Origin of the sequence: Streptomyces sp. NPDC046925 (genome assembly GCF_040644915.1) — a bacterium.
Taxonomy (GTDB): Bacteria; Actinomycetota; Actinomycetes; order Streptomycetales; family Streptomycetaceae; genus Streptomyces.
Genome location: NZ_JBEYWZ010000007.1, coordinates 115,344 through 172,317, shown reverse-complemented (window position 1 = coordinate 172,317; position 56,974 = coordinate 115,344). Strand labels below are relative to the sequence as shown.

At 70.6% G+C, this 56,974-nt stretch carries 44 protein-coding genes and 1 tRNA gene (2 of these 45 only partly in view); 20 read left to right on the top strand and 25 right to left on the bottom strand.

Features of this window, described 5'->3' with window-relative positions:
- The 3 genes from ABZ906_RS27705 to ABZ906_RS27695 all read left to right on the top strand — a co-directional run.
- On the top strand, positions 1-829 hold the 3' portion of the coding sequence (locus ABZ906_RS27705) for a D-aminoacylase (protein WP_361387087.1). It extends 911 nt beyond the left edge of the window; the window shows 829 of its 1,740 coding nt (coding positions 912-1,740); its start codon lies beyond the left edge, outside the window; its stop codon occupies positions 827-829.
- Positions 826-2,304, top strand: coding sequence for an aldehyde dehydrogenase family protein (locus tag ABZ906_RS27700; protein ID WP_361387084.1), 1,479 nt, complete (start codon positions 826-828; stop codon positions 2,302-2,304). Before ABZ906_RS27705 ends, ABZ906_RS27700 begins: the two co-directional genes overlap by 4 nt.
- 269 nt (positions 2,305-2,573) lie before the next feature.
- Positions 2,574-4,133, top strand: a complete 1,560-nt coding sequence (locus tag ABZ906_RS27695) for an APC family permease (protein WP_361194712.1) — start codon at positions 2,574-2,576, stop codon at positions 4,131-4,133.
- A gap of 145 nt (positions 4,134-4,278) precedes the next feature.
- On the opposite strand, the gene ABZ906_RS27690 is transcribed toward ABZ906_RS27695, so the two are convergent.
- From ABZ906_RS27690 to ABZ906_RS27680, 3 genes are all read right to left on the bottom strand, one after another.
- Complete coding sequence (locus ABZ906_RS27690; RefSeq protein ID WP_361387081.1) at positions 4,279-5,820, bottom strand: CehA/McbA family metallohydrolase; 1,542 nt, start codon at positions 5,818-5,820, stop codon at positions 4,279-4,281.
- A gap of 130 nt (positions 5,821-5,950) precedes the next feature.
- Positions 5,951-6,277, bottom strand: coding sequence for a hypothetical protein (locus ABZ906_RS27685; RefSeq protein WP_361387078.1), 327 nt, complete (start codon positions 6,275-6,277; stop codon positions 5,951-5,953).
- 67 nt (positions 6,278-6,344) lie between these two features.
- Positions 6,345-6,590 carry a hypothetical protein gene (locus ABZ906_RS27680; protein WP_361387076.1) on the bottom strand — a complete coding sequence of 82 codons (246 nt, stop codon included), beginning with the start codon at positions 6,588-6,590 and terminating at the stop codon, positions 6,345-6,347.
- Positions 6,591-6,722: 132 nt separating this feature from the next.
- On the opposite strand from ABZ906_RS27680, the gene ABZ906_RS27675 reads away from it, so the two are divergent.
- The 3 genes from ABZ906_RS27675 (at position 6,723) to ABZ906_RS27665 (ending at position 10,895) form a co-directional block, all read left to right on the top strand.
- Entirely contained in the window at positions 6,723-7,262 is a 540-nt protein-coding gene (locus ABZ906_RS27675) for a hypothetical protein (RefSeq protein WP_361387073.1), read from the top strand.
- Between the two features lie 60 nt (positions 7,263-7,322).
- Positions 7,323-8,225: an LLM class F420-dependent oxidoreductase gene (locus ABZ906_RS27670; protein ID WP_361387070.1), complete on the top strand. Its 903-nt coding sequence runs from the start codon at positions 7,323-7,325 to the stop codon at positions 8,223-8,225.
- Between the two features lie 111 nt (positions 8,226-8,336).
- Complete coding sequence (locus ABZ906_RS27665; RefSeq protein ID WP_361387442.1) at positions 8,337-10,895, top strand: bifunctional FO biosynthesis protein CofGH; 2,559 nt, start codon at positions 8,337-8,339, stop codon at positions 10,893-10,895.
- A 53-nt stretch (positions 10,896-10,948) separates the two neighbouring features.
- Here the strand turns inward: ABZ906_RS27665 and ABZ906_RS27660 are convergent, their stop codons facing one another.
- Positions 10,949-12,352, bottom strand: coding sequence for an FG-GAP-like repeat-containing protein (locus tag ABZ906_RS27660; protein WP_361387067.1), 1,404 nt, complete (start codon positions 12,350-12,352; stop codon positions 10,949-10,951).
- Positions 12,353-12,722: 370 nt separating this feature from the next.
- On the opposite strand from ABZ906_RS27660, the gene ABZ906_RS27655 reads away from it, so the two are divergent.
- Complete coding sequence (locus ABZ906_RS27655) at positions 12,723-13,841, top strand: ADP-ribosylglycohydrolase family protein (protein WP_361387064.1); 1,119 nt, start codon at positions 12,723-12,725, stop codon at positions 13,839-13,841.
- A 103-nt stretch (positions 13,842-13,944) separates the two neighbouring features.
- Here the strand turns inward: ABZ906_RS27655 and ABZ906_RS27650 are convergent, their stop codons facing one another.
- Complete coding sequence (locus ABZ906_RS27650; RefSeq protein ID WP_361387061.1) at positions 13,945-15,519, bottom strand: sodium:solute symporter family protein; 1,575 nt, start codon at positions 15,517-15,519, stop codon at positions 13,945-13,947.
- A gap of 331 nt (positions 15,520-15,850) precedes the next feature.
- Entirely contained in the window at positions 15,851-16,639 is a 789-nt protein-coding gene (locus ABZ906_RS27645) for an SDR family oxidoreductase (protein WP_361195054.1), read from the bottom strand.
- A gap of 90 nt (positions 16,640-16,729) precedes the next feature.
- Between ABZ906_RS27645 and ABZ906_RS27640 the strand changes: the two genes are divergently transcribed.
- On the top strand, positions 16,730-17,593 hold the full coding sequence (locus tag ABZ906_RS27640) for a hypothetical protein (RefSeq protein ID WP_361387058.1): 864 nt from the start codon (positions 16,730-16,732) through the stop codon (positions 17,591-17,593).
- Between the two features lie 174 nt (positions 17,594-17,767).
- Here the strand turns inward: ABZ906_RS27640 and ABZ906_RS27635 are convergent, their stop codons facing one another.
- From ABZ906_RS27635 to ABZ906_RS27625, 3 genes are all read right to left on the bottom strand, one after another.
- Complete coding sequence (locus tag ABZ906_RS27635) at positions 17,768-17,977, bottom strand: DUF397 domain-containing protein (RefSeq protein WP_361195058.1); 210 nt, start codon at positions 17,975-17,977, stop codon at positions 17,768-17,770.
- Positions 17,978-18,203: 226 nt separating this feature from the next.
- On the bottom strand, positions 18,204-19,061 hold the full coding sequence (locus ABZ906_RS27630; RefSeq protein ID WP_190083612.1) for a helix-turn-helix transcriptional regulator: 858 nt from the start codon (positions 19,059-19,061) through the stop codon (positions 18,204-18,206).
- Between the two features lie 381 nt (positions 19,062-19,442).
- Positions 19,443-20,225, bottom strand: a complete 783-nt coding sequence (locus tag ABZ906_RS27625; RefSeq protein ID WP_160505604.1) for a GPP34 family phosphoprotein — start codon at positions 20,223-20,225, stop codon at positions 19,443-19,445.
- 144 nt (positions 20,226-20,369) lie between these two features.
- Here ABZ906_RS27625 and ABZ906_RS27620 point away from each other — a divergent pair, with 144 nt between their 5' ends.
- A complete protein-coding gene (locus tag ABZ906_RS27620) occupies positions 20,370-23,768 on the top strand; it encodes a D-alanyl-D-alanine carboxypeptidase (RefSeq protein ID WP_361387055.1) in 3,399 nt (1,132 codons plus the stop codon).
- A gap of 308 nt (positions 23,769-24,076) precedes the next feature.
- The gene (locus tag ABZ906_RS27615; protein ID WP_361387052.1) at positions 24,077-25,954 is read left to right on the top strand and encodes an MFS transporter; all 1,878 of its coding nucleotides are present in this window, start codon (positions 24,077-24,079) and stop codon (positions 25,952-25,954) included.
- A 61-nt stretch (positions 25,955-26,015) separates the two neighbouring features.
- Here ABZ906_RS27615 and ABZ906_RS27610 read toward each other — a convergent pair whose 3' ends face one another.
- From ABZ906_RS27610 to ABZ906_RS27590, 5 genes are all read right to left on the bottom strand, one after another.
- A complete protein-coding gene (locus tag ABZ906_RS27610; protein ID WP_361387049.1) occupies positions 26,016-26,921 on the bottom strand; it encodes a MerR family transcriptional regulator in 906 nt (301 codons plus the stop codon).
- A gap of 70 nt (positions 26,922-26,991) precedes the next feature.
- Positions 26,992-27,642, bottom strand: a complete 651-nt coding sequence (locus ABZ906_RS27605; protein ID WP_361387046.1) for a hypothetical protein — start codon at positions 27,640-27,642, stop codon at positions 26,992-26,994.
- 52 nt (positions 27,643-27,694) lie between these two features.
- Positions 27,695-29,749, bottom strand: a complete 2,055-nt coding sequence (locus ABZ906_RS27600; RefSeq protein ID WP_361387043.1) for a transglycosylase domain-containing protein — start codon at positions 29,747-29,749, stop codon at positions 27,695-27,697.
- A gap of 362 nt (positions 29,750-30,111) precedes the next feature.
- Positions 30,112-30,906: a GAF and ANTAR domain-containing protein gene (locus ABZ906_RS27595; protein WP_361387040.1), complete on the bottom strand. Its 795-nt coding sequence runs from the start codon at positions 30,904-30,906 to the stop codon at positions 30,112-30,114.
- A 302-nt stretch (positions 30,907-31,208) separates the two neighbouring features.
- On the bottom strand, positions 31,209-31,883 hold the full coding sequence (locus tag ABZ906_RS27590; protein ID WP_361195074.1) for a response regulator transcription factor: 675 nt from the start codon (positions 31,881-31,883) through the stop codon (positions 31,209-31,211).
- Between the two features lie 308 nt (positions 31,884-32,191).
- On the opposite strand from ABZ906_RS27590, the gene ABZ906_RS27585 reads away from it, so the two are divergent.
- The 3 genes from ABZ906_RS27585 to ABZ906_RS27575 are packed head-to-tail and all read left to right on the top strand — an operon-like array spanning position 32,192 to position 35,140.
- Positions 32,192-32,509 carry a circadian clock KaiB family protein gene (locus ABZ906_RS27585; RefSeq protein ID WP_361195076.1) on the top strand — a complete coding sequence of 106 codons (318 nt, stop codon included), beginning with the start codon at positions 32,192-32,194 and terminating at the stop codon, positions 32,507-32,509.
- Positions 32,506-34,065, top strand: a complete 1,560-nt coding sequence (gene kaiC / locus ABZ906_RS27580) for a circadian clock protein KaiC (RefSeq protein WP_361387038.1) — start codon at positions 32,506-32,508, stop codon at positions 34,063-34,065. Before ABZ906_RS27585 ends, kaiC begins: the two co-directional genes overlap by 4 nt.
- Positions 34,058-35,140, top strand: coding sequence for a PAS domain-containing sensor histidine kinase (locus tag ABZ906_RS27575; protein ID WP_361195079.1), 1,083 nt, complete (start codon positions 34,058-34,060; stop codon positions 35,138-35,140). Before kaiC ends, ABZ906_RS27575 begins: the two co-directional genes overlap by 8 nt.
- Before the next feature lie 238 nt (positions 35,141-35,378).
- Here the strand turns inward: ABZ906_RS27575 and ABZ906_RS27570 are convergent.
- The 5 genes from ABZ906_RS27570 to ABZ906_RS27550 form a co-directional block, all read right to left on the bottom strand.
- A tRNA-Arg gene (locus ABZ906_RS27570) sits at positions 35,379-35,454 on the bottom strand.
- A gap of 91 nt (positions 35,455-35,545) precedes the next feature.
- The gene (locus ABZ906_RS27565; protein ID WP_361387035.1) at positions 35,546-37,624 is read right to left on the bottom strand and encodes a pectinesterase family protein; all 2,079 of its coding nucleotides are present in this window, start codon (positions 37,622-37,624) and stop codon (positions 35,546-35,548) included.
- Positions 37,625-37,718: 94 nt separating this feature from the next.
- Positions 37,719-39,662 carry a GAF domain-containing protein gene (locus ABZ906_RS27560; protein ID WP_361387032.1) on the bottom strand — a complete coding sequence of 648 codons (1,944 nt, stop codon included), beginning with the start codon at positions 39,660-39,662 and terminating at the stop codon, positions 37,719-37,721.
- Positions 39,663-39,708: 46 nt separating this feature from the next.
- Positions 39,709-41,112 (bottom strand): MFS transporter, encoded by a 1,404-nt coding sequence (locus ABZ906_RS27555; protein WP_361387029.1) that lies wholly within the window; start codon positions 41,110-41,112, stop codon positions 39,709-39,711.
- A gap of 88 nt (positions 41,113-41,200) precedes the next feature.
- Complete coding sequence (locus ABZ906_RS27550; protein WP_361387026.1) at positions 41,201-42,007, bottom strand: 3-hydroxybutyrate dehydrogenase; 807 nt, start codon at positions 42,005-42,007, stop codon at positions 41,201-41,203.
- Positions 42,008-42,388: 381 nt separating this feature from the next.
- Between ABZ906_RS27550 and rho the strand changes: the two genes are divergently transcribed.
- Complete coding sequence (gene rho / locus ABZ906_RS27545) at positions 42,389-43,624, top strand: transcription termination factor Rho (protein ID WP_361387024.1); 1,236 nt, start codon at positions 42,389-42,391, stop codon at positions 43,622-43,624.
- An 11-nt stretch (positions 43,625-43,635) separates the two neighbouring features.
- Here the strand turns inward: rho and ABZ906_RS27540 are convergent, their stop codons facing one another.
- Positions 43,636-44,919, bottom strand: a complete 1,284-nt coding sequence (locus ABZ906_RS27540; RefSeq protein ID WP_361387021.1) for a M6 family metalloprotease domain-containing protein — start codon at positions 44,917-44,919, stop codon at positions 43,636-43,638.
- A 312-nt stretch (positions 44,920-45,231) separates the two neighbouring features.
- Between ABZ906_RS27540 and ABZ906_RS27535 the strand changes: the two genes are divergently transcribed.
- Together ABZ906_RS27535 and ABZ906_RS27530 are read left to right on the top strand one after the other, a co-directional pair.
- On the top strand, positions 45,232-45,888 hold the full coding sequence (locus ABZ906_RS27535; protein ID WP_361195142.1) for a helix-turn-helix domain-containing protein: 657 nt from the start codon (positions 45,232-45,234) through the stop codon (positions 45,886-45,888).
- Between the two features lie 177 nt (positions 45,889-46,065).
- Entirely contained in the window at positions 46,066-47,577 is a 1,512-nt protein-coding gene (locus ABZ906_RS27530; protein ID WP_361195144.1) for an MFS transporter, read from the top strand.
- Positions 47,578-47,607: 30 nt separating this feature from the next.
- Here ABZ906_RS27530 and ABZ906_RS27525 read toward each other — a convergent pair whose 3' ends face one another.
- Positions 47,608-48,123 (bottom strand): MarR family transcriptional regulator, encoded by a 516-nt coding sequence (locus ABZ906_RS27525; protein ID WP_361195146.1) that lies wholly within the window; start codon positions 48,121-48,123, stop codon positions 47,608-47,610.
- A gap of 115 nt (positions 48,124-48,238) precedes the next feature.
- Here ABZ906_RS27525 and ABZ906_RS27520 point away from each other — a divergent pair, with 115 nt between their 5' ends.
- On the top strand, positions 48,239-49,021 hold the full coding sequence (locus ABZ906_RS27520; RefSeq protein ID WP_361387018.1) for a class III extradiol ring-cleavage dioxygenase: 783 nt from the start codon (positions 48,239-48,241) through the stop codon (positions 49,019-49,021).
- Between the two features lie 18 nt (positions 49,022-49,039).
- On the opposite strand, the gene ABZ906_RS27515 is transcribed toward ABZ906_RS27520, so the two are convergent.
- Together ABZ906_RS27515 and ABZ906_RS27510 are read right to left on the bottom strand one after the other, a co-directional pair.
- Entirely contained in the window at positions 49,040-50,113 is a 1,074-nt protein-coding gene (locus ABZ906_RS27515) for a questin oxidase family protein (protein ID WP_361387015.1), read from the bottom strand.
- Between the two features lie 95 nt (positions 50,114-50,208).
- Positions 50,209-50,739, bottom strand: a complete 531-nt coding sequence (locus ABZ906_RS27510; protein ID WP_361387012.1) for an N-acetyltransferase family protein — start codon at positions 50,737-50,739, stop codon at positions 50,209-50,211.
- A 184-nt stretch (positions 50,740-50,923) separates the two neighbouring features.
- Here ABZ906_RS27510 and ABZ906_RS27505 point away from each other — a divergent pair, with 184 nt between their 5' ends.
- Positions 50,924-51,931, top strand: a complete 1,008-nt coding sequence (locus ABZ906_RS27505) for a sigma-70 family RNA polymerase sigma factor (RefSeq protein WP_361195154.1) — start codon at positions 50,924-50,926, stop codon at positions 51,929-51,931.
- Between the two features lie 378 nt (positions 51,932-52,309).
- Here ABZ906_RS27505 and ABZ906_RS27500 read toward each other — a convergent pair whose 3' ends face one another.
- A complete protein-coding gene (locus ABZ906_RS27500) occupies positions 52,310-53,422 on the bottom strand; it encodes a YafY family protein (RefSeq protein ID WP_361387009.1) in 1,113 nt (370 codons plus the stop codon).
- Positions 53,423-53,484: 62 nt separating this feature from the next.
- On the opposite strand from ABZ906_RS27500, the gene ABZ906_RS27495 reads away from it, so the two are divergent.
- Positions 53,485-55,050 (top strand): MFS transporter, encoded by a 1,566-nt coding sequence (locus ABZ906_RS27495; RefSeq protein WP_361387006.1) that lies wholly within the window; start codon positions 53,485-53,487, stop codon positions 55,048-55,050.
- 60 nt (positions 55,051-55,110) lie between these two features.
- Here the strand turns inward: ABZ906_RS27495 and ABZ906_RS27490 are convergent, their stop codons facing one another.
- Positions 55,111-56,385: an extracellular solute-binding protein gene (locus ABZ906_RS27490; protein ID WP_361387003.1), complete on the bottom strand. Its 1,275-nt coding sequence runs from the start codon at positions 56,383-56,385 to the stop codon at positions 55,111-55,113.
- Positions 56,386-56,669: 284 nt separating this feature from the next.
- On the opposite strand from ABZ906_RS27490, the gene ABZ906_RS27485 reads away from it, so the two are divergent.
- On the top strand, positions 56,670-56,974 hold the beginning of the coding sequence (locus tag ABZ906_RS27485) for a TetR family transcriptional regulator (protein ID WP_361387000.1). The gene runs 352 nt beyond the window's last position; only the first 305 of its 657 coding nucleotides appear in the window; the start codon lies at positions 56,670-56,672; its stop codon lies beyond the right edge, outside the window.

Here is a 56,974-nt window from a genome sequence, read left to right as displayed (position 1 = left end):
GATGCCGATCCTCACCCCCATGAACATGTCGCTCGGCACCTTCTGCGCCCTGAACCTGATTCCGGGGTGGGGCGACGTGCTCGGCCTCCCCGTCCCCGAGCGCATCGGCAAGCTGCGCGACCCGGAGGTCAGGGGCGAGATGCTGCGCCGCGCCGCGAGCAAGGAGGCCGGGGTCTTCAGGCGCCTCTCGAACTTCGACCGGTACGTCATCGGGGACACCTACTCCAAGGAGAACGAAGGCCTCACCGGACGTGTCGTCGGTGACATCGCCGCCGAGCGCGGCCAGGAGGCCTTCCAGTGCCTCGTCGAGATCTGCGCCAACGACGACCTGCGTACGGTCCTGTGGCCGATGCCCTCCGACAACGACCCCGAGTCGTGGGCCCTGCGCCAGGAGGCCTGGCAGCACGAGGACGTCATGCTGGGCGGCTCCGACGCGGGCGCGCACCTGGACCGCATGTGCGGAGCCCCGTACACGACCCGGTTCATCGGGGACTGCCTGCGCGGGCGCAAGCTCGTCGGGCTCGAGCAGGCGGTGAAGATGCTCACCGACGATCCCGCTCAGCTCTTCGGGCTGCGCGAGCGGGGCCGCATCGAGGAGGGCTTCCACGCCGACCTCGTCCTCTTCGACCCCGAGCGCATCGACGCGGGCAAGGCCACGCTGGTGCACGACCTGCCCGGCGACAGCCCGCGCCTCGACTCGAAGGCGATCGGCGTCAACGCGGTCTGGGTCAACGGAGTCGAGGCCATCCGCGAGGACCGGGTGACGGGCGCGACGCCCGGCACGGTGCTCCGCTCGGGCCGGGACACCAGGACGGTGAGCACCAAGTGAGTGATCGAGTCGCTCCGGAACAGCGGCTGTTCGTCGGCGGCGAGTGGGTCGAGCCCGACGGCGGGCACTACGAGGTGATCAACCCGGCCACGGAGGACGTCGTCGGCCTCGCTCCCGAGGCGAGCCGCGAGCAGGTGCACGCGGCGGCCGGCGCCGCCCGCGAGGCCTTCGCCACCTGGTCGCGCACCACCCCCGAGGAGCGGGCCGCGGTCCTCGACGGTGCGGCCGAGATCATGCGACGCGACTTCGCCTCGTACGCGGAACTCGCGCAGGCGGAGAGCGGCGCCACGACCGGGACGGCGCGCGGGATGCAGGTCGCGGTGGCGGTGGCGCGCTTCAAGCGGTACGCGAAGGGCGCCCTCGAACCGGTCGAGGAGGCCCTGCCGCCGCAGATCAGCGAGGCGGGCCCGATGGGCAAGGCGGGCGTCCTGGGTGCGCTGGCCGTCCGCCAGCCGGTGGGCGTCGTCACCTGCATCACCTCGTACAACAACCCGTGGGCCAACCCGGCGGGCAAGGTGGCCCCCGCCCTGGCCATGGGCAACACGGTCGTCGTGAAACCCGCCCCGCAGGACCCGCTGTCGGTGTACCGGATGGCGGCGGCCCTGGAGGAGGCCGGGGCGCCGCCGGGAACGGTGAACGTGGTGAGCGGCGCGCGCCCGGAGGTGGGCGAGGCGGCCGTGGACTCGGCGGACGTCGACATGGTGAGCTTCACCGGCTCGACGGCGGTGGGGCAGCGGATCGCCGAGGTGTGCGGCCGGGACATGAAACGCCAGCTGATGGAGCTGGGCGGCAAGGGCGCCGCGCTCGTCTTCGAGGACGCGGACCTGGACTCGGCAGTGGCGGGGATCGGCACGACGTACGCCTTCTACAGCGGGCAGATCTGCACGGCCCCGACGCGGGTGATCGCGCACCGCACGGTCTATGACCGGCTGATCGAGAAGCTGACGGGTTACATCGGCTTCATGAAGGTCGGCGATCCCCGGGAGCAGGGGACGGTCGTCGGCCCGGTGATCTCGGCGGCGCACCGCGACCGCATCGAGTCGTACGTGGAGCTGGGTCGTAAGGAAGGCGCACGGGTCGTCGCGGGCGGCGAGCGCCCGGCGGGCCCCGGCCTCGACCGCGGCTTCTACGTCGCGCCGACCCTGCTCGCCGACTGCACGAACGACATGCGGGTGGTCCGGGAGGAGATCTTCGGGCCGGTCGTGGTGGTGGTCCCCTTCGACGACGAGGAGGAGGGCATCGCGCTGGCCGACGACAGCGACTACGGCCTCATCGACTACGTCTGGTCGGGCGACGTGGCCCGCGCCTTCCGGGTCGCGCGGCGGCTGCGGGCGGGCGGGGTCGGCGTGAACACGATCGGCCGGAACATGGAGGCGCCGTTCGGAGGGTTCAAGAAGAGCGGGGTCGGGCGGGACGTGGGCTCGTACGCGCTGCACGCGTACAGCGAGCTCCAGTCGATCGTGTGGCCCGGGTGAGGCTCGGGTGAGGTCCTGACGACCGGGATGATGTCCGTTATGTGGAATGCCGGAAGATACCCGGGAAAATTTTGAAGCGGGGCAAAACGGACAGCGCTGCGGTTCCCGCATACCGGACGGTCTGGCTTTTGCCTGGCAATGGATGAGCGTTACGGAATTGCGCTCGCGTAATCGATGGGCGATGCCCCGATTCGCCCATCGAATACAAGTCGGGCGATCCGGATTCGCATCCTCCGTATATGGAAACCGCAGCCCTTAACGTCCTGTTCATGACCCAGTTGGACGTACGGCCCCAGGCCGGAGACACGGTAAACGGCGCCCCCGACGGGGGCGTACGCGCCAAAGGGCTCGGCGGGAACTCCGTCGGCCTCATGGGCAGCGCCGTCATCGGCATCTCCACCGTCGCCCCCGTCTACTGCCTGACGTCGACCCTCGGCTCCACGGCCGGCGAGGTCGGCCTGGCCATGCCCGCGGTCTTCCTCGCGGGCTTCCTGCCGATGCTCCTGGTGGCCTTCGCCTACCGCGAGCTGAACAAGGCCATGCCGGACTGCGGCACCTCGTTCACCTGGACGGTCAAGGCCTTCGGCCCCCGGATCGGCTGGATGTGCGGCTGGGGCCTCGTCATCGCCACGATCATCGTCCTGTCGAACCTGGCGGGCGTGGCGACCTCGTACTTCTGGCTCCTGGCCGGCGAGATCACGAGCAGCGACTCCGTGGCGGCCCTCGACGACAACAAGGCCGTCCACATCCTCACCTGCCTCGCCCTGATCGCCGCGGCGACGGCGATCAGCTATCGCGGGATGACGGCCACCAAGGGCGTGCAGTACCTCCTGGTGGGGCTGCAACTCGTGGTCCTCGCGCTGTTCGTCGTGATGGCCCTGGGCAAGGCGAACAGCGGCGACATCGCCGGGTCCATGGACTTCTCCTGGTCCTGGCTGAACCCGTTCTCCGTGCAGTCCTTCGGCGCCTTCACGGCCGGTCTCTCCCTGTCGATCTTCATGTTCTGGGGATGGGACGCGTGCCTGACCGCCAATGAGGAGACCACCGGCAGCGAGAAGACGCCGGGCCGCGCGGCGCTCATCTCCATGGTCGTCCTGATCGGCTCCTACCTCGCCACCGGAATCGCCGCGCAGATGGCCGTCGGCTCCGGCGACAAGGGCCTGGGCCTGGCCAACCCGGACACCTCCGACAACGTCTTCGCCGCCCTCGCCGGGCCGATCATGGGCAACGGCCTGGGCATCCTGCTCTTCGTCGCGGTCCTCGCGTCGGCCGCCGCCAGCCTCCAGACCACGTTCATCCCGGTGGCCCGCACGGTCCTTGCCATGTCGACGTACGAGGCGCTTCCGGCGTCCTACGCGCGCGTGCACCCCCGGTTCAAGACGCCGGGCCGTGCCACGGTCGTCGCGGGCGTGGCGACCGGCGCCTTCTACACGGTCATGACGCTGGTCTCCGAGCACGTCCTGGTCGACACGATCTACGCGCTCGGCCTCATGATCTGCTTCTACTACGCCCTGACGGCCTTCGCCTGCGCCTGGTACTTCCGCCGCGAACTGTTCTCGTCCGCGCGCGACTTCGCCTTCAAGGGCTTCTTCCCGGTGTTCGGCGGCATCCTGCTCACCGCGGTCTTCGTGAAGACCCTCGTGGACATGTGGAACCCCGCCTACGGCAGCGGCTCCTCCGTCTTCGGCGTCGGCTCGGTCTTCGTGATCGGCGTGGGCCTGCTGCTCGTCGGCGTGGTGATCATGCTGGTGATGGGCCGCAAGAGCCCGGCGTTCTTCCGTGGCGAGGTCCTGAAGCGGGACACCCCGGCGCTGGTCGTCGCGGACTGAACTCGGCCCCGCCGTCTCGGTGCGGGCGGCCCGCCGACCGCAGGTGCGTCGTGGTTGCTCGCGCAGTTCCCCGCGCCTCAGGGGCGCGGGGAACTGCGCGGCCCGCCCCCACCGGCGGTCAGGCGGCCACGACCGCGCCGCCCTGCTAGCTCCGGCCCAGGAAGATCGGGTTCGTGAAGGCCGCGAGCGGGCCCGGCAGGCCCGTCGTCACCGGTGGGTGGCGGACCTCGGCCCGTACGTAGGCCGCGTAGGACGGGGTTGTCCGCCACTCCGCCTTGCCGGAACCGGATGCGGGCAGCGCCGGGGCCGCGAAGAGGTTGCCCTGGTCCGTCACGAAGTGGATCGTGCAGCCGGGGGCGCCGGTCACGTCGAGGCGGACCGTCACCGGGGCGTCCTGCTCGACGTAGAGGCGATCGCCGATGCCCGCCTGCTTGCCCTTGCCGCCGGTGGCCGTGAACGTGAGCGCGACGTTCTTGTTCTCGGCGACATAGCTGTGGCCCGCGCGGATGCCCGCCTGGATGGCGTCGCGGGACAGGGAGTCGGCGAGCACCACCGTCTGCGGGGTGCCGACGGGGTCGGGGTCGCGGTGGGCGTCGCTGTTGCCCATGGCCGGGATCCACGGCTTGCGGCCGCGCACCGACGCGACGAGCGTGCCGTCCCACTCGGCGAGGGACACCTCGTCGTCCGGGGTGTAGGCGCCGTTCCACACCTCCACTGCGTCCGCCTCCGCGAAGCCGAACTTCCAGTTGCAGCCGATGCAGGTGCCGTGCGGATGGGCGGGGACGACCAGGCCGCCCGCGTCGCGGACCTCGCGGGCGAACTTGCCGAAGCGGTTGTCGCGGGCGCGGTAACGCCAGTCGACGAACGTGCCGGGGTCCGTGCCGAGGGCGACCACGTGGCCGTTGCGCGTGGTGACCTCCTCGCCCAGCATGACCAGGAGGTCGTCACCGGCCGCCGCCGCCCAGTGGGCGTGCGAGGAGTGCGTGTTGTGGTCGGAGGAGTTGATGAAGTCCAGGCCCGCGGCCCGCGCGAGCGCCGCGATCTCGGCCGGGGTGCGCCTGCCGTCCGAGTGCCAGGAGTGCAGATGGCAGTCGCCGCGGTACCAGGCGCGGCCCCGCCCCTTCGCCCGCTGCGGCGGATAGACCGGCCGGGGCGTTGTGCCGGGCTCCCCGTACTTGAGCGTGATCGTGACTTCGTACGGGAGGCCCTGCGGGGCGACGGTGTACGGGCCGAGCGCGATGTTCCAGGTGCCCGCCTTGACCGGCCCCGGGATGTAGCCGGGCGTCGCCTCGTCGGCGCGGATGAAGAACTCCGTGCGCGCGCCGCCCGACCAGCCCCGGAAGCCCTTGCCGCCGAGGGTCGTGCCGCGCTGGTCGAAGATGCCGATGTCCAGCGCGTTGCCCTGGGTGCCCGCGGGGACGGTGACCTTCTCGTAGGTGTACGCGACGTGGATCTCCCGTACCCCGTCCGGTACTTCGACTGGCAGGTACACGAAGTCGGGTGACCCGGTGGGCAGCGTGCCGCGCACCACCTTGGTCTCGTCGCCACTTCCGGATTCACGCCCTGCGGCGCTCGCGAAGCTCACGCTGTTCAACGTAAGCGCGGCGGCGGCTCCCGTCACGAGCAGACCGCGCCGGTTCAGGGGTGTGTTGGCGGCTCTGATCCGGTGGTGTTCGTCCTCGCACATGTGTCGGCTCCCCGGGGTGTCGGAAGGGACTGCAGGGCAACCCTGGTATTGAGCCGTGAACTCGGGCGCAAGGGAAGGCAATTGACAGACTTACGGGTGGTGTCGGGCGCGGGTCGGCCTCTGACCTCCCTCAGTGGCCGCCGCGGGCCTTGCGAACGCGGCGGACGGCGATCATGACGATGATGATCACTGCGATGACGGCGATGATCCCGATGACCAGCCCGACGCCCTTGGACTTCTTCTTCTTCTTGGACTTGGGCTTGGCCTTGGACTGCGACTCGTCCGCCGCTCCGGTGGCCGTGCCGGTCAGCACGGCCGCGGACGCGGCCGTGGCCCCGGTCGGGTGCGTCGTCGAGGCTGCCGCGGTCCGCGGGACGGCCGCGTACGCCCCCGCGGAAGCCGTACCTCCCAGCAGCGCCCCGAGCAGCAGCAGTACGGTCGCGAAACGAAGTCGCATGGGGAACCCCCCGATTCCGTCGATTCCGTCGATTCCGGCGGATCCTAGGCCACCCGGAGCCCCGCGCCTAGGCGCTCGCCCCCGCTGCCCGGAGCACGGCGGCCGTCTCGGCGTGGGAGCCGTGGGACGCCCAGTACAGCGGGGTGTTGCCCGTGCCGTGGACGGACGCGCCGTACAGCGTGGTCGTGCCGTCGGGGTGCGGGGTTTGCGGGTCCGCGCCCGCGCGCAGCAGCGCCCTCACCTCGGTGGTGTGGCCCAGCTCCGCCGCCAGGACCAGGCGCTGCGTCTGCTTCTTGCGGCGTCGTCTGCTCATGGAGGGCAGGGTAGGTCGGCGGGCGCGTGAGGTGGTCGGATTTTCCGCTCCCCCGTGCGGCGGAGGCGTGGGGGCCCTGATCGGCCTGTGCGTCGATGTGACGGGGCGGGGCCCGCGGACAGCATGGTCGGCATGTTGAAGATGAGCGCGTTGCCGGGCGTTCCCCGCTGGGCCGTGATCGCCGCCCACGCGGTTCCGCTCGCCACCCTGCCCTCCGGCCTGTGGCGCGTCGCCCTCGCGGCCGGGCTTCCGGTGGCGGACAAGCCCGTCGGGGACTGGGTCGAGGTCGTCTACGTCCTGGGGCTCAGCGTCGTCGCCGAGTGCCTCGCCCTGCTGACGCTCGGCCTGGTGCGGGGCTGGGGCGAAGTGGTGCCGGGGTGGATACCGCTGCTCGGCGGGCGCGAGGTGCGGCCACTCGCCGCGGTGGTCCCCGCGCTGCTCGGCGCGCTCGGCCTCTTCGGGCTCCTGGGCTGGTCCGCCTACGCCCAGTACGCGGGCCTGGGGTCCGGCGTCACGGACAACCCCGTCAAGCAGACCGTCCTGGTGGCCTGCTACGCACCGCTCGTCCTGTGGGCCCCGCTGCTCGTCGCGGTCACGGTCGCGTACCACCGGCGCCGGAAGGGACACACGGGCCCGGCATGGACTCCTGCGCCGCTGACGGCTAGTAAGTGAGCCCCGCTCCCGTACGGGAACGAGGGGGAGCCGCACGATGACGTGACCGGAGGCCACCACATGCGAGTCGCCGCCACCCTCTACCTCACCGACCGCACCATCACCCCCGTCCGCCTGGCCCGCGAGCTGGAGCAGCGCGGCTTCGCGGCCCTGTATCTGCCCGAGCACTCCCACATCCCCGTGTCGCGCGAGACCCCCTACCCCGGCGGTGAACTCCCGCCCGAATGCGCCCGCATGCTCAACCCCTTCGTCGCCCTCGCGCAGGCCGCCGCCGTCACGGACCGGCTCGGGCTCGGCACGAACATCACGCTCGTCGGCCAGCACGACCCCATCGACCTCGCCAAGCAGATCGCGACCCTCGACCACCTCTCCGGCGGCCGATTCACGCTCGGCATCGGCTACGGCTGGAACAGGGAGGAGGCCGCCGACCACGGCGTCGAGTGGCGCACGCGGCGGGCGCTCGTACGGGACCGGATGGCCGTCATGCGCGCACTGTGGGCGGACGAACCGACCTCGTACGAAGGCGAGTTCGGGAGCGTGCGCGCCAGCGAGGTCCACCCGAAGCCGGTGCGAGCGCCGCGAACGCGCAAAGAAGGCCCCCTCTACGGGCCCCGCACGCTTGTCGGCGGAGCCGCGGGGCCCAAGCAGTTCGCGCAGATCGCGGAGTACGCCGACGGCTGGCTGCCCATCGGCGGCGGCGGTCTCCGCGAAACCCTCCCCGCGCTCCGGGCCGCCTGGACGGAGGCGGGCCGCGACCCCGGCGATCTGTACGTGGCGCTCTCCGCGGTCGAGCCGACCGAGGGCAAGCTCGCCCACTACGAAGAGCTCGGCGTGGACGAGGTCATCGTGCAACTGCCCGCACGTCCGGAGAACGAGGTGCTGCGCGCCCTCGACGGATTCCAGCGATACGTGCACCGCACACCTGCCCCCGGCGGCCGGTCCGTAACCAGCACTGACCTGTAGCTGTTTCTCCGGGAGGTCGCTCGTATGCTCGGACGCATGACCAACAGCGCGCCGCAGGACAAAGCACCCCAGGGGCCGACCCCAGCGCCGGCACGACCCACCGCGAACGCCATGCGTCGCGCGCTCAAACGCGCCAGGGACGGCGTCGCGCTCGACACCGCCGAAGCCGCCGTGCTGCTCCAGGCGCGCGGCGACGACCTGAAGGACCTCGCCGCGTCCGCCGCACGGGTGCGCGACGCGGGCCTCGCCGCGGCGGGGCGGCCCGGCGTCATCACGTACTCGAAGAAGGTCTTCATCCCGCTGACGCGCCTGTGCCGGGACAAGTGCCACTACTGCACCTTCGTGACCGTGCCCGGCAAGCTGCGTCGCGAGGGCCACGGGATGTTCCTCTCGCCCGACGAGGTCATCGACATCGCACGGCGCGGCGCCGAAATGGGCTGCAAGGAAGCCCTGTTCACGCTGGGCGACCGGCCCGAGGACCGCTGGCCCGAGGCCCGCGAGTGGCTGGAGGCGGAGGGCTACGACGACACCCTCGCCTACGTCCGCGCGATGGCGATCCGCGTCCTGGAGGAGACGGGCCTGCTCCCGCACCTCAACCCGGGCGTCATGACCTGGACCGACCTCCAGCGGCTCAAGCCGGTCGCGCCGTCCATGGGCATGATGCTGGAGACGACGGCGACCCGCCTGTGGAGCGAGCCCGGCGGCCCGCATTACGGCTCGCCCGACAAGGAGCCCGCGGTCCGGCTGCGGGTCCTCGAAGACGCGGGGCGCTCGAACGTCCCCTTCACCACCGGCGTCCTCATCGGGATCGGCGAGACGTACGAGGAGCGGGCGGACGCCCTGTTCAAGCTGCGCTCGACGCAGCGCTCGTACCACGGCATCCAGGAAGTCATCGTCCAGAACTTCCGCGCCAAGCCCGACACGGCGATGCGCGGCATGCCGGACGCCGAGCTGGAGGAGCTGGCCGCGTGCATCGCGGTGTCCCGGCACATCCTCGGCCCGAGCGCCCGCATTCAGGCCCCGCCGAATCTCGTGGACGCCGAGTACGCCCTGCTCATCGGCGCGGGCATCGACGACTGGGGCGGCGTATCCCCGCTCACGCCCGACCACGTGAACCCGGAGCGGCCCTGGCCGCACATCGACGAGCTGGCCGAGAAGACCGCGCAGGCGGGCTTCAGCCTCCGCGAACGCCTCACGATCTACCCCGAGTTCATCGAACGCGGCGAACCCTGGCTCGACCCCCGCCTCCTCCCGCACGTCCGCGCGCTCGTCGACCCGGAGACGGGCCTGGCGAACCCGGACGCCCGGCCGAGCGGGCTGCCCTGGCAGGAACCCGACGAGGGATACGTCGCCTCATCGGGCCGTACGGACCTGCACCGCACGATCGACACGACGGGCCGCACCTCCGACCGGCGCGACGACTTCGACGAGGTGTACGGCGACTGGGAGGCCCTGCGCGAGCAGGCCGCGCCCGGCATGGTCCCCTCGCGTATCGACGGTGACGTGCGGGCGGCGCTCAAGACGGCCGCCGACGACCCGACGCGCCTGACGGACGCCGAAGCCCTCGCCCTGCTCCACGCGGACGGGCCCGCGCTCGACGCGCTCTGCGGCATCGCGGACGACCTGCGTAAATCCGTGGTCGGCGACGACGTCACGTACATCGTCACGCGCAACATCAACTTCACGAACGTCTGCTACACCGGCTGCCGCTTCTGCGCCTTCGCCCAGCGCCGCACGGACGCCGACGCGTACACGCTCTCCCTGGACCAGGTCGCCGACCGGGCCGCGCAGGCCTGGGAGGTCGGTGCCACCGAGGTGTGCATGCAGGGCGGCATCCACCCGGACCTGCCCGGCAGCGCGTACTTCGACATCGCGCGCGCCGTGAAGGAGCGCGTGCCCGGCATGCACGTGCACGCCTTCTCGCCGATGGAGGTCGTGAACGGCGCGACCCGGACGGGTATGTCGATACGGGACTGGCTCGGCGCGGCGAAGGAAGCGGGCCTCGACTCGATCCCCGGCACGGCGGCGGAGATCCTCGACGACGAGGTGCGCTGGGTCCTGACCAAAGGCAAGCTGCCGACGGCCACCTGGATCGAGGTCGTGAAGACGGCCCACGAGCTGGGCATCCGCTCCTCGTCCACGATGATGTACGGCCACGTGGACCAGCCCAGGCACTGGCTCGGTCACTTCCGCACCCTCGCCGCGATGCAGCAGGACGCGCTGTCCAAGGGCGTCGAGGGCTTCACGGAGTTCGTGACGCTGCCCTTCATCCACACCAACGCCCCGGTGTATCTGGCGGGCATCGCGCGCCCCGGCCCGACCACGCGCGACAACCGTGCGGTGGTGGCGATGGCGCGGCTCCTGCTGCACCCGCACATCCCGAACATCCAGACCAGCTGGGTGAAGCTGGGCACGGAGGGGGCGGCGGAGATGCTGCGCTCGGGCGCGAACGACCTGGGCGGCACGCTCATGGAGGAGACCATCTCGCGGATGGCGGGCTCCAGTTACGGCTCGTACCGCTCGGTCAAGGACCTCGTCGCGATCGCGGACGAGGCCGGACGTCCGGCGAAACCACGGACGACGCTGTACGGGGAGGTGCCCCGGGAGCGCCAGGAGGCGGCCGCCGCTTCGGACGGCCACCTCCCGGAGTTGCTGCCGGTCCTTGACTAGAGGCTCTCGGGGGCCTGGAGCGCTCTGGAGTCAGGGGCCCCGCGCAGGAGGGGTCAGCCGGCGAGCTCGGCGCCGAAGCCGGCGCCGTTCTCCTCGGTGCCCAGGGAGGACGGGCTGAACGACGTGATGCCGGTCGTCGTCAGGCCCGTCTTGGCGCCGCGGAACAGCCAGGCGGCGCCCGAGTCCTTGGTCGTGCCGTCTTCCTGCGGCACGCCCACGGTCAGGTCGGCGAGGCCGTCCTTGTTCACGTCGGTGAGCTGGACCGTCTCGCCGAAGTAGTCGTCCTTCTCCGAGACGCCGGGGACGGCCGCCGTGTCCTGGTTGAAGGCCTGGGCGCCGGTGCCGGTCAGGCCGTTCGCGCCGCCCTTGAGCAGGACGATGGCGCCGGCGTCCTCGACGCTGCCGAGGTTCTCGCCGGGGACGCCGACAGCGATGTCGGGGTAGCCGTCGCCGGTGACGTCGCCCGCGGAGAGGGAGTAGCCGAACTGGTCGCCCTTGTCCGAGCTGTTGATCTCCCCTGCCTCGCTGGCGCCGGGGACGCCCGCGGTGGCCTGGTCGATCTTCGCGGTGCGGGAGGAGAAGCCGGACGCGGAGCCGTAGACGACCCGGACCGCGCCCGCGTCGTACGTCTGGACCTCGGAGACCTCGTCGACCTCGCGGGCCACCAGGTCGCCGTAGCCGTCCTTGTTCACGTCGGCGATGACGCCGTTCGTCGTGAACTTCTTGATGGCCGTCGACGTCTTGGCGAGACCGTTCTTGCTGCCCTTCCACAGGCGCGAGGAGTGCTGCATCTCCTCGAAGCTGTGGCTGGTGACCAGGTCGTCGGCGCCGTCACCGGTCACGTCGCCCACGATGAGGTCCTGCGGGCCGTCGTCGCCGTTCTCGACGGACGAGGTGGAGGCGGGCTTCCCGTCGCGGGTGAAGGGGCCGTAGCGCACCTCCAGGGTGGACGAGGAGTTGACGACGAGGTCGGCCTTGCCGTCGCCGTTGAAGTCACCGGCCTCGACGCCGGTGGTGTACTCGCCCGGCAGCTCGCTGCCCTTGGTCAGGCCGTTCGCGGAGCCCCAGAGCACCGCGTCGGTCTTGCCGTTGTTCACGACGAGGTCGGTGTATCCGTCGCCGTCGAAGTCACCGGCCGAGGTGGACGCGCCGAAGCCGCCGCGCTCCTCGGGGTCGCCGGGTACACCGTCGGTGGTGCGGTCGACCTGCTTGGCGTGCGCGGTGTCGGCGCCCGACGCCGATCCGTACACGATGGAGATGTAGCCCGCTCCGGCCACGCCGTCGACGGCGCCGTGGGGGGCGGAGACGGCGAGGTCGGCGTAGCCGTCATGGTTGAAGTCGGTGATCGGCTTGGCGGCCGCGCGGGGAGCTGCGGCCGCGGAGCCGGCCGTCGCCACGAGGGCGAACGGCGTGGCGAGCGCGGTGACCGCGACGGCAGCTATGAGTGAACGGCGCACTGATCCTCCTGTGGGGAAACTGCTGTGACACCAGAGGAGACCGGTGCCTTGGGCAAGTGGTTGTACACCCCAGGTTCATCGTTACGACGCCCGGACATTTCCGTTACAGAGGTCACCGTTTCCCATGGGACAACTCCCGCCTCAGCCGATGTAGTTCAGGTATCGGCGGAACGACCGGACACGTCTCCCATGTGGCCATTCCATGGACATTTCGCGGCCCTCTGAAAGGCGATGAAGAGGCCTGGTGAAGGCCGGTCAAAAGTGATCTGAGGGGTGACTCTTCAGATATCTCTTCGCCACCGAACCGACTGTTCCCGGTCGATTACAGTGCTGCGCAGACGTGCAGGGGAGAGCAGGGGAGGGAGGTGCGATGAGCACCGCAGCAGCCACCGGAGTCTGGGGCCGCGCCGAGCAGCAGGACTTCCGCAGCCGGGTCCGCGGCACGCTGCTCGGCGCCGCCGTCGGGGACGCCCTCGGCGCGCCCGTCGACTCGCTGAGCCTCGACGGGATACGGGAGGCGCACGGCGCCGAAGGGCTCACCGAACCCGCCCCCGCGCACGGCAGGCGCGGCGCCGTCACGGCCGCCACCCAGCTCACCCTGTTCACCGTCGACGGACTCATACGCGCCCAGGTGCGCCGCGACACCGGCGCCTGGCATCCGCCCACCGATCTGCACCGCGCGTACCGGCGCTGGGCGGCCACCCAGAGCGACTGGGGCCCCGACGAGCGGCGCAAGGAAGACGGCTGGCTGGCCCGCGAGGAGTGGCTCTACTCGCGCCGCTCGCCCGCCCGTGCCTGCCTCCTCGGACTCGGCGACGAGAACATGGGGACGCTCGAAGCCCCCAAGAACCCGGCGGAGAAGGGGGCCGAGGCCGTCACCCGGTCCGCTCCCTTCGGACTCCTCGTCGGCTGGGAGCCGCAGCTGGTGCTCCAGCTGGCCGTGGAGTGCGCGGTGCAGACGCACGGCCACCCCGTCGCCTATCTGGCGTCCGGCGCCCACACCGTCCTCGTGCACGGGCTCGCCCGCGGGGAGTCCCTGGACGGCGCCATCCAGCGGACGCTCGCCCTGCTGGCCGCCAGGCCCGGCCACCAGCCCGTCACGGACGCCCTGAAGCACGCGCTCGGAGCGGTCCGGCAGGGGATGCCCTCTCCCGCCCGGGTGGAGGAGCTGGTGGGCGACGGCTCCGCGGAGGGCGTGCTCGCCGGGGCCGTGTACTGCGCCCTGGTCGGCGACGACATCCGCCACGGGCTGCGCCTGGCCGTCAACCACGGGGGCGCGTCGGCCGCCGCGGGCAGCCTGTGCGGGGCGCTGCTCGGCGCACTGCACGGCGAGACCGCGCTGCCTCCCGGCTGGCTCACCGAGCTGGAGGGCCGGGCGACGATCCTGGAACTGGCGGACGACTTCGCCATGGAGATGACCCAGGGCCCGGCACTGCACGGTCCGGCGGTGTCGTCGCCGGGGTGGTTGGCGCGGTATCCGCGGGCGTAGGAGCCCGCAACGACACAGGACGGGCCGGAAGCTCCCCCTGGCCGGGGATCTTCCAGCCCGTCCGGCGTTTGAGGACGAACTCGGCGAAGCCGGTGATTTACGGCTACCGGCCCTGCGGGGTCACCACGTCGTCGGCGTCCCCTGTCCGGGGCGGAACAACTGCTCCACCGGCGGAGCCACTGTCACCATCCGTATTGATCTTCTCGATGATCGCGTCCCGCTCCGGGGTGTCCTCCGGCTTCACGTAGCCGACCAGGATATAGAGGACCAGCGAGACGGCCAGCGGGATGGAGACCTGGTACTCCAGGGGCACTCCGCCGTCGACGGCCCAGTTGATCGGGTAGTTCACCAGCCAGAAGGCGAGCAGACCCATGGCCCAGCTGGTGAGCGCGGCGGTCGGTCCCGACTTGCGGAACGTACGCAGCAGACCCAGCATCATCGGGATCGCGATCGGACCCATCAGGCCGGCCACCCACTTGATGACGACCGTGATGATGTCCTTGAACGTGGGCGAGTTGACCTGCGTGGCCACCGCCATCGACAGGCCCAGGAAGATCACGGTGGTCAGTCGCGCCGCGATCAGGCCCGAGCGCTCGTTCCACCGCTTGGCCTTGGAGGACAGGACCGGCGCCACGTCCCGCGTGAACACCGCGGCGATCGCGTTGGCGTCCGAGGAGCACATGGCCATCGTGTGGGAGAAGAAGCCGACGATGACCAGGCCCAGCAGGCCGTGCGGCAGGAGTTGTTCGGTCATCAGGGCGTACGAGTCGGAGCCGTCGGGCTTCTGCGCGTCGACCAGGAGCGGTGACATCCACATGGGGAAGAAGAGGACGACCGGCCACACCAGCCACAGGACCGCGGAGAGCCTGGCCGAGCGCGCGGCCTCGCGGGGAGTCGCCGTGGCCATGTAGCGCTGGGCCTGGTTGAGCATGCCGCCGTTGTACTCGAAGAGCTTGATGAAGAGGAACGCCAGCAGGAAGACCGTTCCGTACGGTCCGACCAGCGGCTTCCCGTGTCCCGCGAGCTCGGGCTCGTCCCAGACCCCGAAGAAGCCGCCGTGGTCGCCGAGCTTGGCCACCACGGCCACGAACATCGCGACACCGGCCAGGAGCTGGATGATGAACTGCCCCAGCTCGGTCAGCGCGTCGGCCCACAGACCGCCGATGGTGCAGTAGATGGCGGTGATCACGCCGGTGATCAGGATGCCCTGGTTGATGGAGATGCCGGTGAAGACGGAGAGGAGCGTGGAGATGGCGGCCCACTTGGCGGCCACGTCCACGATCTTCAGGAGCATTCCGGACCAGGCGAGCGCCTGCTGGGTCTTCAGGTTGTAGCGGTTCTTCAGGTACTCCAGCGGCGAGGCCACGTGCAGCCGTCCGCGCAGCCGGTTGATGCGGGGCGCGAAGAGCTTCGAGCCGATCGCGATGCCGAGCGCGATCGGGAACGACCAGGTGATGAAGGACGTGACGCCGTACGTGTACGCGATGCCCGCGTACCCGGTGAACATCACCGCGCTGTAGCCGGACATGTGGTGCGAGATGCCGGAGAGCCACCAGGGCATCTTGCCGCCCGCGGTGAAGAAGTCGCTGACGTTGTCCACGCGCTTGTGCGACCAGATGCCGATCGCGACCATGATTCCGAAGTAGCCGATGAGCACGGCCCAGTCGAGACTGTTCATGTGCCCCCTCCAGGGGTCCGCCTTGTGAACTGCGCTGAAATGCCGTGCACTTCGCCAGTTTCGTGTCATAAGGGACGTGGGCGGCCTTGAAGTGCCCGCTCATGGTGGGTTCGGGCGTGCGTCGCGGACAACCGCCCGTGAGGTCAAGAGCAGGTAAAATCGTTCTGTTTGCTGACCTGCGTTCACATCCTTGATCTCATTACGGGCGCACCGAAGGCGTTCGGAGAGGCCCGGAGAGGTCCGGAAACACGCAAGACGGCTGTACGGAATCCAAGTTCCGTACAGCCGTGATCGGTTCAGCCGCGTGACGCCCGCCGCGTCCGCGTAACCCCTACCGCATCAGCTCTCCCGCGTTCACCAGGAGCGACTGCCCCGTGATCGCCCGCGCCCGGTCCGAGGCCAGGAACACCGCCGCGTCCGCCACGTCCCCGTCCGTCGCCAGGTCCGGCAGCGCCATCCGCTCGGCGAGGCGGCCCCGCACCTCGTCCTCCGGCACCCCCTCGGTGTGCGCGGTGAACTGGACGTACGCCTCGACCGGCGGGCCCCACATCCAGCCGGGCAGGACCGTGTTGACCCGGATCCGGTCGGGCCCCACCTCGTGCGCCAGGGAGTACATCGCCGAGGTCAGCGCGCCCTTCGACGCCGCGTACGCAGCCTGCCGCACCTGCGAGGGCGCCGCGACGGCCGACTGCGTGCCGATGAACACCACCGAGCCTCCGCGCTCCTTCAGGGCGGGCAGGCAGGCCCTGGTCATCCGCAGCGTGCCGAGCAGATTGACGTCGATGACCTGCTGCCAGGTAGCGAAGTCCGCGTCCTGAACGCCCCCGAAGTAGCTGTCCCAGGCGGCCACATGGACCACGGCGTCGATGCCGCCGAAGCGCTCGCGCGCCAGTGCCGCCAGTGCCTCGCACTGCGACTCGTCGGTGATGTCGGTCGGGCGGTAGGCCGTGCGCGTCCCCTCGGGGTCGATCTCCGCGGCCGACTTGGCGAGGTTCGCCTCCGTACGCGCCCCGAGGACGGCACGCCCCCCGTCCCGTACGACGGCGGCCGCCACCTGGTGGCCGAGCCCGGCACCGACTCCCGAGACGACGACGGTCTTTCCTTCGAGGAGCGAGTGCATGGGGCGCCTCCCGACTCTGGCAGTTTTGCTGACGGGGCGTCAGAGTATGGGCGACCACCGGAGGAAGGAAGAGGGAGGAAGGGGAGAGGCATGAGTGACGACACCCGCGACAAGGCACGCGACGACACCCGCAGTGAGGTCTACGGCGAGCTGGCCGCCCTCGGTCCGTACGGCGTGCATCCGGGCCACGCCCTGATCACCATGGTCGAACCGCACCCGGGCCACGAATACGCGTACAACCGCTGGTACGAGGACGACCACTACTACGCCGGCGCCATGGCGATGCCCTGGATGTACGCGGGCCGCCGCTGGGTCGCGCCCCGCGAGCTCCAACTCCTGCGCGGACCCGAGAAGTCCGCCGTCGCCCAGCCCGTGACCGCGGGCTGCTACCTCTCCACGTACTGGGTCACCGAGGGCCGCTACGACGACCACATGAAGTGGACCGTCGGCATCAACAAGCGCCTGAACCGCGACGGCCGCGTCTATCAGGACCGCACGCACGTGTTCACGGCCTTCCAGGACCACGAGGCCACCGTTTACCGCGACGGCGCGGCCGGGCCCCGTGACTTCCACGCGCTCGACCACCCCTACCAGGGCCTGGTGCTCGAAGTCGTGGACGCCGATTCGGGCGAGCAGCGGGAGGAACTGCTCGAATGGCTGCGGGCCAAGCAGCTGCCGCGCGCCCTTGCCGGGTCTCCCGCCGCGATGGTGACGATCTTCCGGCCGACTCCGCTGCCGGGGGACCGCATGACGTACGTGAAGCAGGTCGAGGGAGTCGACACACGGCTGACGCTGCTGTGGTTCCTGCAAACCGATCCGCGGGAGTGCTGGCAGGAGCACTTCGCCGGGCGGGCGGAGGCGGTGGCGGAATCGGGCTTGGGGAGGGTGGAGCTGGTGGCGCCGTTCATCCCCACGGTGCCGGGGACGGATCTGTACGTCGACCAGCTGCGATAGGCCCGGGACGGGCAGGCTCCGGGGCGTGCCGGGCTCCGGGGCGGGCAGGCTCCGGGACGGGCCGAGCCCCCTCGGCCGGGACGGCGGGCCAGTCGAGAGGGCTCAATCGGTTCTGCTTATGCGGTTGTCGGTCTCTCGCTGATCCTGTGGTGCTGAAGCGCAACGGGATATGTCTCAGGCGAGGTGTGACGTCTCCCGGCCGACCTCGGAGACGAACGCGCTCCACGATGCGGAGGGAAAGGCGAGGACGGGGCCCTCGGTGACCTTCGAGTCCCGCACCGAAATGGCGGCGGTGAGCGGGGACTTGACCTCGACGCACGCGCCGTTTCCGGTGGAATACGAGGACTTGACCCACGTATTCGTAGCGCCCTGATGAATTGCCATGGTTACTCCGGTTTGCCCAGTTGTTGAGTTCGGTCACCGCCAAGAGCGGTTGCGCCAACGGATGTTGCTTGATGGCGTGAATGACGCTACTCGCCAACATCGCTGAGTGAAGGGAGCGTTCACTCGACCGGATGGCATATTCCAGTGGGGTCTTCCGCCCCGCCGAGGCTTAGGTGTACCGTGCGGCGCTTCTTTTCAGAGGGCAGTCGGATGTGTGGTGTATGCACTACCGCGCATACTCTTTCGCAATGTCTGCGATGAGTTGGCGTGATTGATCCACGTTCAGCGCCTGGGCCCGCAGATGCTCGTACATCACGCTGTACTGCTGGACGTCGTTCGCCTTCTCCAGATAGAGGTCGCTCGTGACGCCCTCGATGTAGACCACGCTGGAATCCGCGGCGTCCGGGAATTCGAGAATGGCGTACTGGCCGTTGAGGCCGGGGTGCGCGCCCATCTCGAAGGGGATCACCTGGACCGTCACGTGCGGCAGCTGGGACTGCTCCACGAGATGCTCCAGCTGGTCGCGCATCAGATGCCGGGAGCCGACCACGCGGCGCAGCGCGGACTCGTCGAGGACGGTCCACAGGCGCAGCGGGTTCTCCGGGGCGCTGATTCGTTCCTGCCGGCGGACCCGGACCTGGACGCGCTTCTCGATGTCCGTCGGCGTGGTCTCCGGCAGCGCGCCGGTGATGAGGGCTTCCGCGTACGCGCGGGTCTGGAGCAGGCCCGGCACGACCTGCGGGTCGTACACGCGCAAGGACGCGGCGTCCGTCTCCAGACCGATGTAGACGCTGTACGGGATGTCGCCGAAGGAGTGCCACCAGCCCTGCTGGCGGGAGTCCTTGGCCATCTGCATGAGGGAGTCGACGATGCGGTGGTCCTCGACCTCGTAGACGCCGCAGAGATCGCGGACATCGCGCTGGCTGATGGAACGGCGGCCGTTCTCGAGGCGGCTGATCTTCGACTGCGAGACCAGCAGGCGCTCGGCGACCTCCTCGGCCGTCATGCCCTTGAGCTCACGGAGCCTGCGGAGCTCCTGGCCCAACCGGCGTCGCCTGACGGTGGGATTGACGTTGGACGCCACGGACGTGCACCTCCGACTACATGCCTCTACTTTGCGTATCTGCTGTTCAGCAGAGTGCCACCAACGTGTCGCGCACCGCTGGGAAACAGCGGATGTGAAGTGCGGCGTGACGTGCTCGGCGCACTGCGACACGAAGACGGACGTGAGGACTCGTGTGAAGGGTGCGGCCCCGGCGCAGGGCGCCGAGAAGTGCGGCCGCGCGGGGCGGTGGTACCGGTGTCGTCGTCCGGACGTCCCGGTGCCGGTGCCCCGCGCGGCCCAGCGGCTCCCGTACCGGGTCTGGGGGACTGCGGTGCGGCGTTGCTGTTGCCGGTGGTGCGGTGAGTCTTTTACTGCCGTTGTTGCTTCTACTGCGGTGCGGCGTTGCTGGTGCGGCCTGCCTCAGTGGGCCACGGCACGTGCCATGGATCCGCGGCGCGGCTGCATCGGAACCCCGCCGGGCTCCGGAGCGGTCCTGGCCGGCTGTCGGCCACCGCCAGGTCCACCTGGTCCGCCCGGCCCGCCCGGACCCGCTGGGGCCGGACTGCGGCGCGGCTGAGCGGCCACGCCGTTCTGGACGTCCATTACGGCGTGCGCCACGAGGCCGCCCATCGGGTCGTGCCTGATCAGGTCCCGGAGACGGGAGCGCGATGAACGCCCTTCGTTGCCGGGGTAGAGGTGCTTGCCGAGTCCCACTGCGTGAGCGAGCGCGGCGAGCGCCGCGGTCCGCGGGTCCGGCGGGACGCCGGTGCGGATCGCACTGTCCAGCCGTGACCTGATGTCCCGGCTGATTGCCGTGTCCGTCGCTTGGTAGCGAGTCGTCGGCAATACTCCGCACATCTGGCCCGAAACGGCATGCACCATGCCGCACCGCTCCAGGTGCGCGAGGTAAATCTGGCGCAGCCCCAGTCGGGGCCCGCCGATCCAGTGGACCGCCCGAACCGGGCTGCCGCGCCTGCGCAGCAGTTCCAGTGCGGAGTCCAGAGTCGGATCTCCGGTCGGCCGTGGCATCACCACGGCGATACGATCCCCGTCTGGGGCTATCCGTCCGGCCAGCGCCAGCTCCACTAGCTGTGCTCCGGCCAGACCGAGGTCGAGCGACTGCGGCTGCGCTGTGGTACCCGTGGCCGGGTCCAAAGCGAGCAGCAGAAGCTCCTCCGGAATTGTTCTGCGGCTCCTGCCCATCCATGCCTCCCCGCGTGGATGAATGACAGGGTGACCCCTCTCACATTGGTCTGTCGAGAGTGCGTGACCGGTAAGTACGGGAACCAGTAGGTATGTCGTTCTCGTCTACCACGGGGGTTAAGCCCCCACACAGGACACTGGTACATGGTTCGGACAGCGGGTCCGACCGTGTTTTGGCGCAACGGCAACGCGAGCGGCATGGCGTACGAGGAGGCATCGGTGGCGGGCGAGACCCCCGACAGGTCGAAGCAGCGGAAGTCGTCGGGGAATCCGACTGGGTCAGAGCCGTCCGTTCCGGCGCAGGCACCGGAGGAACGCGACCCGCGCCTCGCGGTGGCCCGCGAGGTCCCCGCGGCGCGCGAGGACCAGGCGACGGCGGTCTTCTCGACGAAGGCGGTGAAGGATACGGCGGCGGCGGGGTCTGAGGGCTCCGGGGGGTCTGGGGACTCCCGGGGGTCCGGGGACTCCGAGGCCGCCGGGAGCGGCGCCAAGGACGTCGCCGGGAGCGGCCCCAAGGGCGCGGAGAACGGCGACGCGCGTCTGCGGGCCGCTGTGGCGGCATGGGTGGCATCGGCGGACGAGGAGACCCCGGAGGGCGCGGGGGAGTCGGCTGGGTCGGGCGGGACTCCCGCTGACGCGGAGAAGGCGGCTGCGACTGGTGCGGCTGCGGCTGATGCGGGGGAGTCGGCTGCGTCCGGCGGGACCCCGGCCGGCGCGGGGAAGGCGGCTGCGTCGGGGGAGGCCCCGGCTGGCGTCGACTCGGGCGATGCGTCTGCCGACGGGGCTGCGGCTTCGACGGGTGACGCGGAGGGCGCTTCCGGAAGTGCTGACGCGGCGGACGCTGCCGAGGGTGCGGCTGGCACGGCTGCGGGCGCGGAGGGTTCCTCCGAGGGCGGTAGCGGCAACTCCGGTGCAGCTGACGCCTCGGACGGCTCCGACAGCGCGGCGGGCTTCTCGGGCGACGCTGACGCGGCGGACGGTGCCGACAGCTCGGCAGGCAAGGGTGCGGGCGCAGAGGGTCCCTTCGGGGGCGCCGACGCGGCGGACCCGGCTGACAGCCCGGCTGGCAAGGCTTCGAGCGCAGAGGGTCCTTCCGGGGCTGCTGGCGCGGCTGACGCCGCTGGCAGTGCGGCTGGCGGCTCTGCGGGCGCGAAGGGCGCTTCCGGGGACGGCAGCGGTGCCTCCGGTGCCGCCGACGCCTCGGACGACTCCGACAGCGTGGCGGGCCCGTCGAGCGACGCCGACGTGGCGGACGCTGCCGACGGTCCGGCTGGCAAGGGCGCGGGCGCGGAGGGCTCCTCTGGGGGTGCCGACGCGGCTGACAGCTCGGCTGGCAAGGCTTCGAGCGCGGACGGTCCTTCCGGGGCTGCTGACGCGGCTGCCGCCGCTGACAGTGCGGCTAGCGGCTCTGCGGGCGCGGAGAGCTCCTCCGAGGCCGGTAGCGGCGACTCCGCTGCCGCCGACGCCGCGGACGGCTCCGACAGCGTGGCGGGCCCCTCGGGCGACGCTGACGCGGCGGACGCTGCTGACAGCCCGGCTGGCAAGGGCGCGGAGGACTCCTCCGGGGCTGCCGACGCGGCAGACGCCGGTGCCGCCGACGCCGCGAACGGCTCCGACAGCGCGGCGGGTCCCTCGGGTGCTGCCGACAGCCCGGCCGGCACTGCTGCGGGCGCAGAGGGCTCCTCCAAGGGCGGTAGCGGCGCCTCCGGTGGCGCCGACGCCCCGGACAGCTCCGGCGACGCGGTCGACGCGTCCGAGGGCGAGGACGCCCCCGCCAAGTACGGCCCCGCCAAGGCCGCCCCCGCCAAGGACACCGCCGACGGTGACAAGGCCGTGGACGACAAGTCCGCCGCCGATCAACCCCCCGCCACCGGAGTCGATCAAGCCACCGCCGTCTTCAAGGCGTTGCCCCCGAAGGGCAAGGGCGTCGATCAGCCGACCACCATGCTCAAGATCGGCGATCACAAGGCGGGGGCCGGGGCGGGCAAGACCGAGAGCAAGGCCGCCGAGAAGGACGAAGCAAAGCCCACCGCAAAGCCCACCGCAAAGCCGGAGGGCGACGCCGAGCGCACCAGCAAGTTCGTCGCGCTCAAGCCGCTCGACGACGCCGCACCCCGCAGCGGCGCACTCCCCCCGCCCACGGCACCACCCGCGTCCAAGGCGCCCACGCCAGAAAAGGCGTCCACGCCCGAGCCCGCGCAAGGCAACGCAGGCCCCGAGCGCACCACCCAGCAGCCGCTCCCCCCGCGGCCCCCGCTGGACCTCCTCGCCGAGCTGACCAACACCCCGCCGCCGCCCGAGACCCGCGTCCGCACCGCCGTACGCCGGGTCAAGGTGTGGACGCCGCTGGTGCTGCTCCTGGTGATCGTCTTTGCGGTCGTACAGGCCATCCGCCCGCTGCCGACGCCCACCCTGACGCTCACCGCGAAGGAGACCGTCTCCTTCGAGGGCGAGAAGCCGTCCATGCCGTGGCCCGGTGAGGGCCAGGCGGCGATGGACGTCAACGGCATCGGTACGTTCGGCACGTCCGGCGACCAGAAGCCCGTGCCGATCGCGAGCATCGCCAAGGTCATGACGGTCTACCTCGTCCTGCGCGACCACCCGCTGAAGCCGGGCAAGGACGGCCCGAACATCCCGGTCGACGCCGCGGCGGAGAAGCACTACGAGACGGGTAAGGCGGAGAACGAGTCGGTCGTCAAGGTCTCCGAGGGCCAGAAGATCAGGCAGTACGAGGCGCTCCAGGCGGTCATGCTGCCGTCCGCGAACAACATCGCCAAGCTGCTCGCCCGCTGGGACACGGGCAGCAATTCCGAGGACGAGTTCGTCGCGAAGATGAACAAGACCGCCAAGGAACTCGGCATGAAGAACACCCACTACACGGACCCGAGCGGCCTGGACAAGACGACCGTCTCCACCGCCGAGGACCTCGTGAAGCTGGGCCGGGCCGCGATGGAGGACCCGGTCTTCAACGAGATCTCCCGCCAGCCCAGCTACAAGGACCTCAACGGCGACAAGCAGAACAACTTCTTCGGGCTCGTCCCGACGGTCGCCATCGGCATCAAGACCGGCACCACCACCGCGGCGGGCGGCAACATCCTCTTCGCCGCGGAGCAGAAGGTCGGCGGCCAGACCCGCACGATCATCGGCGCCGCCCTCGGCCAGTACGGCGACAACGGCACCGCCAACATCGACGAGGTCACCGGGGTCACCCGCAAGCTCATCGAGGCGGGCCAGGGCGCGCTCAAGGCCAAGAAGATCGTGAAGAAGGGCGATGTCGTCGGCGAGGTCGACGACGGTCTGGGCGGCACGACCCCGGTCGTCGCCACCAAGGACGTCAGCGCCGCGGGCTGGTCGGGCCTGACCGTGAAGCTGAAGCTGAACGACGAGGACGGGCAAACGGTTCCGCACTCGGCGAAGGCCGGAACCAAGGTGGGCGTCCTGAGCGTGGGCGACGGCAAGGACGGCGCCGTGGAGGTGCCCGTCGCGCTCCAGAAGGACCTCGCTGAGCCGGGCTTCGGCAGCAAGCTCACGCGCGTCGGCTGAAGCACGCGCGGTAGCAGTACGCAGCACTGACGAGCAGGCGTGGGCGGAGGCACAAGCCACCGCCCACGCCCCTGCTTTGACCGGCCCGGCGGAACCGGGGCCGGTCCCGCACAGAGGGAGCCCCGGTCCCGCAGAGTGAGCCCCGGTCCCGCGAAGAGGGAGCCACCGCCCCCCGGCACCCTCCGCGCGCTGCGTGCTAGCGTCACAAGCTCGGGGGGAGTACGCCGGGGCTGAGTGACGGGGTGTTCCGGGACGGACCCCCTGCCAAGGCCCCCCGGACGGACAGAACGACACGGGGAGTGCCGCAAGTGGCCACAGCGGAGCCGACGCGAGCCGACGACGCCGATCCTGATTCCGGCACCGGTGGCGGCACCCGCACCGGGGCGCGAATAAAGCTGCCCGCCCAGCGCGGCGCCGAGCCCGCCGCGCCCGGAGAAATGCCCGGCTGGAAGCGCTTCCTGAGCCACCCCGTGACCCGGCATCCCGTGACCGTCGCGACCGTCACCGCGGCCGTCCTGCACATCCTGTGGTTCTTCATCTTCGCCAACAGCGGCGGAGACCTCGCCGCGCAGGACGCCTGGGCCGAGTTCGTCGGACGGCACCCCGACTCCGCGTACAACCTCGCCTGGTACGGCGGGATGCACCCGGTGTCGTACAGCGTCGTCTCGCCGTATCTGATGTCGGTGCTCGGTGTGCGGACCACGATGATGATCGCCGGGACGATCTCCGCGGCGATGCTCACGATGATCCTGGTCCGCAGCCGCGCGGTGAAGCAGCCGCTGTGGCCCGCGCTCGCGGGCGTCTTCGCGCTGTTCGCCAACGCGGTGTCGGGCCGCGTGACCTACGGCCTCGGCCAGATGTTCGCGCTCATGGCGGTCGCCGCCGTCTTCTGCTGGCCCTACCGCTGGCGCTACAAGCGGTGGGCGAAGGCCCTGGTCGCGGCTCCGTTCGCCGCGCTCGCCACCATGGGAAGCCCGGTGGCCGGGCTCTTCGTGGGCATGGTCGCCGTCGCCCTGTTCCTCAGCAAGCGCTACCCCGGGGCGTACGCGCTCGGGCTCGCGCCCGCCGTCGTGGTGGGCCTGTCCGCGTGGCTCTTCCCCTTCTCCGGTACGCAGCCGATGTCGTTCGGGTCGGCTTCGCTGCCGCTGCTCTACTCCGCGTTCGTCTTCTTCGCCGTACCGAAGGAGTGGAAGACCGTACGGATCACGACGGTCGTGTACGCGGGCTTCGTGCTCGGTGTCTGGCTGATCAACTCGCAGATCGGCTCCAACATCACCCGCCTCGCGATGTCCTTCTCGGCCGTCGCGCTGCTCGCGGCTCTGCCGTTCGCCGTACGGAAGACCCGCAAGTGGTACGTGATCGTCGTGGCGCTGGCCGGTTTCGTCGGCTGGGTCGGGTACAAGGCGGGCGACGACGCGGTGCACACCACGCCCGTCGCCTCCTGGACGCGTGAGCTCGCGCCGCTCGTCAACGAGCTTCAGGAGGTCGGCGCGGAGAAGGGGCGCGTCGAGGTCGTCCCCGCGCGCAGTCACCGCGAGGCGTCCGCGCTCTCCCCGTACGTGAACCTCGCCCGCGGCTGGAACCGCCAGGCGGACATGGAGCGCAACCCCCTCTTCTACGACGACACCCTCAACTCCGCGAACTACCACGAGTGGCTTCAGCGCTGGTCCGTGCATTTCGTCGTGGTGCCCAACGGGGAGCCCGACGGTGACGGCGGCAAGCGCGAGGCCGCCCTCGTCGAGCGGGGCCTGCCGTATCTGAAGCAGGTGTGGGTGGACGACAACTGGCAGCTGTACGAGGTCACCGACCCGACGCCGCTGGCCGATCCGCCCGCGGTCGTCGACCGTGCCGAGGCGGGCGGGATGACGATCGAGGTGAAGAAGGCGGGCCGCGTCCTGATCCGCGTCCCGTACTCGCCGTGGCTCAGCATCGTCGACGCCGAGGGCAAGGGCCTGGAGGCGCCGAAGGAGACCAAGGCGTCCGAGCGGCAGCGGGAGCTCGACGAGAACGCCCCCAAGAAGTTCGACAACGTCAACGGCTGCCTGATGGAGGCCGCGGAGGACGCCGAGGGCGACAAGTGGACCGAACTCATCGCCCCCGGCCCCGGCGTCTACCGCCTCGGCGCCCCCTACCAACTCCCACGCGGCACGGCCTGCCCAGAGGAACTACGCGAAAGCCTGCGCTAGAGGATGCGGGCAGGGAGCCATCCCTGCCCGCACACCACTATGGGCCGGCGCGGCTATCTGCTCACGCCGTCCCCGTAGTCGGAGTCACCGGGAATGCCACGTCGCATACCGGGTCCTGGGGGCCTGCCGAGTCCCATTCCACGAAATAGATTTCGCGGCACGCGCCCGCGACCCGCAGTCCTTCGCGGGCCACCCACGCCTCCACCGCCTCGAACGCGCCGATGATCTGCGGATAGGAGACCTGGGCCTTGGTGATGCGGGTGTAGGCGAGTCGGTGGGCGGGTTCGACGCGGAAGCCCGTGCCCCGCTCCCGGCCCGCCCGCTGGGCCCACGCGCGCGCCGCCTCCGCGTCCCTGACCGGGACGCAGGCCTCCGCCGGGCCGTCGCTGTCCTGGGTCACCTCGGAGTGGTAGACGACGAACGACGGTGCCGCGATGCCGCCGCACTCCCTCTCGGCCGCCTCCTCCAGGCGCAGTGTCGACGCGCCGATCCACACCGGCAACTCCTCGGCGAGCAGGTGCCTGCTCTCGCAGATCACGTACTGCTCCGGCACGTCGACCGTCTTGATCTCGAAGTCTTTCCCGTGCATCTCACTACCTCTTCCGGACAGTCGTCCACGGAGGTACCCCACGAGCGTGCGCTGCTCCGCATGCCGCTCCTCGACGCCCGCCCAGTACGCGGCGACCGCCTGCCCCGCCCCCTCGCCGTCGAGCCGTACCGTCGCGGCGATGTCCGCGAGCGGCATGCCGAGACGGCGCAGCAGGACGACGGTGCGGGCGTCCTCCACCTGGGCCGCGCGGTAGTGGCGGTAGCCGGTGGCCCCGTCGACGTACGCGGGGGTCAGCAGGCCCAGACGGTCGTACAGGCGCAGGGCCTTGGGCGAGAGCCGGGCCCTGGCGGCGAACTGGCCGATGGTGAGCAGCGGTTCGCCGTCCGCCTGGCGGTCCTGCGGTGCGTGCACGTCCATGGGGGCATCCTCCGTCACCGGGCCCCTTGGCCCGGCACGCAGGACGATGGGCTCTGCCCCAGGGGGAAGGTCAACCGGTGCCGGGTGGCGCATCCGTGCCGGGTGGTGCGACCCGGCCGCCGTAGTACGCCTGCGCCTCCAGCCACCGCCGGTGCCTCCCGCGCCGTACCCCCACGATGATCGCGATGCCCGCGCCCGCGAGGAGACCGAGGAGCGGCACGACCACGGTCACGACTATCCCGCCGACGAAGGAGGCCAAGTCGGCGTCGTCGCCGGGCGCGAAGGTGAGGGCGCCGCGCGGGTCCTCGCACCGCACGCCGTAGTCCCCGGCGGTGTCCGCCTTGAGCACGAACACCCGCTGCCACTCGACGCTGCCCTTGGTCACGGTGAAGGTGCTGTCGGGCGTGGTCACGCGGGGCACGGAGCCGGTGGGCCCGGAGACCACCTCGCAGTGCGCGCTGGCGAGGAACGGGCTGCGTACGTAGATGGCGGCGTCGTCCTCGGGCCCGATCCGCAGCGTGACGGACTGCCCGCTCGCGAACGCTTCCGTGTCGTCGACGGAGTCCACCGTCGAGGTCAGCGTCATCACGAAGCTCGCGATGCCGATGCCCACACAGACCGCCGCGATGAGCCCCGCGACGACGAACCACCGCCGCCGGGGCCGCAGTTCCCCCGCGTCGATGCGGGGCGGCGGCCCTGGCGGTGGCCCATAGGGATACATATCGGAACGATGGCAGCCCGCGGTCGGTCGGCGGAAGATACCTGAGGATGAGCTACCGGGATTCGCCGTCCCCGGAGCCCTTCAGGTAGTCCCGCCAGATCCGTACGGGAAAGACGTTCCCGTGCTGCGACTTCGCCCCGCCCACGCCCGACATGGGCAGCAGCTGCGGTTCGTCGGGGCTGGTCCTGAACATCGTCACGGCGGTCGACAACTCCTCGGTGGTCGCGGTGAACCAGGCCGACCGGAGGCGGTCCTGGTCGCCGGTGCGCCCCGCGACGACCGGCCGCTCGACGGACGCCATGCCGACGCCCCGCATCGCGTCGGCGGTCTGGTCCGCCACGTCCGGGTCGAACGCGCGCCGCGCACCGGGCCGCGCGAGACCGTCGACGGCCACGTCGTCCTTGACGACCTTGGTCACGGAGTAGGGATCGTGCTGCAAACCGCGGTTGACGAAGGTGCCGTAGGCGCCCGCCATGCGGATCGCGCTGGGGGTCGACGTACCGATCGGAAAGGTCTTCTCCAGGCGCGCCATGCTCCCTTCGAGCAGCCCGGAGGCGATGGCGGTGCGCCGCACCCGGTCCCAGCCGACGCCCTTGCCCAGCCGTACGTAGGTGGCGTTGCCGCCCTTCGCCAGGGCCTGGCGCAGGGTGGGGTGGGTGTCGTCGGGTCCGTCGTCGGTTTCCCTTCCGGCGGGTTCGCCGTCGGGGGCGGTGGGCAGCCCGGAGCCGCCGGTGGACCCGGAGCCGCCGGCGGGCACGGCGGAGACCAGCAGGCGACCGCTGTCGTCGTAGAAGCTGTCGGCGGACACCGCCTGCCACGGGGTGCCGCGCCCCGCCGGGCCACCGGTGCCGTGTTCGAGGGCGGCGGCCAGGACGAAGGGCTTGAAGGCGGAGCCGACGGGGACGCCGGAGGTGTCGGCGTTGTTGGTGAAGTGCTCGGTGGCGTCGGCGCCGCCGTACAGGGCGACGATGGCGCCGTCGGACGGTCGTACGGACGCGGCGCCCACCTGCACGCCCTTGTCGGCGGCGCGCTTTTTCGGGTCGATGTCACGGTCGAGCACGCGCTCGACCGAGCCCTTGAGCCGCCGCACCTTGTCCTTGTCGAAGGTGGTGTGGATCTTGTAGCCGCCGAGGGCGAGGTCCTTGTCGGTGAGGGAGGTGTGCTGCTTGACGTACTTGTTCGCTACGTCGACGAGATAGCCGGTCTGCCCGCCGAGACTGGTGGCCCTCGACTCCTTGTGGGGCTCGGGGTAGGTCGTGAACTTCGCGCGCGTCCCGGGCTTCATGAGCCCGGCCTTGACCTGCCGGTCGAGGATCCACTTCCAACGCGCCACGGAACGCCGGTGGTTGGCGCGGCTCGCGGACGGGTCGTACTGCTCGGCTCCCTTGAGCAGGGCGGCGAGGGCGGCGCCCTGACTGGCGTCGAGTTCCTTGGCGGGGATTCCGTAATAGGTGTGGGCGGCGGCCTCGATGCCGTAGGCGCCGCGCCCGAACCAGCTGGTGTTGAGGTAGCCCTGCAGAATCTCCTGCTTGCTCTTGCGCTGGTCCACCTTCAGCGCGATGACGAACTCCTTGACCTTCCGGGTCACCGTCTGGTCCTGGGAGAGGTAGGTGTTCTTCACGTACTGCTGGGTGATGGTGGACCCGCCCTGTGTCTCCTGGCCGCGGACCATGTTGACGGCGGCGCGGGCCAGACCCTTGGGAGAGACGCCGGAGTCGCTGTAGAAGGTGTCGTTCTCGGCGGCGATGACGGCGTTCTCGACGGCGTCGGGGATCTCCGAGAGCTTGATGTTCTGCCGGTTCACCTCACCGGTGCTGACCATCTGGGTGCCGTCGGCCCAGTAGTAGACGTTGGCCTCGCGCCGGGCCGCCGCGTTCTCGTCGGGGATGTCGACGGATACGTACACGACGGCGAAGAGACAGCCGGTGCCGCAGACGCCGAGGCCGAGGGAGCCGGCCCACTGCCGCCAGGACGGCAGCCAGCGGCGGAGGCCGTGTCTGCCGCGGCGGGGGTAGTCGATGAGGCGGCGGCTTGGCTTGCGGGCGCGGGGGCGGGGGCGGGGGCGTTTGGGCCCGTGCACCGGCTTCCCCAGAGAGTGTGTCCCCATGCCGGGGGAGAGGGGGCGGTGGGTGCGGGGGGTTGGCCGGGGACGTATTAGGGGGGCGTAACAAGGAATCCGTGCTGGTCAGGGCGTCGTGACGAGACGGGCAAGCGAGGCTGACAAGGCTTTCGGCGAGCAGGGTCCGGCCGCGGCGGCTCCCCTTGGCCGCGGCCGGCCCGCCTCAACCATGGGGCCGAATACATGCGGGAGTGCCCCGACCTCCATGGGAGTCCATTGCCTCGTCAACCTCATCGCCTCAGCAACCTCATTGCCTCACCACTTCACGTGTTCCCGGGGCAAGGCACTCGACACAGGTTGAATCCGCCAACGCCACAGCGGTGCGCGGGCGCGCCGGGCAGCACTCCTGCTTACAGGGGGCGGCGGCGCCGGGAGGAGGCGGAGGAGGTGGAGGAGGTCGCGGGTGTGGTCGCGGGCACGGGCGCGGTCGCGGGTGTGCGTTCCGGCAGGATGCCGCTGGCCAGCACGTGCTGGGCGACCGCGGAGAGGCGCAGTTGGCGGGACCGCGCGAAGCCGCGCATGGCGGCGAAGGCGTGGTCCAGGGACGTGTTCCGCCGGGCGGCGAGGAAGCCCTTGGCCTGTTCGATGACGATACGGCTGTGCAGGGCGGTGCGGAGCTGTTGGTTGACGGTCCTGGACTCCCGTAGGACGCGGGCGCTCAGCAGTCCCATGGTGGCGCTCGCGGCGAAGGAGCGGGCCAGGACGAGGTCCTCGGGTGGCAGCGGCTTCCTCGTGGTGCTCAGGAGGAGCAGACTGCCGATGGTCTTCTGGCGGAGCGACAGGGGCAGGGCGCACGCGTGGGTGTATCCGGCCTCACGGGCCCTCGCGGCGAAGCCGGCCCACCCGCGGGGAGCGTGCGCGATGGTGCCGGGCACCACGCTGAGGCCGGTGCTGTAGGCGGCGAAGGCGGGGCCCTCTCGCAGGGCCAGCTCCAGGAGGCGGCTCAGGGCGGGGTCCGGGTCGCATGGGGCGGGGACGTGCAGTTGTTGCCCGGGGCAGGCCAGCAGGACCGCGGCGTCGGCGACGTCGAGGATGTCACGGCAGCGGTCGGTCAACTGCTGCAGGAAGTCGGCGGCGGCGAAGTCGTCCCCCAGTGTGTCGGCGAGTTCCACAAAGGTGCGAGCGACCTTCTCTTCCCGCTTCATGTACGTACTCACTCCTGGGTGTGGGCGGATCGCCCGGGTGTGGGCGTATCGCCTGTGGCGACGCAAGGCATCAGCACCGGTGAGTCGGCCGATGCCACAGGCGTGAGGCAGTAGTGGGTAGGCACCGACCGACACCTTCGACAGTAGGAGCCCACAGCTCGGCTGCTCGACCCCCAAGTGGGCCGAAGAAGCGGCCCAGATGGGGGGTTTCCGGCCAGACCGCCGTGTGCGTGGGCGTGCGCTCACTTCCGCGCCCCGCCCTGTGCCCCGTCCTGCGCCCAGTCCCGCGCTCAGTCCCGCGCTCAGTCCTCCCGGCGGGGCATGCGCAGGAGCCCGCAGCGGACGGCGTTGACGACGGCCTCCAGCTGGCTGTGCGCGTCCAGTTTCGCCATGACGCGCTTCACGTGGCCGCGCGCGGTGTGGGGGCTGACCACGAGCCGTTCGGCGATCGGCCCCGGGCCGAGTCCCTGGCCCATCAGGCGCAGCACCTCGAGCTCTCGCGCCGTGAGCTGTCGCCGCCGGCCGTTCGGGACACGCGGCGGCCCGGGGTCGTCGGGCCGCGGGCCGAGGGCCGAGACGAGAAGGCCGAGGGTGGACTGGTCCATGAACATCGGTTCCTCGGAGGGAGCGCGGATGGCTTCGAGGACGGCGGGGAACGCCGTGTCCTTGGCGAGGAATCCGGCCGCCCCGACCGAGGCGGCGGCCACCAGATGACGCGGGGACGTGTCCGCGGTGAGCAGCAGGACCCGGGTGCGCGGCCGGTCCGCCCTGATCCGCCGCGTGCCCTCGATGCCGTCGGCGCCCGGCAGATGGATGTCCATCAGAACCACGTCGGGGCCGCGCGCGGCGACGATCGGAACGGCTTCCTCGACCGAGCCCACCGCGCCCACGCAGGTCAGATCGGGCTGCGCGCCGATCGCGATCTCCAACGCGTCCGCCAGCGTCCGCTGATCCTCGACGACGAGTACCTGGATCATGGGAAAACCTCGCGGGAAGCCCTCGAAACGGTGTTCTCCGCCCGTCGTTCGATCGTAGCCGGAAGGGCCCTGGCGGGAGGGGTTCCTGCAAGGGGGGGCGCCAGGGGAGGGGGTCCGGCAGGGGGGGCTCACCGCAAGCCGTGACCGGAAGGAGTCTGGGCAAGCACCCTGTCGTTTGCGTACATTGGGAGCGAAGAGCCATATTGCGGAGGTTTCGCGATGTGCAGCGCCGACGAACTGCGACGGTGGGGTGGGTGCGGGCCCGGCGCGGCGCCCCGGTGGTGCGCCCGTGCGGTCAGGGGGTTCCGATGAGCGGGGGCCCGGTCGCGTACTCCTTCACCCTCTTCGTGGCCGGAGCGACGGAACGCTCCGATGCCGCGCAGTCGAACCTGCGGACGCTGTGCGACTCCCGGCTCGTGGACATGTACGAGCTCGACGTGATCGACGTCATCGAGCAGCCCGAACTGGCCGAGGAGCACCACATCCTGGCGACCCCGACCGTCATCAGGCGTACGCCTCTTCCGCAACGCCGCGTCATCGGGGACCTCTCCGACCAGCGGCGTGCGGCTCTCGCGCTCGGTTTGGCGGATTCCGACGAGCTGTCCCAGAAGAGGCAGGGGCGATGACTGGCAGCGACGGCATCGAGAGGATCCCCACCGGGATCAACGGCTTCGACCAGATCGCGCTGGGCGGGCTGCCCGCCAAGCGCTCCACCCTGGTGACCGGGACGACGGGCAGCGGCAAGACGCTGTTCGCCATGGAGTTCCTGGCGCGGGGCGTGCAGACCCTCGACGAGCCGGGGGTGTTCGTCACCTTCGAGGAGGCCCCCGCGGACATCCGGACCAACATCGCCTCGCTGGGCTTCCCGATCAAGGAGTGGGAGGCGGCGGGCAAGTGGGCTTTCGTCGACGCCTCGGCGGACATGAGCCACGAGGCGCCGACGATCGGCGCGTACGACCTGGGCGCGTTGACGGCACGGATCGGGCACGCGGTCCGCAGGATCGGCGCCCGGCGCGTCGCGCTCGACTCGATCGGCGCCGTGCTCACGAACTTGAACAACGTCGGAGTCATCCGCCACGAGCTGTACCGGATCGTCTCGGCACTGAATCTGCTCGGTACGACCACCGTGGTCACCGCGGAGCGGCCCGAGGAGTACGACGGCGTGTCCCGCTTCGGTGTCGAGGAGTTCGTCCTGGACAACGTGATCATCCTGCGGAACGTGCTGCGGCAGGAGCGGCGCCGGCGGACCATCGAGATCGTCAAGTTCCGCGGCACCAATCACCGTACCGGCGAGTGGCTGTTCACCATCGGCCCCCGGGAGGGGATCGTGATCATGCCGCTCGCCTTCCTGCGGCCACGCGACCGCGCGTCGACCGATCGCGTCTCTTCCGGCAACGAGGGTCTTGACGCCATGTGCGGCGGCGGTTTCTTCCGGGACGCGATCGTGCTGCTCACCGGCCCCACCGGCACCGGCAAGACCCTGACGAGCCTGTTCTTCGCCGCCGCGGCCGTCGAAGCCGGTGAGCGCTGTCTGCTCCAGACCTTCGACGAGACCCATGAGCAGCTCGGCCGCAACGCCGCGAGCTGGGGCCTCGACCTGGAGGCCATGGAATCCTCGGGCCTCCTGCACGTGGTGTCCGAATACCCCGAAGTGGCCTCGCCGGAGGAGCACTTCCTGCGGATCAGGCGCGTCATCGAGGAGTTCCACCCCACCCGCGTGGCCATCGACACGCTGTCCGCGCTCGAACGGATCGTCAGCTCACGGGCGCTGCTCGACTTCGTCATCGCCCTGGGCGCGGTCCTGCGGCACAACGAGATCACGACGCTGCTCACCTCGGCTCCCACGGGCCGGGTCACACCCACCGTCACGCCCGCCATCGCCATGGAGGTCGCCAGCCTGACCGACGTCACCATCCTGCTGCGTTACGTCGAGGCCCGCGGCGAGATCCAGCGCGGCATCGCCGTCCTCCAGTCCCGAGGTTCCGCCCACGACCACAGCATCCGGCAGTTCGAGATCGACGACTCCGGCATGCACATCGGCGAACCGATGCGCGGCCTGTCCAACGTCCTGAGCACGCCCTATCCGGTGACCGGCGGTCTGCCGCACGACAACCCCGCGACCGGCGATGCGCCCCAGAACCTGTGGAACTCACGGAAGCCCGGCGCGGATTCCGATGGCTGACGACGGGCGGCCGATGGGGGAACGCCCCGAGGACGGACCAAAGGACGCGGCCCCGGGGCCTTCCCCGCCGCACGCCGAGCCGTACGGCCGTCCGATCGAGACGGCCCTGGCGGAGGCACCCGACGGGATCGTCGTGGTCGACGGCGAGGGGACCATCCGGCTGTGCAATCCGGCCGCCGCCGTACTGTTCGGCCGCCCTGCGGAGGAACTCCTCGGCCTCCCTTTCGGGTTCCCCGTCACGGCCAGGGGTGCGACGGAGATCGACCTGGTCCTGCCGTCGGCATCGGGACGCGTGGTGGAGATGCGGGTCACGGCGACCCGGGCGTCCGGTGAGCGCCTGCACATCGCGACGCTGCGGGACGTCACCGAGCGGCGCCGGACGCAGCGCGCGCTGGAGGAGGCCCTGGAGCAGCAGGGCATCGTGATCGCCGTCACGGCGCACGAGCTGCGCAATCCGCTCGCCACGATCAACGTGCTCGCGCACACGCTGCGGGACGCGAGCGCGCGACTGACCGACGAACAGCGGACGGACCTCGCCGACCGAATAGTCGAACGAACCAGCCGACTACAGACGCTCGTACGCAGGCACTTGACCGCGGCGCGGATCGACGCGCATGCCATGCACCCCGTCCCGCAGCCCGTTCCCGTCCTGGAATTCATCCTCGAACAGATCGCCGCGCGCGACGAGGGCGGGCCCCGGATCGACGTGGTCTGCGAGCCGGGCGTAACGGTGTACGTGGACCGCGGCGACTTCTGGGAGATGCTGGTCAACTACCTGGAGAACGCTTCCGCCCACGGCAGCCCGCCGATCAGCGTCCACGTCACCGAGTCACCGGACCACGTCGACATCAGCGTCCGGGACAACGGCCCGGGCGTACCCCCCGACGTCGTCCCGCACCTCTTCGAACGCTTCACCCCCGCGAGCCGCATCCACGGCAGGGACCACCAGAAGCCCAGCACGGGCCTGGGCCTGTGGATCGCCCGCAACCTCGCCCGCTCCAGCGGCGGCGACGCCTGGTACGAGCCCGGCCCCGGGGAAACCCCCACCTTCAGCCTGCGCCTGCCCCGCGCGTAACCGAGGACTACGCCATGCTCCGGCCCGCTGAGGCTCCAGGGCGTCGCGACCTTCCACGCCCACTGAAGCGTGGTCAGGAGTGCGTCTTCCGGGGTGCCGCAACAGAGCGGAGAAACGAACCGCAACTCGGCCAGCTCCGGGAACTTCCAGTACCGCTCGCATGATCTAGGGGCGGTTGCTCGCCTGACGTGGGAAAGGGGCCCACCTCCGAAATTTCCGGAGATGGGCCCCTTCGACCTGGTGCCCCCGGCAGGATTCGAACCTGCGACACCCGCTTTAGGAGAGCGGTGCTCTATCCCCTGAGCTACGAAGGCGGGGCTGGCTGGGCCGTCACCCTTGGGTGGCGGTTTCAGACAGGGTAGCGGATGGGGGCGGCGGGGTGGTGTTCGGCCGGGGGCGTGCTGGTCAGGGGGTCGGGGTCCAGTTGTCCAGCCAGGGGGTGGGCTCCTGGGTCGCTGCCTGTGCGTCCGTCAGGTGTGGGCGGTCGGTGCTTGCCGGGCCCGCGCCCGTGCCCGTGTTCTTGTACTCCGCGAAACGGTCGTCCTTCCAGGGGAAGCCGCCCATGTCCGTCCAGGGAGTGGTCTTGATGGCTCCGCTCAGGGATGTGTTGCGGACCGTCGTCTGCGGGTCCAGGGTCGCGTCGCCGCCCGCGTGCCAGTTGCGGCCCAGGTAGAAGCTGCGCGCCGATACGTCGCCGTTGACCGTGGAGTTCGTGATCAAGAAGCCCTTGCGGTCCGGCGCGGTGCTCGGCGCGGTGACGTAGCCCTGTGAGGTGCCGTCCCAGCGCTTCTTGAGGGTGATCACCGAGCGGTCCACCACCGCCGTCGCCCGGCCGAAGATGAAGTCCGTGTTGCCGATGATGGAGGAGTCGCGGATGTAGGCGCGGCCCAGTTTGGTCTTCGACGCCGTGTCCAGCAGCAGCGTGTCCTGGTCGCCCTCCACGATCACGCCGTCCAGGAACATCTTGTCCGCCGCCGTGCGCAGCGCCACCGCCTGGTGGCCCGACAGGTTCTGGTTCGCCTTCTCGTCGAAGTCGTTCGAGATGGTGAGGTTGCGGGCCTGGAAGTCGTCCGCCTCCGCCGCCACCGTCGCGCTGCCCGAGGTGCCGTACGTGCCCGAGCCGTCCGGCTTCGGGGTGCCCGCCGCGTTGTCGTACACGATGACCGTGTCCTTGCGGCTGCCGCCCGTGCCCTGGAGCGTGATGTGGGGTTTCGTCGACGGGATCTTCACCGTCTCGCGGTACGTGCCCGGTGCGATGGAGACGGTGACCCGTGAGGGGTTGTTCGCCGGGACCGCGTTTATCGCGGATTGGACTGTCTTGTACTGGGCGTTGCCGTTCTTTCCCACCGTGAGGGTGGAGGCCGCGGCAGCCGCAGCAGCCGCGGTGGTCCCGGCGGCCGCGGGCGTCGTCGTGCGTGGGCCCGCGCCCGCCTTCACCTTCGACGGGACGTCCGCCGCCTTGTCGAGCGTGTAGCCGTAGAAGCTCTTCGGGTCGAACGCCGTGCCGCCGCTTTCGTTGCGGCCGCTCGTTCCGGCGAAGACGTTGCCCCGTTGCACGATCGAGGCCGTGCTGTCCTTGGTGACCGGGTTGCGCATGCCCTCGAAGTAGCTGTTCTCCAGGACCATCTTCGTGTTCCCCCGTGCGTAGTTTCCGTACGAGGATTTGATCTCGGTGCCCGCCACGTCCTGCAAGTAGTTGTTGTAGAGGTGCGCGTGCGCCACGTTGTCCGTGGACGGGTTGCGCTGCTCCGTCTCGCGGAACCAGTTGTGGTGGATCGTGATGTCGGCCGTCGTGTTCTCGGTCCAGCCGATGCCGAAGGTCTTGTTGTTGTCGCTCAGCTTGTTCCAGGACACCGTCAGGTACGTGGTGTCCTTGCGGCTGTCGATCAGGCCGTCCGCCATGTGCCGCAGGTCGTTGTGATCGATCCAGACGTGGTGTGCGCCGTCCATCTGTACGGCGTCGAAGTCGTGCTCCTTGTCGTTCCACGTGCCCGCGTACGAGTCCCGGATCGTGAGGTTCCGGATGATTACGTTGTGCACGCCCTGGCCCAGGAAGAAGCCGCCCCCGACGATCTGGCCCGACGTACCGGAGCCCACGATCGTCTTGTCCGAGGCGACCTTGATCTCCTTGCCCTTGGGGTCCATCGTGATCGTCGCGGCGACCACGATGACGTACGGGTCGGCGGCCGTCGCGTATTTCTCCAGGTCGGCGAGGGTTTTGACGGTGACGGTCTTTCCGTCGCGGCCGCCGTACGTTCCGTTCTGGCCCAGCGCGTCGACCGATGCGAAGCCGTCGGCGACGTCCTGCGACAGGGTTGCCGCCGCGGCCCTCGGCTGCGTCTCCTCGCCGAAGATCCCGAAAGCCGTGCCGTACGTCAGGCCCGCCGCTGCCGCCATCGCGACAGGGACGCCGACCCTCAGGCGCCGCTTGCGGTGCCGGGCCGTCCCGCGCTCGTGCTGCTTGACCTCTGAGCTCTCTGACATGTGCCTCATCCGCCCTGGCGATAGCGATAGTCGGTGTGCGTTGCGCAGGGCAGTCGCCACCGTGGGGCGGAATGGTTGCCACCGGGCCACCGGGCTACGGCGTCCCCGTCGTCCACGTGTAGGCGTGCAGGCGCAGGGCCAGCTGGATTTCCAGGGAACGCTCCGGGGACTGCCAGTCGGGGCCCAGCAAGTGGCCGATGCGGTCCAGGCGTTGGACCACCGTGTTCACGTGGACGTGGAGGGAGTCCTTCGCCTTGGACTGGCTCATTCCGCAGGCGAAGTAGGCCCGCAGGGTGTGGATGAGTTCGGTGCCGCGCTTGGTGTCGTAGTCCAGGACCGGGCCAAGCGTGCGGCGTACGTACGAGTCGAGGTTCGTGTCGTCGCCGAGGAGTACGCCGAGGAAGCCGAGGTCGGGCAGGTCCGCGCCCTGGCCGGTGTGGCCGAGCGCGCGCAGGGCGGACAGGCAGCGCAGTGCCTCGGCGTGCGCCTGCGAGAGGGCTTCGGGGCCGGTGGCGGGGCCCGCGGCGCCCACCGTGACCGGGGCGCCGGTGGCCTGCGTGAGCTCGGTGGCCAGTGCGCGGGCCCTGGCGCCGGTGTCGTCGGCCGGGGTCACCAGGACCACGTGGTCGTGGTGCAGACCGGACAGGCCGTGGTGGGCGCGGGCGGCGCGGGCCGCGGAGGAGAGCAGCAGCCGGCGGGACGCCGCCTCGCTGTGCGTGACGAACACCGAGTGCGGGAGCGCCAGGTCCACGTCCAGGCGGCGGGCCCTGGCGGTGAGGCGGCCCGGGGAGCCGGAGAGGGACAGCAGGTCGCCCAGGAGTTCGCCGCGTACGCGGTCCTCCGCCTCGGCGGCCGAGCGGCGCAGGAGCAGGAGCAGCGCGGTGACGACCCCGGCGCGCTCGAAGAGGCGGCGGTCGGCCTCGCCCAGGTCGGGGCGGCCGGTGAGCGCGATGCTGCCGAGGAGTTCCGCGCCCGCGAGGACCGCGCACACCCAGGTCCCGTCGAGGGGAACGGCCCGCCCGCTGGCGCGGGATGCGGCGACGGCTTTGGCGGGGGGTGGGGTACGGGGGTCGCCGTTGGCCGTACGGGGGCCCGCATCCACCCGCGCCAACTCCGTGCCGTCCGCGTCGTGGATCAGAGTGCCGCCCCGCAGAAGCGCGCCGATCGCGGTGGCGACCTCCGTGAAGTCTCCGCCGCGCAGGACGAGATCGGTCAGGCGGTCGTGTGCGTCCTCGGCCCTGCGCAGTGCCTCGCTGTGTGCGCGGATCGTCTGTGAGGCCGCGTTCAGGTCGACGAGCGCGGCCCTGGTCTCCTCCATCCGGCGTGCGCTGTCGATGGCTATCGCCGCGTGGTCGGCGAGCGAGGACAGCAGCGCGCCCTCGTCGGGCGTGAACGTGCGGGCGGTGCGGTCGGCGGCGTACAGGACCCCGATGACGTGGGTGCCCTGTCGCAGCGGTACGCCGAGGATGGCGTGCAGGCCCTCCTCCAGTACGGCGCTGTCGATGGGGGTGGTGTGCTGGAAACGGGGGTCGACCTCGTAGTCCCCGGTGGCGTACGGACGGGCGGTCTGGGCGACGAGGCCGCCGAGCCCCTCGCCCATGCCGAGCCGCAGGTTCTGGAACGCGGCGGAGACCGAGCCGTCCGTCACGCGCATGTACGTGTCGCCCCCGGCCGGATCGTTCAGGGAGAGGTACGCGACGTCCGTACGCAGCAGCAGCTTGGCCCGGTGCACGATGGCCCGGAGCACCGCGTCCAGGTCACGCAGCGCCGCGAGGTCGCCCGCGGTGTCGAAGAGGGCGGTGAGCTCGGCCTCCCGCCGCTGGTGCTGGTTGAGGGTGCGGCGCACGCGCAGGGCGGTCTGCGTGGCCTCGTCGATCGCGGTGAGCTCGGCGCCGCTCGCCCCCGCCGCGCGCGCCGCCGCGGCAGGGCGGGCGAACTGCTCGGCGGGCGCGTCCCCGGCAAGCAGGTCGAGCAGCTCGCGCAGCGCGGTCACCGAACACGCCCGCTCCCGGTGGGCGGCGTCTGAGGAGCTGGACATACGACGGTCGCCTCCGGGAGCGGGGTACGCGTGCTGCTGGTGCGGTTCAGGTGGAGATTGTCGCCGAGGCGCTGGTGGGCGTCGAGGAATCCCCGGCGGCGGAGTGCTCCTCCTGCGCGAGCGAGCGACCCCGCGTCTCCTTCGCGACGAGCACGGTGAGCGTCGTGATCACCACGGTCACGCAGACGTAGAGGGCCACCGGCGTCGCGGACTCGAAGTCCTTCAGGAGCTCGACCGCGATGATCGGGGCGAGCGCGCCGCCGATGATGGACGCGAGCTGCGAGCCCATCGAGGCACCGGAGTAGCGGACCTTCGTGTCGAACATCTCGGAGATGAAGGCGGCCTGCGGCCCGTACATCGCGCCGTGGAAGAGCAGCCCGACGGTGACCGCGAGGGTGATCACGGTGAAGGACTCGCTGTCGACGAGCGCGAAGAACGCGAACGCCCACGCCGCCATGCCGACCGAGCCGATGAGGGTGACGGGCCTGCGGCCGATGCGGTCCGAGAGCGCGCCCCACAGCGGGATCGTCACGAAGTGCACGGCGGAGCCGATGAGCACGGCGTTCAGAGCGGTGCTCTTGGGCAGTTCCAGGTGCACGGTGACGTAGACCAGGACGAAGGCCGTGAGGATGTAGTACGAGACGTTCTCGCCGAGCCGGGTGCCGATCGCGGTGAGGACGCCGCGCCAGTTGCGCCGGAAGACCTCGACGACCGGGGCGTCCTGCTTGCCCGCCGCACCCGCCCGGGCGGCCTCCGCCTCCGCGCGCGCCTGCGCCTCCAGGAAGAGCGGGGACTCCGATACCGAGACCCGTATCCACAGGCCGATGATCACGAGCACGCCGGAGAGCAGGAACGGGATGCGCCAGCCCCAGGCGAGGAACGCCTCGTCGGACTGGACGGCGGCGAGGAGCGCGAGGACGCCGGTGGCGAGGAGGTTGCCGCCGGGGGCGCCCGCCTGCGGCCAGGAGGCCCAGAAGCCGCGGTTCTTGTCGTCGCCGTGCTCGGAGACGATCAGGACGGCACCGCCCCACTCGCCGCCGAGCGCGAAGCCCTGGATCAGGCGCAGCAGGGTGAGCAGGATCGGGGCGCCGACGCCGAGGGTGGAGTGGGTCGGCAGCAGGCCCATCGCGAAGGTGGCGCCGCCCATCATCATCAGGCTCAGGACCAGCAGCTTCTTACGGCCGATCTTGTCGCCGAAGTGGCCGAAGACGACGCCGCCGAGGGGCCGGGCCGCGAAGCCGACCGCGTACGTGAGGAAGGAAAGCAGGGTGCCGACCAGGGGGTCGCTGTCGGGGAAGAAGAGGGTGTTGAAGACGAGCGCGGCGGCCGAACCGTAGAGGAAGAAGTCGTACCACTCGATGGTGGTGCCGATGAGGCTGGCGCTGATGATGCGGGCGATACCTGGCTTGCCCGGGGTCTTGCCCGCGGCGCGCGGCGTTGCGGCTGCCATGGCGTGATCCGTTTCTCGATGGGGACGGGGTGTGCGATAGGGGAGGGGGGGCGGCAGGGGAGCGGGGGATGAGAGGGGGGAGCGGGGGTCAGGCGGCGGTCCAGCCGCCGTCCAGGGGCAGTGAGGCTCCGGTGACGAAGCCGCTGTTCGGGCCGCAGAGCCAGAGCGCCGCGGCGGCGATCTCCTCGGGCTCGATCAGGCGCTTGACCGCGGAACGCCGCAGCAGTACGTCGGTGAGGACCTGCTCGGGGGCGATGCCGTGGGCGGTGGCCTGGGCGCTGATCTGGTCCTCGACGAGGGGGGTGCGGGTGTAGCCGGGGGAGAGGCAGTTGCTGGTGACGCCGTGGGACGCGCCTTCCAGGGCGGTGACCTTGCTCAGGCCCTCAAGAGCGTGCTTGGCGGCCACGTAGGCCGACTTGAAGGGGCTGGCGCGCAGGCCGTGCACGCTGGAGATGTTCACGACGCGGCCCCAGCCTTCGGCGTACATGTGGGGCAGCGTCCGGCGCAGCAGGAGGAACGGCGCGGTGACCATGACCTTCTGGATGAGGTCGAACCGCTCCGGGGGGAACTCCTCGATGGCGGCGACGTGTTGGAGCCCGGCGCTGTTGACGAGGATGTCGACACGGGTGGGCAGGGTGTCCACCGCGGCCGGATCGGCGAGGTCCACGGCGTGGGCCTCGCCGTCGATGCCGTCCGCTACGTCCTTGGCCGCGTCGGCGTGCAGATCCACGACGTGGACGAAGGCGCCGGCGCCCGCCAGGGCCACCGCGCACGCCCGGCCGATGCCGCTCGCGCCGCCGGTGACCAGGGCGGTGCGGCCGGTCAGGCCGGGGCCTGCGGGGCCGGTGAGGTCGGGGCCTGCGGGGTCGTCACCGCTGGGAGTGGGGCTCGTCATGGCCGGAAACGTAAGGGTGTGCCGGGTGGGGTTCCCATGTGTGGGGCCCACATAGCCGAGGGGCCCGTCATGTGGGTCGGGGTGCCGGGCCGGGTGCGGCCATAGTGACGCAGGTCACTCTCGACCGTCCGTGAGCTGTGCTACCTTGCGAACAGCACGTGTGTACGCCGCCTTCTGCGGCGCCGGTGCCGATCATCAGTGACTTTCGCTGATCTTCTCTTCTTTTCCGCCTCGTCGAGGCTCCCTCGCAGCACCGAAGCTCCGCACTTCCGTATTTCCGCGAAGCCGTCCGCTGCGGATCATTTCTCCGCCCGACGCACGGGACGTGAACACACCGTCCCGCCGGGCCTCTCGTTCGCATGTCTGCGAAAGGACCCCATCATGAGTACCGCAACCATCACCCGTAACCACAAGACCAACACCACGGCCGCTCCAGCGGCCACCGAGGCCCCCGTCGTCGCCGTCTCCGGCATCCTCGACGTGAGCCACAACGCCAACGGCCATCTCCGTACCGGCGATTGCCTCCCCACCCCGAACGACGTGGCCGTCCCCTCCGCGCTCATCCGCCGGCTCGGTCTGCGCGCCGGTGACCTGGTGGAGGGCGTCAGCGGCGTCGAGGGCGCCCGCGGCAAGGCCCGCACCCTTACCGGCGTCGACCGGGTCAACGGCCACTCCGCCGAAGCCCTGCGCAGGCGCGCCCGGTTCGGCGACCTGACCCCGCTGCACCCCCGTGAGCGGCTCCGCCTGGAGACGCCCGGCAGCGGTGGCGGCTCCGTCGCGACCCGGCTCATCGACCTCGTCGCCCCTGTCGGCAAGGGCCAGCGCGGCCTGATCGTCGCGCCGCCCCGCACCGGCAAGACCGTACTGCTCCAGCAGATCGCCGCCGCCGTCAGCGCGAACCACCCCGAGGCGCACCTCATGGTGGTGCTGCTCGACGAACGGCCCGAGGAAGTCACGGACATGAAGCGTTCCGTACGGGGCGAAGTGCTCGCCTCGACCTTCGACCGGCCCGCCAAGCAGCACATCGCCCTCGCCGAACTCGCCGTCGAGCGCGCCAAGCGGCTCACCGAGGAGGGCAGGGACGTCGTCATGCTCTTCGACTCCCTCACCCGGCTCTGCCGCGCGTACAACAACGCGGCCTCCAGCGGCGGCCGCACGCTCTCCGGAGGTGTCGACGCCGCCGCCATCCAGGGCCCCAAGCGCCTCTTCGGCGCCGCCCGGTGCGCGGAGGAGGGCGGGTCCCTGACCATGCTCGCCACCGTGCTCGTGGAGACCGGATCGCGCGCCGACGACTACTACTTCGAGGAGCTCAAGGGCACCGGCAACATGGAGCTCCGCCTCGACCGCGGCATGGCCGAGCGCCGCGTCTTCCCCGCCGTCGACGTCACCCCGTCCGGCACGCGCCGCGATGAACTCCTGGTTCCGGCCGACGAGTTGACGGCCGTACGCGGGCTGCGGCGCGCCCTGCACGGCAGGGACGCGCAGAGCAACCTGGAGGCGCTGATCGAGCGCCTGCGCAAGACCCCGGACAACGCCGCCTTCCTGCGCCAGGTGCAGCAGACCGTGCCCGGCGCCGGAAGCGGGTCCGCCTCCGCCAAGTCCGTCAACGGCGTCTGATCGGCGTGGACTTACGGCCGCGTGACGTGCACCCGGTACCGGCCCTCCGCGTCGATGTCGGACACCGTGATGCGTACGCCCTTCTTCTTGTCCGTGAAGGTCTGGCCGGGCTCGTAGGTCGCGTCGGAGAGCTCCGCGTGGACGTTCGGCTGGCGCGTGCAGCCGCCGCTGTCCTTCGTGGAGTCGGAGACGGTGATCGGACCGCGGCCCGTGTCGACCTCCGCGTCCACCCGGTAGATGAGCACCCCGGGCTTGCAGATCGCCTCGTCGTTGCCGCCGCGGGTGCGCACCTCGACCGCGTACCCGTGCGTCGAGTCCAGCGGCACGAAGGCCAGTTTGGTGCCGCCGTCCGCCGGCAGCGGGCTCAGCGTGTGCTCGGTGGTGCCGGAGTTCGACGCGCAGCTGATCTGGTCGTCGCCGATCCAGCCCAGTTTCCACTTGTGCCAGGCCAGCAGGTCGTTGTTGGCGCCCCAGTCCTCGCTCATGATGTCCCAGTGGCCGACCGCGCCGCCGCCGTCCTGCGTGTAGAGGTCGGGCAGGCCGAAGACGTGGCCGTTCTCGTGCGGGAGCACGCGGTAGCCGGTCTCTCCGTAGCTGCCCGAGCCGTCGTCCTGGCGGCTGTAGACGAAGGACGCGTTGGAGACCGGGACGCCGTCCGCGACGGGCGCCTCGGTGTTGCCCGCGAAGGTCACCGAGAGGACCGTGTCGAGCGCGGAAGGGCCCGCGTTCGGCGTGATGAGGATGTTCACCAGGTCGTACTCGCGGAAGTCCACGTCCGGGTCGGCGGCCGCCACGATGTCCGTGACGAGCTCGCGGTAGCCGGGATCGAAGGGGGCGCCGCGCTCTATGCCGTACTGCTTGAAGCTCTTGGGCATCCGCAGCCAGTTCGATATGGGGGACTCGGGGCGGTAGTCGAGACGTCCGTAGGAGCTGGTGCGGAACCAGTCCGATGTCTGCGGGAAGAACTCCGCGAGGCGGTCGAGCGCGCTTCCCTCGCCGGGGGCGTCGGAGAAGTCGACCATGAGGTTCAGGGCCCGGACGGTGCCGGTGGAGCGGGAGTATCCGGAGGTCGTGGGGACGCCCTCGGACATCTGGACGCCCATCGTGCCGGTGATCATGCACGGGCTGAGGGTCGTGGCGCGGGCCAGGGACACGGGCCCCGCCGCTTGGGGGGACTCCTCCATCAGACGGCCGGTGCTCGCCGATGTGGTGACCGTGAGGGCAAGGACGGCGCAGGTGGCGAGTGCAGCGCCACGTCGCGCTCCGCGTATCTGCCTCCAGGTCGGCTGCTGCATGCGTGGGCCTTCCCGTAGCGGCAGCCGCCGGTCCCGGCTGCACCCTTTCGATCACCCTCTTCCGGTGTGTGCGCGGACGCTCGCTGAGTGCGACTGATCGTGTGTTCTTCGCGTACGGAGGCGTGTGGAAGGCCCCCCCTGGGGGTGTGACGCGGGTCACGTGAAGAAAGTCGGGCGGCGGGAAATATCCGGGGACTGTCTCCCCGTTTAGACCTGTGTCCGAGCGAAACGGGGAGTGATTCCCCGCATCGCCCATCCGAGGTTCCGGACCCCGCGTCCGGAGGCTCGACCGCAAGCCCGAGGAGAGCCGCCGTGGGAACCGCAACCGCTGAGCAGCGCCGCACGCCCCGCCCGCGGGCCGACGCCCTGCGCAACCGGGAGCGGATCGTCGCCGCCGCACGCGAGATGTTCGTCGAGTTCGGCCCCGACGTGCCGCTCGACGAGGTCGCCCGCCGGGCCGGCGTCGGCAATGCCACGGTCTACCGGCACTTCGCCGACCGTTCCGAACTGGTCCACCAGGTCGTCCTGATGGTCACCGACCGCGTCTCGGCACATGCCGAGGAGGCGATCGCTGCGGCCGAAGCCGACGCGAGCGCCTCGTTCGACGCCCTGCGCCGGTTCGTACACGCTTCCGCCGACGAGCGGATCGGCGCCCTGTGCCCGATCCTCCAGGCGGCCTTCGATCCCGATCATCCGGATCTGGTCGACGCCCGGCTGCGGCTCGAAGCCGTGATCGACGGGCTCATGCACAGGGCGCGCGCGGCCGGGCAGCTGCGCACCGACATCGCCGTCGGGGACCTCATGGTCGCCCTCTCACAACTCACGAGGCCGCTGCCCGGCACGGCGTGCCCGAACATGGACCGTTTCGTCCACCGCCATCTCCAGCTGTTCCTCGACGGCCTGATGGCGCCTGCCCGCTCCGAGCTGCCCGGTGAGGCGGCGACCTTGGAGGACCTCCGCCAGTCCTGAGCCTGCCTGACCACGCTCGATCTCATGCCTGAACGGGCCTGAGCAGGCCGTCCGTACGGGCCTGCGTACGCCTGAACACGCCTGACCACGTTCTTGAACACGCTCGACTTCGCCCTGCGCAGCGCGCGTCGCTTTTTCGTCGTTTTTCACCACACGTATCGCTAGGTGGCTACTCCCATGTCAGAAACAGATCCCAGGCGCTGGAAAGCGCTGATCTTCATCGCGCTCGCGCAGCTGATGGTCGTCCTCGACGCGACCATCGTGAACATCGCGCTGCCCTCCGCCCAGCAGGACCTGGGCATCTCGGACGGCAACCGCCAGTGGGTCATCACGGCCTATGCCCTTGCCTTTGGCGGGCTGCTGCTCTTCGGCGGTCGCATAGCCGACCTCTGGGGCCGCAAGCGCACCTTTGTGACCGGCCTCGTCGGCTTCGCCGCGGCCTCCGCGCTCGGCGGCGCCGCGTCGGGCGAGGCGATGATGCTGGGCGCCCGCGCCCTCCAGGGTGTGTTCGGCGCGCTGCTCGCGCCCGCCGCCCTCTCGCTGCTCGCCGTGATGTTCACCGATGCCAAGGAGCGCGCCAAGGCGTTCGGCATCTACGGTGCGATCGCCGGTGGCGGTGGCGCCGTGGGCCTGATCCTCGGCGGCTTCCTCACCGAGTACCTGAACTGGCGCTGGACGTTCTTCGTGAACATCCCCTTCGCCGCGGTCGCCGCACTCGGCGCCTACTTCGTCATCCGTGAGCCGGCCGGCGGCCGCAACCGCTCGCCGCTCGACATCCCCGGCGTGGTCCTGTCCACCCTCGGTCTGGTCTCGCTCGTCTACGGCTTCACGCGCGCCGAGTCGGCCGGCTGGTCGGACTCCCTGACCATCGGCATGTTCGTCGGCTCCGCCGTCCTGCTCGCCGCGTTCGTCCTCACCGAGTCGAAGGTCAAGTCGCCGCTGCTGCCGCTGCGCGTCCTGACCGAGCGCAACCGCGGCGGTGTCTACCTGTCGCTCGGCCTCGCGATCATCGCGATGTTCGGCCTGTTCCTGTTCCTCACGTACTACCTGCAGATCGTCAAGGGCTTCTCGCCGGTCAAGACCGGCTTCGCGTTCCTGCCGATGATCGTCGGCATGATCACGGGCTCCACGCAGATCGGCGCCCGCCTGATGACCCGCGTCGCACCGCGGCTGCTGATGGGCCCCGGCTTCGTGGTCGCGGCCGTCGGCATGCTGCTCCTGACGCAGCTGGAGATCGGCACCTCGTACGCCGGTCTGATCCTGCCCGCGCAGCTGCTGCTCGGTCTCGGCATGGGTACGGCGTTCATGCCCGCCATGTCCCTGGCCACGCACGGTGTCGAGGCGCGTGACTCCGGTGTCGCCTCCGCGATGGTCAACACCTCGCAGCAGGTCGGCGGCGCCATCGGCACCGCTCTCCTGAACACCATCGCCGCCTCCGCCACGACCGCCTACGTCGTGGACCACGCGGCGGGCGCGACCACTCCGGCCGCGCAGAAGCTGCTCCAGGCGCAGGCCATGGTCGAGGGCTACACCAGCGCGATCTGGTGGGCCGTGGGCATCCTGCTCGCCGCCTCCGCGATCGCCTTCACCCTCATCAACACCGGTGCCCAGGGCGGCGCTCCGGCCGCCTCGGGCGACACCGACGGTGCGGTCGAGGACGAGGTGCGCATCCCGGTGGTCGCGCACTGACCCCGGCCATCCGCACTCGATGAAGGGGGTCTAGCGGAGCCAGGGCAGGTCCGCCCCCGCCTCCTTCGGCTGAAGTCCCTCGGCGACGATCATCATGATCTCGCCGAGGGACTTCTGCTGTTCCGGGGTGAGCCGGTCGAAGAGGGCCTGGCGTACGGCGGTGACGTGGCCGGGGGCGGTCCTGCGAAGGACGTCGTAGCCGTCGTCGGTGAGGATCGCGAACTGGCCGCGCTTGTCCGAGGGGCAGTCCTCGCGGCGCACCCAGCCGCTCTTCTCCAGGCGGGCGATGGCGTGCGAGAGACGGGACCGGGTGATCTTGGTGTTCCTGGCCAGCTCCGTCATGCGCAGCCGCCGCCGCGGGGCGACGGAGAGCTGGACGAGCAGGCCGTAGTAGATGTGCGGCATACCGGCGTCGCGCTGCAACTGGCGGTCGAGATGGTCTTCCAGGAGCGTGGTGGCCTGCAGATACGCGAGCCAGGTGCGCTGTTCCTCGTCATTGAGCCAGCGCGGTTCCCCGTCGGGGGGAGAAGTGGGTGCCGTGTCCATGTACTCCACTGTACGCAGCCCTTCCTTGAAAGTTAAACAATGCAGGAGTAGGGTCATCGTCAGAGAAACTTGAGAGTTAAAGCAACTTGTTCCCTACGTTCTCGGAGGTGCCGCCATGACCGCAACCCAGGAGCGCATGCCCGCCCTGTACCTCAGCCACGGCGCACCCCCGCTCGCCGACGACGCGCTCTGGCCCGACCAGCTCCGCGCCTGGTCGGCCCAGCTGCCGCACCCCAAGGCCATCCTCATGGTCTCCGCCCACTGGGAGGAGGCCCCCCTCGCGCTCGGCGCGATCGAGACGACGCCGCTCGTGTACGACTTCTGGGGCTTCCCCGAGCACTACTACCAGGTGACGTACGCCGCTCCGGGCGCCCCTCAACTGGCCGATTCCGTACGTAAATTGCTGCGCGGGGCCGGTACGCCGGTGCAGGACATCCCGGATCGCGGGCTCGACCACGGAGCGTACGTCCCCCTCGTCGAGATGTACCCGGACGCGGACATCCCCGTACTCCAGATCTCCCTGCCGACCCTCGACCCGCGGCGCCTGATGGACATCGGCCGCAAGCTGGCGCCGCTGCGGGACGAGGGCGTGCTGATCGTCGGCAGCGGCTTCTTCACGCACAACCTGGCTGCGCTGCGGCAGGGCGGTACGCCGTCGTGGTCGACGGAGTTCGACGCGTGGGGGCACGAGGCGCTCGACGCGGGCGACGTGGACGGCCTCCTGGACTTCCGGCACAAGTCCCCGGCGGGCGAGCTCGCACATCCGCGTACGGAGCACTTCGCGCCGCTGTTCGTGACGCTGGGGGCGGCGGAGGCCGCGGGGGACCTCGGCGGGCAGCGCAGTGTGATCGACGGGTTCTGGATGGGGCTCGCCAAGAGGTCGGTGCAGTTCGGCTGACGCGCCCTTCTACGGGCCCTAGGTGAGCGGTTCGCTGATCTCGATCGCGCGCAGGGCCGCCGTCAGGGCCTGTTCGCCGCCCACGTCCAGTGCCGTGTCGGTGAACTTGATGACGTGCTCGTCGCCGTGCGCCAGGGCCCGCTCGAAGACCTCCTCGGGGGCGAAGGTGCCGGGTGCGGTGTAGGCGACCGGGGCGTCCGGCGCGTACATCGAGGTCACGGCGGCCGACGCCGTCCAGGCCGCGTGCAGGCTCGGCGCCCACAGCGGGCGGGGCAGCGCGGGCAGGGCACGCAGGACGGCGTTGGGCGCGGTCGACGCGTGCACCAGCATGGTCTGGTCGCCGTGGCCGTGCGTGGCGTACCGGTGGGTGGCCGCCCGCACGAGCTCGGTCAGCCTGCGGTGCGCCTCGTCGGGATCCGTCACGGAGGCCGCCCAGACGGGCAGGCCCGCGACCCGGCCCAGCCTGACGGGGAAGCTGCCGTCGGCCCGGTCTGGGATGGGCCGCACGGCGTCCAGGGCGGTGGCCGCGGTGCCGTCGACCGCGGGCAGGAGTTCGATGCCGGTGACGGGGTGGTGGCGGGCGGCCCAGTAGCCGAGGCCATGGGCGAGTTCGGTGCGGCGGGGCTGCGTCTCCTCGCCGTTCAGGAGCGTGCGCACCGCGTGGCCCACGCGGATCACCGGGTGCGTGGAGCCGCCGTACATGCCGGGCAGCAGGCGGGGCCACCAGGCGGCCAGCACGTCGCGCCACGGGCGTCCGCCGGACTCCCCGATCTGCCGGTCGAAGTACGCGATCCAGTCCGCCGCGCGGCGCGGATCGCCCAGGGCCTCGCGCCAGTTGTCGCCGGTGATTGGCTCGATCGAACTCGGGTACTCCTCCAACTTCGGCGCGTACAGCTCGAGCCAGCGGTGGACGGCCCCGGACAGGCCGTGCGCGGCGAGCGCCTCGACGGCCATCGGGGCGTGGTTGGTGAGCCGTCCGAGCCGCTCGGGGCCCGAGGCGTGCAGGCGCTGGAGGGCTTCGTCGAGGGTGCCGGTGGTGTCGGTCGCGGCGGTCGCTGAGGGGTCGGCCGGGGTATCGGCTGTGGCGTCCATGGCGGGCACGGTAGGCGGGACGCGAGCAGGGGCGTAACGGCCTTGCGGCCTAGGTCGGGTCTTAGGACGGGCCTGGTCGGGACCTACGACCCGCGTCAGCGCCCGGCGCCCAGGGGACGCTCGTACCAGGCGACGTCCCAGTAGCGGCCGAACTTGCGGCCCACCTCTTGGTACGTGCCGACGTGCCGGAAGCCGAAACGTTCGTGGAGGCGGACCGACGCGTCGTTCGGCTGGGCGATCCCGGCGTAGGCGCGGTGCACGTCCTCGCCCTCCAGGGCCTCGAAGAGCGCCTTGTAGAGCAGGGTGCCGATGCCGCGGCCCCCGGCGTCCGGAGCGCAGTACACGCTCACCTCCACGGAGGTGGCGTAAGCGGGCCTGTCCCGGAAAGGAGAACTGGTGGCGTACCCGAGGATCACCCCGGAAACCCGCTCGCGGGCAACCAAGAGGCGGTGCGGGCCGTCTTCAGGGTGGGAGAGCAGCCAAGGGTGTCGCTCTTCCGGCGAGAAGACGGCCGTGTCGAATGTGATCGCCGTCTCACGTACATAGTGGTTGTAGATGTCGGTCAGGGCCGTGAGATCGGCCTCCGCGCCCGGCCTGACCTGCACCTCTGTACGTTCCGACGCCATCTGGCCTCCCCTTGTGGCGGCACAGGGTACTGCAAGGTCACGAAAATAGATGCGCGGCTTGGGAATTCTGTCCGGATTCCAGTCGTTGTTTCCATCGGAAGCAGGGCACCCGCAAGGGTGTGGTTTCCACCACAGAGGCCCATGAAAAGGGCCGACCAGGACCTCCACACGCAAGGGAGCACGCATGGCAACCCGTGCCGTCGCCCGTCGTAAGTCCGCCTCCACCGGCGAGACCGACGCGGCTCGCAGTGTTCGCGCCGTAGGCGGGGAGATCGCCGACCGCGACCTGGTCGGCATGTACCTCGACGAGATCGCGCGTACGCCTCTCCTCGACGCCGCCAAGGAAGTCGAGCTGTCCCAGATCATCGAGGCCGGCGTGTATGCCCGGAAGATACTCGACGGCGACGTCGAGGACTCCGTCCCCGGCGCCTCCGCGTCCCGTGAGGAGCTGGAGGCGCTGGTCGCCGACGGCGAGCGGGCCAAGGACATCTTCATCCGGTCCAACCTCCGACTCGTCGTCGCCGTCGCGCGCCGCTACCCGCGCAGCGGTCTGCCGCTCCTCGACCTCATCCAGGAGGGGAACGCGGGCCTGGTCCGCGCGGTCGAGAAGTTCGACTACGCCAAGGGCTTCAAGTTCTCCACGTACGCCACGTGGTGGATCCGCCAGGCCATCACGCGCTCCATAGCCGACCAGTCCCGCACCATCCGGCTCCCCGTCCACCTGGTGGAGGAGCTGGGGCGCATCCGCCGGGTCATGCGCGAGTTCAACCGCAAGCACGGCCGCGACCCCGAGCCGGAAGAGGTCGCCGCGGAGCTCGACACGACGCCGGCGCGCGTCACCGACGTCCTGGACTGGGCGCGCGACCCGGTCTCCCTGAACATGGGCGTGGACGACAACGGAGACACGCAGTTCGGTGACCTCCTCGAGGACACCTCCGCGGTCTCGCCCGAGCAGTCCGTCCTGACCCTGCTGCGCAGCGAGGAGCTCGACGACCTGATCGGCCGCCTCGACCAGCGCACGGCCTCCATCATCAAGATGCGGTACGGCATCGAGGACGGCCGCGAGCGGACCCTCACGGAGGTCGGCAAGCAGCATGGTCTGACCCGCGAGCGGATCCGCCAGATCGAGAAGCACGCGCTGCTCGAACTGAAGAAGCTGGCGCGGGATACGGGGTTCGACGCGGCGGCCTAGGCCTTGGCGGCCCGCGAAGCCGCCCCTCAGCCGAGCCCCGGTGCCATCCCCCCCCGGCACCGGGGCTCATTTCTGCCCTCTACCCTCAACCCACTTCCGGCGCTTGGCGCGAGGCAGTCCCCACCCACCCACCCGCCCGATTGCCCAGCGTCCCCCACCGCGCCGAACAGGCCCTCCCACCCACCCGCCCGATTGCCCCGCGTTCGTCTCCGCACCGAACGAGCTCTCCCACCCACCCGCCCGATTGCTCGGCGTTTGATCCTCAGCGAACTCGCTCTCCCGCCCGCCCGCTCGATTACCCCGAGTTATGGGTGGTGTGTGGGTGGGAGAACTCCGCGCGGAGCGCGGGACAGTAGTACCGCCCACCGGCCCGCGGTGTCAGTCCCCTGAGTCAGGCGGCGACGCCCCCGCCCCCCGCGTCAAGCGGGAGCCCAGTTCGTGGAGGGATGCCACCAGTTCCGGGGGCTGGTGGGCTGTGAAGTCCAGGCCCGTCATGGCCAGCCGCACCGCCAACCAGTCAACCGCGTCCGTCACCGTAGAACGGACCCGGCACGTAGTGGCCGTCACCGGCTCCGGCGTCCCCAGCGCCGAGGGGAACACCCCCGCGACGGCCTCCGCGGACGCCGAGAACGTCACGTCGATCTCGTACGACGGCTGCCCCCGCCACATCGACCGGCGGATGAACTCCGCGGCATCCCCCGTGGGCAACTCCCGCGGCACGAACCGCGCCCCGGTCGCGAAGGGCGACGACACCCGGTCCACCCGGAACGTGCGCCAGTCGTCGCGGTCGATGTCGTACGCGACGAGATACCAGCGCCGGCCCGTCGAGACGAGGCGGTGCGGCTCCGTCAGGCGGCGCGACTCCGTGCCGTCGCCGGAGCGGTACGCGAAGCGCAGGCGCTCCTGGCCCGCAGCGGCGGACGCCATGACCGTCAGCGTCTCGGGCGCGATACTCGCGCCGTCCCCGCTGGTCAGCGGCGTCGTCGCGATCTGGAGGGTCTGGACGCGGTGGCGCAGGCGCGACGGAAGGACCTGCTCCAGCTTCGTCAGCGCCCGTACCGACGCCTCCTCCACCCCCTCCACCGCGTGCCCCGCCCCGGCCCGCAGCCCCACCGCGATCGCCACCGCCTCCTCGTCGTCCAGGACGAGCGGAGGCATCGCCTTGCCCGCGACGAGGCGGTAGCCGCCGCTCGCCCCCTGGCTCGCCTGCACCGGATAGCCGAGGTCCCGCAGCCGGTCGATGTCGCGCCGCACCGTGCGACGGCTGACCCCGAGCCGCTCCGACAGCTCCCCTCCGGGCCACTCGCGCGGGGTCTGGAGGAGGGAGAGGAGTTGTAGGAGCCGAGCCGGGGTGTCCGTACCACCACCGGACCCACCGGACCGTTCCGAAGCCGAAGCCGAGGTCGCACCAGAAGCAGAAGCAGAAGCAGAAGCAGAAGCCGCACCCGAGGTCGTGCCCGAAGCCGAGGTCGTGCCCGAAGTCGAAGTCATGTCGTTCAGGATGCCGCGCATCTAGGACATGTTCTGGCCTATATGACTTCTAGCCTTCTCTCATGACTTACAGCAGCCCCGCCACAACACCGCCCGGAACGGCCGCCGCAGCCGACCGGCGCCGCTGGTTCGCCCTCGCCATCGTGATGACCGCGGCCTTCATGGACCTCGTCGACGTCACCATCGTCAACATCGCGATCCCCTCCATCCAGGAGGACGCGGGCGCCTCGTACAGCCAGATCCAGTGGATCACCGCGGGCTACGCGCTCGCCTTCGCGGCCGGACTCATCACCGGCGGGCGGCTCGGCGACATCCACGGGCGCAAGCGGATGTTCCTCATAGGGATCGCGGGCTTCACGCTCGCCTCCGCGCTCTGCGGGTTCGCCGCGAACCCGGAGATGCTGGTCGCCTCGCGGATCCTCCAGGGCGGCATGGCCGCGATGATGGTGCCGCAGGTCCTGTCGATCGTGCACGCCACCTTCCCCGCGCACGAGCGGGGCAAGGTCTTCGGGCTCTTCGGGATGATCGTGGGCCTCGGCGCCGTATCGGGGCCGCTGCTCGGCGCGCTGCTCACGCAGTGGAACATCTTCGGGCTCGAATGGCGGCCGATCTTCCTGATCAACCTGCCCGTCGGCATCGCGGGACTGATCCTGGGCAGCAAGTTCATCACCGAGTCCAAGGCGCCCAGGGCCCTCAAGCTCGACCTCGTCGGCGTCGTCCTCGTCACGCTCGGCCTGCTCATGGTGCTCTACCCGCTGACCCGCGGCCGCGAGCTGGACTGGCCGCTGTGGGGCTACGTCATGATGGCGGGCGGACTCGTCGTGTTCGGCGCGCTCATCGCGTACGAGAAGGCGAAGGCGGCGAAGGACGGTTCGCCGCTCGTGGAGCTGTCCCTGTTCAAGGTGAAGAGCTTCGCCGCGGGTATCGCGGTGCAGACCGTGTTCGGTGTCGCGATGGGCATCTTCTTCCTGGTCTGGACGGTGTACATGCAGACGGGGCTCGGCTGGAGCGCGCTGCGGGCGGGGGTGACCGGGGTGCCGTTCTCGATCGCCGTCTCGGCGGCGGCCGGTATGTCCGTGCAGAAGCTCGTGCCGCGGTTCGGGCGCAAGGTGCTCCAGGGCGGGGCGCTCATCATGGCCACCGGTGTGCTGCTCTACATCTGGGAGGCGGACCGGTACGGCGCGGGCATCACGTCCTGGCAGATGGCCCTGCCGCTGGTCGTGATGGGCGCCGGCATGGGGTTCATCGTCGCGCCCCTGACGGACGCCATCCTCTCGGACGTGCCGCGTGAGCACTCGGGGTCCGCGTCCGGTCTGCTCAACACCGTGCAGCAGATGGGTACGGCGCTGGGGCTCGGCCTGGTCTCCGTCGTGTTCTTCGGAATGATCGACGAGAAGGCGGCGCGGAGCGAGGTGCCGATGGAGATCGTGGGCGCGTTCCAGAACTCGCTGTGGTGGGTCGTCGGCGTGCTCGTCGTCATCTTCCTGCTGATGTTCGCCCTGCCGGGCAAGCCGCGGCAGCACGTCGAGGGCGGCGGTGACGAGGACGTGGTCGCCGATGCGGGTGCCGATGCGGCTGCCGATGCGGCCGACGGACACCCGGAGCGGGAGCCCGCGTTGACCTCCTGAGCGGTGTCGGCGGGCGTGTTGCACGCGGCCCGGGCGGAGCCAAGGTCCATCAGAAGGGACCTAGAGCTCCGCCCGGGCCGCCGTCGCGTCCAGGGATTCCAGTACGGCGCCGAGGTTGCCGCCCTTGGTGACGGCGGCCCCGATCTCCTTGCGGATGGCCGCCCGTACCGACGGCCAGGAGCGCATGCCGACCGGCTGGAACTGCGCCCGCGGCATCTGGTCGATGAACTTCCACAGCGGGCGCTGAGCAGTGTCCGCGCGCAGCGCCGACGACGCGGAGCTGGTCACCGGGAGCGCGGCCTGCCCGCCGCCGTACGCCTTCGCCGACTTGCGGCCGTAGAGGTAGCCGAGGAACGTGCCGCACGCGTCGCTGTGGCCGTTCTGCTTGAACGCCATCAGCCAGTCGCTCAGGCCCACCGGAGCCGCCGCCCCGCCGAGGCGGCTGGGGAACGCGGCATGCGCGTAGGGGAACTTGACCTTGTCGGCGGCGCCCATCAGCACCGGGTGCGCGATCAGCATTCCGATGCGGCCGCGCATGAACTGCTCGTACGCGTCCGTCCTGTTGAGCCCGGCCGGGTCCGCGCCCGCGAGGCCCTTCGCCACCAGCTCGTCCCGCAGCCAGGTCAGCGTCCGCACGTTGCTCGCGGTGTGGAAGTCGTAGCTGCCGGCCAGCGCCGCGTAGCCGCCTTCGTCCGCGAGCAGCCAGGACAGGGTCTCGTCCTCGGCTGCCTCGGGGCCCAACTGCAGCCCGTACGGGGTCTTCACGCCGATCCCCTTCAGCGCCACGGCCGCTGCTTGCAGCTCGTCCCAGGAGGTGGGGGCGCCGCTGATGCCGGCCTGCTTGAAGAGGGCCGTGTTGTAGAAGAGGCGCGGGGTGCTGGCGAGGAAGGGGATGCCGTACTGGATGTGCTTGACCGATCCGGCCTCGGCGTACGAGCGGGTGAAGTCGGCCTCGGTGCGGATGTCGAAGAGGTCGGAGGCGTCGTAGAGCTGGTCGTCCTCGGCGTACGGGGCGAAGACGTTCGACTGCGCGATGTCGGGGGCGTCGCCGTCCTTCACGCGGCGGGCGAGTGTCCTGTCCAGCTTGTCGAAGGGGACGCGTTCCAGGGCGATCTTGACGGTGGGGTGCGCCTTCTCGAAGGCGTCGACCAAGCCGTCCCACTGGTCGCCGATGGAGGAGCCGACGCTCTTGTCGTAGCTGGCGACGAGGAGTTTGAGGGTGGTGGTGTCGCCGGTGGAGGAGCAGCCGGTGAGGCCGAGCGAGAGACCGAGGGTGGAGGCGCCGGTCAGGCCGGCGAGACCGGCCGAGCTGGTCAGGAACTGTCGACGACGCACCGGGCTTGCCACCTTCTCGGACGTACTTGCTCTGCCACCGCGCGAGCCGCCGCGGTTTGGTGGGGTCGTGCGGCGGGCTCTTGCCGTGAGCTCGTGTGGTGAGCTCGTGTGGTGGCAGATTCTGCCACACAGGCATATTGCGCCTCGGTGGCCCTGCTCCTTTGCCTGCGGCTTGCTGGCATAACCTGCCTCGCATGCCCGCAAGTTCGCTCAACTCGCCTGAATCACCTCAATCGCCTGGATCATCTGCATCATCTGCATCATCTAGATCGTCTGAATCACCGGTGTCTCCCGGCTCGCTCACCGAGCGCCGCAAGGCGGAGACGCGCCTGGACATCGCCCGTACGGCCGCCGCGCTCTTCGTCGCGAACGGGCTGCGCGGCACCCGTGCCGAGGACATCGCCCGCGCGGCGGGCGTCGCGCCGCGCACCTTCTACCGCTACTTCGCGACGAAGGAGGAGGCCGTCGCCCCGCTCTTCGCCGCCGGTGCGCAGCAGTGGGCCGAGGCGGTGCGGGACGCGCCCGCGGGGCTCTGTGTGCGGGACGCGCTGCGGCATGCGGCGGCGCGGACGCTGGTCCCGGACAGCGA

What these genes read in the sequence shown, in the direction of transcription:
- ABZ906_RS27610 (WP_361387049.1), bottom strand. Translation starts at nt 26,921, where the DNA reads ATGGACGTGCACGCACCGCAGGACCGCCAGGCGGACGGCGAACCGCTG.
- ABZ906_RS27555 (WP_361387029.1), bottom strand. Translation starts at nt 41,112, where the DNA reads ATGGCAGCCGCAACGCCGCGCGCCGCGGGCAAGACCCCGGGCAAGCCA.
- ABZ906_RS27510 (WP_361387012.1), bottom strand. Translation starts at nt 50,739, where the DNA reads ATGGCGTCGGAACGTACAGAGGTGCAGGTCAGGCCGGGCGCGGAGGCC.
- ABZ906_RS27505 (WP_361195154.1), top strand. Translation starts at nt 50,924, where the DNA reads ATGGCAACCCGTGCCGTCGCCCGTCGTAAGTCCGCCTCCACCGGCGAG.
- ABZ906_RS27670 (WP_361387070.1), top strand. Translation starts at nt 7,323, where the DNA reads ATGCGAGTCGCCGCCACCCTCTACCTCACCGACCGCACCATCACCCCC.
- ABZ906_RS27625 (WP_160505604.1), bottom strand. Translation starts at nt 20,225, where the DNA reads ATGGGCAGGAGCCGCAGAACAATTCCGGAGGAGCTTCTGCTGCTCGCT.
- ABZ906_RS27530 (WP_361195144.1), top strand. Translation starts at nt 46,066, where the DNA reads ATGTCAGAAACAGATCCCAGGCGCTGGAAAGCGCTGATCTTCATCGCG.
- ABZ906_RS27585 (WP_361195076.1), top strand. Translation starts at nt 32,192, where the DNA reads ATGAGCGGGGGCCCGGTCGCGTACTCCTTCACCCTCTTCGTGGCCGGA.
- ABZ906_RS27560 (WP_361387032.1), bottom strand. Translation starts at nt 39,662, where the DNA reads ATGTCCAGCTCCTCAGACGCCGCCCACCGGGAGCGGGCGTGTTCGGTG.
- kaiC (WP_361387038.1), top strand. Translation starts at nt 32,506, where the DNA reads ATGACTGGCAGCGACGGCATCGAGAGGATCCCCACCGGGATCAACGGC.
- ABZ906_RS27515 (WP_361387015.1), bottom strand. Translation starts at nt 50,113, where the DNA reads ATGGACGCCACAGCCGATACCCCGGCCGACCCCTCAGCGACCGCCGCG.
- ABZ906_RS27640 (WP_361387058.1), top strand. Translation starts at nt 16,730, where the DNA reads ATGAGTGACGACACCCGCGACAAGGCACGCGACGACACCCGCAGTGAG.
- ABZ906_RS27695 (WP_361194712.1), top strand. Translation starts at nt 2,574, where the DNA reads ATGACCCAGTTGGACGTACGGCCCCAGGCCGGAGACACGGTAAACGGC.
- ABZ906_RS27675 (WP_361387073.1), top strand. Translation starts at nt 6,723, where the DNA reads ATGTTGAAGATGAGCGCGTTGCCGGGCGTTCCCCGCTGGGCCGTGATC.
- ABZ906_RS27520 (WP_361387018.1), top strand. Translation starts at nt 48,239, where the DNA reads ATGACCGCAACCCAGGAGCGCATGCCCGCCCTGTACCTCAGCCACGGC.
- ABZ906_RS27600 (WP_361387043.1), bottom strand. Translation starts at nt 29,749, where the DNA reads ATGGGGACACACTCTCTGGGGAAGCCGGTGCACGGGCCCAAACGCCCC.
- ABZ906_RS27635 (WP_361195058.1), bottom strand. Translation starts at nt 17,977, where the DNA reads ATGGCAATTCATCAGGGCGCTACGAATACGTGGGTCAAGTCCTCGTAT.
- ABZ906_RS27685 (WP_361387078.1), bottom strand. Translation starts at nt 6,277, where the DNA reads ATGCGACTTCGTTTCGCGACCGTACTGCTGCTGCTCGGGGCGCTGCTG.
- ABZ906_RS27665 (WP_361387442.1), top strand. Translation starts at nt 8,337, where the DNA reads ATGCGTCGCGCGCTCAAACGCGCCAGGGACGGCGTCGCGCTCGACACC.
- ABZ906_RS27650 (WP_361387061.1), bottom strand. Translation starts at nt 15,519, where the DNA reads ATGAACAGTCTCGACTGGGCCGTGCTCATCGGCTACTTCGGAATCATG.
- ABZ906_RS27575 (WP_361195079.1), top strand. Translation starts at nt 34,058, where the DNA reads ATGGCTGACGACGGGCGGCCGATGGGGGAACGCCCCGAGGACGGACCA.
- ABZ906_RS27590 (WP_361195074.1), bottom strand. Translation starts at nt 31,883, where the DNA reads ATGATCCAGGTACTCGTCGTCGAGGATCAGCGGACGCTGGCGGACGCG.
- ABZ906_RS27540 (WP_361387021.1), bottom strand. Translation starts at nt 44,919, where the DNA reads ATGCAGCAGCCGACCTGGAGGCAGATACGCGGAGCGCGACGTGGCGCT.
- ABZ906_RS27550 (WP_361387026.1), bottom strand. Translation starts at nt 42,007, where the DNA reads ATGACGAGCCCCACTCCCAGCGGTGACGACCCCGCAGGCCCCGACCTC.
- ABZ906_RS27645 (WP_361195054.1), bottom strand. Translation starts at nt 16,639, where the DNA reads ATGCACTCGCTCCTCGAAGGAAAGACCGTCGTCGTCTCGGGAGTCGGT.
- ABZ906_RS27525 (WP_361195146.1), bottom strand. Translation starts at nt 48,123, where the DNA reads ATGGACACGGCACCCACTTCTCCCCCCGACGGGGAACCGCGCTGGCTC.
- rho (WP_361387024.1), top strand. Translation starts at nt 42,389, where the DNA reads ATGAGTACCGCAACCATCACCCGTAACCACAAGACCAACACCACGGCC.
- ABZ906_RS27680 (WP_361387076.1), bottom strand. Translation starts at nt 6,590, where the DNA reads ATGAGCAGACGACGCCGCAAGAAGCAGACGCAGCGCCTGGTCCTGGCG.
- ABZ906_RS27565 (WP_361387035.1), bottom strand. Translation starts at nt 37,624, where the DNA reads ATGTCAGAGAGCTCAGAGGTCAAGCAGCACGAGCGCGGGACGGCCCGG.
- ABZ906_RS27495 (WP_361387006.1), top strand. Translation starts at nt 53,485, where the DNA reads ATGACTTACAGCAGCCCCGCCACAACACCGCCCGGAACGGCCGCCGCA.
- ABZ906_RS27655 (WP_361387064.1), top strand. Translation starts at nt 12,723, where the DNA reads ATGAGCACCGCAGCAGCCACCGGAGTCTGGGGCCGCGCCGAGCAGCAG.
- ABZ906_RS27690 (WP_361387081.1), bottom strand. Translation starts at nt 5,820, where the DNA reads ATGTGCGAGGACGAACACCACCGGATCAGAGCCGCCAACACACCCCTG.
- ABZ906_RS27595 (WP_361387040.1), bottom strand. Translation starts at nt 30,906, where the DNA reads ATGAAGCGGGAAGAGAAGGTCGCTCGCACCTTTGTGGAACTCGCCGAC.
- ABZ906_RS27605 (WP_361387046.1), bottom strand. Translation starts at nt 27,642, where the DNA reads ATGTATCCCTATGGGCCACCGCCAGGGCCGCCGCCCCGCATCGACGCG.
- ABZ906_RS27620 (WP_361387055.1), top strand. Translation starts at nt 20,370, where the DNA reads ATGGTTCGGACAGCGGGTCCGACCGTGTTTTGGCGCAACGGCAACGCG.
- ABZ906_RS27500 (WP_361387009.1), bottom strand. Translation starts at nt 53,422, where the DNA reads ATGACTTCGACTTCGGGCACGACCTCGGCTTCGGGCACGACCTCGGGT.